Here is a 43,702-nt window from a genome sequence, read left to right as displayed (position 1 = left end):
GCTCCCGGGACTTCGCGGCTGCCCTGGCCGAGACCGGCATCGCCCACAAACGCACCCGGCCCTACCGTCCGCAGACCAATGGCAAGGTCGAGCGCTACAACCGCACCATGCTCGAGGAATGGGCCTACGCGGCGGCCTACCGCTCCGAGACCGCCCGCCGCGAGGCCTTTCCCCTCTGGCTGCACTCCTACAATCACCACCGCGGCCACACCGCGCTCGGCGGACACCCGCCCGCCAGCCGCGTGACCAACCTCAGTGGTCAGAACAGCTAGTCCTCGTCGGACCCGTCGTCGATCGTGTCGGGCTCGACGCCGAGGTACTCGGCGACCTGTTCCACGAGGACGTCGTGCAGCAGGTCCGCGAGGTCCTCGCCGTCGAGCGCCCGGGCCTCGAGCGGGCGGCGGTAGAGCACGATGCGCGCGCGGGTCGGTGCTCCCCGGCGGTCCACCCCCGCGGGGACCAGCCGAGCGAGCGGGATGTCCCCGTCACCCACCACGCCGTCGTCGTCGGGCGCGGGCTTCGACACGTCCGGCACGTCGTCGACCGCGACGTCGAGCTCCTCGAGCTCGGCGCCCCACCGGTCCTCGATCGGCTCCAGCGCCTCGAGCACGACGGCGTCGAAGCGCTCCGCGCGCGTGCGCGCCGCCGGGGAGCCGGCCGGGTAGAGCGGTGTCCGCAGGCCCCGCCCGCGGCGATCGCGGCGCCGTGGGCCGCGACCCGCCGGGGCGCTCCCCGTCCGCGACCCGCCCGAGCGCCCGCCGGTGCGGGTACCACCCCTCGCCATGAGCGGCGAGCCTACGCCCCGGGCCCGTCGGCCGAGGTCACCTCGGCGGTCTCCCGCGGCGAGGTGCACACCTGACACGTCGCGGGGTGGTTCGGGGTGCCTCGTGGCGCCCTCGCGACGCGGCGCCGCCGTCGCCCGGTCCCGACCTCACCGCCACGTCACCCGACGCGCCGAGCGAGCCTGCGCGACGACGGCCGGAGAAGGCGTCTATCGTCTCGTCCCGTGCGAGGAGTACGGAAGTGCTCACGGACCGGGTGCGGCCGTGCGGCCGTGGCCACGTTGACGTACGTCTACTCCGATTCGACGGCCGTCGTGGGTCCGTTGGCGAGGAGTGCGGAGCCGCACTCGTACGACCTCTGCGAGTTCCACGCGCTGCGTCTCACCGCCCCGCGTGGGTGGGAGGTCGTGCGCTACGAGGGCGAGTTCCCCTCGGAGCCGAGCGCGGACGACCTCACCGCGCTCGCCGAGGCGGTGCGCGAGGCCGGTCGCGCCGAGCCGCGGTCCGAGGCGGTCGGCCTCGGCGCGGTGTCCGGCACCGGGCGCCGCGGGCACCTGCGGGTGCTGCCGGACCCGTCGTCGTCGTCCCCGTAGGTCCTCGGAAGTCCCCGTAGGTCCTCGGAAGTCCCGGGACGTCCTGGGAAGACCAGCCACCTGATCGGGTGGCCGCCGAGCCGCACGCTGTCGGACCCGGCCGATACGCTGCCGGGTGTGAGCAGTTCAGCAGCCACCGAGTCCGCGCAGGCCGCCCGCTCCCGCGTCATCGGCCAGGTGATCAAGGCCTACGACGTGCGGGGTCTGGTCGGCGAGCAGCTCGACGCCGCCTTCGTCCACGACGTGGGGTCCGCGTTCGCCGAGTTGCTGACCACCGAGGCCGGTGGGGCGCCCGCGAACGGCATCGTCGTCGGGCACGACATGCGGGACTCGTCGCCCGAGCTCGCCGCCGCCTTCGCCGAGGGCGTCACGGCCCGCGGGGTCGACGTCGTGGAGATCGGCCTGGCCAGCACCGACGTGCTCTACTACGCCTCCGGCGTGCTCGACGCGCCCGGCGCGATGTTCACCGCGAGCCACAACCCCGCGACGTACAACGGCATCAAGCTCTGCCGGGCGGGCGCGAGTCCCGTCGGGCAGGACACCGGGCTCGACGAGATCGCCGCGATGCTCGACCGCGGGCCCGGCGAGGTCCCGGGGGAGACCGGACGCACCGGCAACGTCACGCAGCAGGACATGCGCGACGGGTACGCCGAGTACCTCCGCAGCCTGGTCGACCTCTCGGGCATCCGGCCGCTGTCGCTCGTCGTCGACGCCGGCAACGGCATGGCCGGCTACACCGTGCCCGCGGTGCTCGACCCGCTGCCGATCGACGTGCACCCGCTGTACTTCGAGCTCGACGGCACCTTCCCGAACCACGAGGCCAACCCGCTCGACCCGGACAACCTGGTCGACCTGCAGCGGGAGGTGTCGAACCTCGGCCACGCCGACGGCGGGCTCGCCTTCGACGGCGACGCCGACCGCGTGTTCCTGGTGGACGAGCGCGGCGAGGCGGTGAGCCCCAGTGCGATCACGGCGCTCGTCGCCACCCGCGAGCTGGCCAAGGAGCCGGGCTCGACGATCATCCACAACCTGATCACCTCCCGTGCGGTGCCCGAGATCGTCACCGAGGCGGGCGGGAAGCCGGTCCGCACCCGGGTCGGTCACTCGTTCATCAAGGCGACGATGGCGCAGACCGGCGCGATCTTCGGCGGCGAGCACTCCGCGCACTACTACTTCCGCGACTTCTTCCGCGCCGACTCCGGGATGCTCGCGGCGCTGCACGTCCTCGCCGCCCTGGGCGAGCAGGACAAGCCGCTGTCCGAGCTGATGGCGCAGTACTCGCGCTACGCCGCGTCCGGCGAGGTGAACTCGACGGTGGACGATCCGCAGGCCAGGATGGCGGAGGTGGAGCAGCTCTACGGGGACCGTGACGACGTCACCACCGACACGCTCGACGGTCTGACGGTGATGTTCGAGAACGGCGACTGGTTCAACCTGCGGCCGTCCAACACCGAGCCGCTGCTGCGCCTGAACGTGGAGGCCTCCGACGCCGACGCGGTGGCCGCCCTGCGCGACGAGGTGCTCGCGGTGGTCCGCCGATGAGCACCGCCGGCCCGCTCGGCCTCGACCCGGCCCTGCTGGAGATCCTCGCCTGCCCGGCGCCCGACCACGGCGAGCTGCGGCCCGGCACCCCGACCGACGCCGCCGCGTCCGCCCTGACCTGCACGGTGTGCGGGCGGGAGTACCCGGTCACCGACGGCATCCCGGTGCTGCTGCTCTCCGAGGCCGTGAACGGCCCGGACGCGGGTCCCGACGGCGGGTCGAGCGACACCGCGGGCAGGTGACACCCGTGCTCGACGAGGCGCTGCTCGAGGACACCGGCCGGCTGCTCGACGCCGACCGGGCCGGGGTGCTGCGCGCGGCCGCGACGGCCGGGGCACAGGTCCGGGCGACGTGGGCGGCGGCGCAGGAGGCCGGCGTCGGCACGCTCGAGGGGCTGCGCCCCCGGGCGCTGGTCCTGCTCGCCCGGCCGGGCCCGGAGCGGGCGAGCGCCGCGATCACCGCGGCGCTGCTGGAGCCGACCTGCCCGTGCCCCGTGATCGTCACCGGGTCCGCGCCGCCGTGGCTCGGGCCGCTCGACGTCGTCGTCGTCTCCCACCGCGGGTCCGAGCGCGACCCGGCCGACGCCGCCATCGCGGAGGCCGTCGACCGCGCGGTGCGCCGCAACGCCCACGTGGTGCTGACGGGGCCGCCCGACGGCCCGGCCCCGGCCGCCGCGGCCGGCCGCGCGATCCAGGTCTCGCCGCGCGTCCCGGTGCTCGACGGGCTCGCCGCCCCGACCGACCTGGCGGCCACCTTCGCCACCGCCCGCGCCCTGGACCTCCTCGACGTCGACGGCGAGGCCCTCGCCGACCGGCTCGACGACGAGGCCGAGCGGAGCGGCCCCCGGCACGAGGCGTTCACCGCCCCCGCGAAGGCCCTGGCGCTGCGGCTGGCCGAGCACACCCCGCTCCTGTGGGGCACCGACCCGACCGCGGTCGCCGTCGCCGGGTACGGGGCCGTCGCCCTGGCCGCCCACGCCGGCGTCGTGGCGCACGCGGGCGGGCTGACCGGCGCCGTCGGGGTGCCGGCCCTCGCGGCCCGCCTCGACGGCGGCACGGGACTGGACTCGATCTTCGCCGACCCGTTCGACGACCCGGGCCCGGACGGTCCGCCGCCACGCCTCGTCGTCGTCTCGGTGGCCGAGGACGTCCCGACGCGGCGGCTGGCCCAGGACGCCGAACGGCGCTGGCCGGCCGCGGACCGACTGGAGCTCGACGACCTCGAGCTCGCGGGCCCCGGGGTCGCCCGGGACGCGGTCCGCGCCGGGGTCCTCGCCCTCCGGCTCGATCTCGCGGCGCTCTACCTCGGCCTGGCCACGGGGTCGCTCGGGGCCGATCCCGACGGCCGCCGCGACTCGGGCGCGGTACCGGGCATCGGAGCCTGACACCGACCGGGGCGCCGGAGACCGCGGCGCCGGGCGCGGGACCGTCGAGGACTCCTCGACCCGATCATTCACGAGCACAGGGAACGACTCAGGGGGACGGACGCGGTGGAACTGCTCGAGGGCTCGGTGCGGCCCTACGCCTGGGGGTCGCGCACCCACATCCCCGCGCTGCTCGGCGAGCCGGTGCCCTCGCCGCACCCGCAGGCCGAACTCTGGTTCGGCGCGCACGTCGACGACCCGTCCCGGCTGCCCGGCGGGCGCACGCTCCTGCACGCCATCACCGACGACCCCGAGGCGGCGTTCGGCGCCGAGCGCGCCGAGCACTGGGGCGGTCGGCTGCCGTTCCTGCTCAAGGTGCTCGCCGCGGAGGAGCCGCTCTCGCTGCAGACCCACCCGTCCGCCGAGCAGGCCGTGGCCGGGTTCGCGCGTGAGGAGGCCGCCGGCGTCCCGCGCACCGCGTCGAACCGTAACTACCGCGACGCCCTGCCCAAGCCGGAGATCCTCTGCGCGCTCGAGGAGTTCCACGCCCTCGCGGGCTTCCGCGACGCCCGGGTCACGCTGGGCCTGATGCGGGAGCTCGACGTGCCGGGCCTGCGCCACCACACCGAACTCCTCGCCGCGCAACCCGACCCCGACGGGCTGCGCGCGGTGTTCACCACCTGGATCACGCTGCCGCAGCGCGCGGTCGACCAGCTGGTGCCCGAGCTCCTCGACGCCTGCGTCCGGCTGCTCAAGAGCGGCACCGAGGAGTTCGACCGCGAGGTCCGCACCCTGCTCGACCTCGGCGAGCGGTACCCCGGCGACGCCGGCGTGCTCGCGGCGCTGCTGCTCAACCGCGTCGTCCTCGCCGAGGGCGAGTGCCTGTTCCAGCCCGCCGGGTCGCCCCACGCCTACCTGTCGGGCTGCGGGGTCGAGCTCATGGCCAACTCGGACAACGTGCTGCGTGCGGGCCTGACGCCGAAGCACGTCGACGTGCCGGAACTGCTCCGGATCCTCGACTTCCGCTGCGGGCCGCCCACGCTGGTGCGCCCCGAGACCGACGGCCCGCGCTCGGTCTTCCACGCCCCCAGCGAGCACTTCCGGCTCGTCCGGCTCGATCTTCCCGACGGCGGGTCCGCCGGGGTGGGGATCGACGGTCCGCGGATCGCGGTGGTGATCCGCGGCGAGGTCGTGCTGGAGGGCGCAGGCGGCACGCTCACCGTGCCCCGGGGTCGCGCCGTCTGGCTCCCCTCGGCCGACCTGTCGGTCGACGTCGCCGCCGTCGGGGGCCCGGCCCTGGTGTTCGTCGCCGGGGACGGTCGCTCCGGGTAGTCCCGGGCGGGTGTGAACAGGTTGCTACCAGTCGCCTGATCGACACGACGCGTGTCGGTGTCCCCCGATAGGGTCCGCGCCACCGCACACACGTCTTGACGAAGAGGGGGCCGAGTCATGGCGACCACAACACCTTCGCCGCGGACGAACAGCCTGTTCCGCACCAAATCGGTCGAGCAGTCGATCCGCGACACCGACGAACCGGACAGCAAGCTGCGCCGCGAACTCGGAGCGCTCGACCTCACCGTCTTCGGGGTCGCCGTCCTCATCGGGGCCGGCATCTTCACCATCACCGCGCGGGTGGCCGGGGACATCACCGGTCCCGCGGTGGCGGTCTCGTTCGTCATCGCCGCGATCGCCTGCGGCTTCGCCGGCCTCTGCTACGCCGAGTTCGCCTCGACGGTGCCGGTCGCGGGCAGCGCCTACACGTTCTCCTACGCGACGTTCGGCGAGTTCATCGCCTGGATCATCGGCTGGGACCTCGTGCTGGAGTACGCCCTCGGCGCCGCCGTCGTGTCGACGAGCTGGGCCAAGTACCTGGGCCAGCTGTTCACCGGGGACGGGACGGCCGCGACGGTGGACCTCGGCGGCCTCTCGGTCGACTGGGGCGCGATGCTCATCATCGCCGTCCTCACCGTCGTCCTCGTCCTGGGCATCAAGCTCTCGAGCACCGTGTCGACCGTGATGACCGCGGTCAAGGTCGGCGTGGTGCTGCTCGTGATCGTCGTCGGCGCGTTCTACATCCGCTCCGCGAACTATTCGCCGTTCATCCCGCCGCCCGGCGGCGAGCAGGAGAGCGGTGGCGGCATCAAGTCCTCGCTGCTCTCCCTGGTCGCGGGCAGCGACGGGTCGACCTACGGGGTCTACGGCCTGCTCGCGGGCGCGTCGCTGGTCTTCTTCGCGTTCATCGGGTTCGACGCGGTGTCCACCACGGCCGAGGAGACGAGGAACCCGCAGAAGGACCTCCCGCGTGGCATCCTCGGCTCGCTCGGCGTCGTCACCGTGCTCTACGTCGCGACGTCGCTCGTGCTGGTCGGCATGGTCAGCTACACCCAGCTGCAGACGAGCCCGACCGGGGACTCCGCGACGCTCTCCACGGCGTTCACCCTGGTCGGCGCGAACTGGGCGTCCACGATCATCGAGGTCGGGGCGCTCGCGGGCCTGACCACCGTGGTCATGGTGCTGATGCTCGGGCAGAGCCGCGTGTTCTACGCGATGAGCCGTGACGGGCTGCTCCCGAAGACCCTCGCGCGGACCGGGTCGCGGGGCACCCCCGTCACCATCACGATCATCATCGGGGTGCTCTGCGCCGTCCTCGCCGGCTTCTTCCCGGCCGACGAGCTGGAGTCGATGGTCAACATCGGCACGCTGTTCGCGTTCGTGCTGGTCGCCGTGGGCACGTGGGTGCTGCGCCGGCAGCAGCCCGACCTGCCCCGCAGCTTCGTCGTGAAGGGCCTGCCCGTCGTGGCGACGCTCGCGGTGGTCTCGTGCGCGTGGCTGATGATCAACCTGACCGTGGAGACCTGGATCCGGTTCATCGGGTGGATGGTCCTCGGTGTGATCATCTACTTCGCGTACTCGCGGCGGAACTCCGTGCTGGGCCAGCGCGAGCGGGGCGAGCTCCCCGGGACGACGGTGGCCCCGAGCGACGCGGCCCGCTCCTGATCGGAACGAACGACGCGTCCGTGCCGCCGTACGCCACGGACGCGTCGTTCGTCCCGCACCGGGAGCGGTGCGAGGTCAGCCCTTCTCGGCCGCGAACTTCTCCCGCAGCGTCTTCTTGGAGAACTTGCCGGTCGAGGTCTTGGGCACCTCGTCGATGAAGACGACGTCATCGGGGATCTGCCACTTCGCGACCTTGGTGGCGAGGTACTCCTTGACCTGCTCGGCGGTGAGCTCGGAACCGTCACGGACCACCACGCAGGCCATCGGGCGCTCCGACCACTTCTCGTCGGGCACCGCGATGACCGCGGCCTCGGCGACCTCGGGCATCCCCATGATCTGGTTCTCCATGTCCACCGAGGAGATCCACTCGCCGCCGGACTTGACCAGGTCCTTCGTGCGGTCGACGAGCCGCACGTAGCCGGACGGGTCGATGATCGCGACGTCGCCGGTGCGCAGCCAGCCGTCGGCCGTGAACTGCTTGCCGCCGTCCTCGTTGCGGTAGTAGGACGCCGCGATCCACGGCCCCGCGGCCTGCAGCTCGCCCGACGAGGTGCCGTCCCAGGGGACGATCTCGCCGGTGTCGGGGTCCGCGAGCCGCAGATCCACCAGCGGCGTCGCCTGGCCCTGGGTGGCGCGGACGTCGGCGAGCTCGTCGTCGGAGAGCCCGTCGTGGATCGATCGGAGCATGCCCGTCGTCGCGATCGGGCTCGTCTCGGTCATGCCCCAGGCCTGGGTGATCGGCAGCCCGAGCTTCTCGCGCCATCCCTCGGACAGCGACCGCGGCACCGCGGAGCCGCCGCACAGCACCATCCGCAGGTGGGGGACGTCGGCGCGCTCGAGCTCGGGCAGCACGCCCATCCAGATGGTCGGGACGCCGGCGGTGACGGTGATGTCGTGGTCGCGCAGCATCCCGGCGATGGCCTTCGGCACCATGTTCGGCCCGGGCATCACCATGGCGGCCCCGCAGAAGACGGCCGCGTACGGCGTGCCCCACGCGTTGGCGTGGAACATCGGGACGATCGGCAGCAGGACGTCGCGCTCCACGACCCCGGCGACGTCGGCGATGAGCACCGCGATCGAGTGCAGCACCGTCGAGCGGTGCGAGTAGACGACGCCCTTGGGGTTGCCGGTGGTGCCCGACGTGTAGCACATGGCGGCCGCGCGGTTCTCGTCCGCGACCTCGAACGGCCCGGTGACGGGCTCGACGGAGGCGAGGAGCTCCGCGTGGTCGACGATGCGCTCGTCGGCGGGGATCTCGGTGTCCGCGCCGTCGTCGATGACGACGAACTTCTTGACGTTCGGCATCTGGTCGGCCAGCGGCCACAGCGTCCCGAGCAGCGCCCGCTCGACGAAGATCACCTCGTCGTCGGCGTGGTTCACGATGTAGACGAGCTGCTCGGGGAAGAGCCGGATGTTCAGGGTGTGCAGCACCCGTCCGGTGCAGGGCACCGCGAAGTACAGCTCGAGGTGCGCGACGGTGTTCCAGCAGAAGGTGCCCACACGGGCGTCCTCGGCGACCCCGAGCGCATCGAGGGCGGCGGCGGTCCGGCGGACGCGCTGGGCCCACTCGGCGTAGGTGGTCGTGGTGACGGCACCCCCGACCCCGATCCCGGTGAGCGTCTTGTGACCGAACATCTGCTCGGCCCGGTGGAACACGTGGGGGAGGGCGAGGGGACGGTCCTGCATCTGTCCGAGCACGGTCGCGGCCTTCCTGAGCTGCTTCGGGAGGAGGAGTGCGAGCCTACGACCGGATGTGGCGCCGGTCATACCGTTGCCGGGCGCACCGACTGCTGTGACGCGCCCTACTGTGACCCGCCAGACGTTCGGGGACTACCGGGCGTCCACCTGCGGGGATCTCGCGCGGTCGGGCGGAGTGCGGCCGGTTCGTCTTGACCACCCCCGTGTGCTGTGTGAACCTCGAATCACGGCAATCGAACGCACGTGACGTGCGCCGGAGCCGCCGAGTGGCGCTGCAACGGGCCTCGGGCCCGCCACGCTCGGTGGATTCCGCACCATCGCAAGGGCGCCTCCGGACGGTGGAGGACCGCGCCCGAGGCCCGGCGGTGAGCCGGGTCGCAGACTGCGCGGTCGTACCACTCACCCACGAACAGCGGATGAGGAGTCATGGCAGCAGTAGGCACCACCCACGAGAAGTACGCCGAGAAGAACGGGATCGACTTCGCGGTCGCCGACCTCTCGCAGGCCGACTTCGGTCGCCGCGAGATCCGCCTCGCCGAGCACGAGATGCCCGGGCTGATGGCCCTGCGGCGCGAGTACTCCGAGGCGAAGCCGCTGCACGGTGCGCGCATCTCCGGTTCGCTGCACATGACGATCCAGACCGCGGTGCTCATCGAGACGCTGGTCGAGCTCGGCGCGGAGGTCCGCTGGGCCTCCTGCAACATCTTCTCCACCCAGGACCACGCGGCCGCGGCCGTCGTCGTCGGCCCGCACGGCACCCCCGAGGAGCCCAAGGGCGTCGCGTGCTTCGCCTGGAAGGGCGAGTCGCTGGAGGAGTACTGGTGGTGCGCCGAGCAGATGCTCGCGTGGCGCGACTCCGAGACCCGCGGCCCGAACATGATCCTGGACGACGGTGGCGACGCCACCATGCTCGTCCACAAGGGCGTCGAGTTCGAGAAGGCCGGCGTCGTGCCGAGCACCGAGCTCGACGACCCCGCCGAGTACCAGGTCGTCCTCGAGACCCTGCGTCGCTCGCTCGCCGAGGACTCGCAGCACTGGACCAAGGTGGCCTCGGGCATCCGCGGCGTCACCGAGGAGACCACGACGGGCGTCCACCGCCTGTACGAGTTCTTCAACGAGGGCAAGCTGCTCTTCCCCGCGATCAACGTCAACGACTCGGTCACCAAGTCGAAGTTCGACAACAAGTACGGCTGCCGCCACTCGCTCATCGATGGCATCAACCGCGCCGTCGACGTGCTGATCTCCGGCAAGAAGGCCGTCATCTGCGGCTTCGGCGACGTCGGCAAGGGCTCGGCCGAGTCGCTGCGTGGCCAGGGTGCCCGCGTGACCGTCACCGAGGCCGACCCCATCTGCGCGCTCCAGGCGCTCATGGAGGGCTACGACGTCAACACCGTCGAGAACGTCATCGACGAGGCCGACATCGTCATCACGACGACCGGCAACAAGGACATCATCACGCTCGAGCACATGAAGCGGATGAAGCACCAGGCGATCCTGGGCAACATCGGGCACTTCGACAACGAGATCCAGGTCGAGAAGCTCGAGAAGTCCGGCGCGACGAAGATCAACATCAAGCCGCAGGTCGACGAGTGGAAGTTCGAGGACGGCCACTCGATCATCCTGCTGTCCGAGGGTCGCCTGCTGAACCTGGGCAACGCCACCGGGCACCCCAGCTTCGTCATGTCGAACTCGTTCGCGAACCAGACGATCGCGCAGATCGAGATCTTCACGAAGCAGGACGAGTACCCGATCGGCGTCTACCGCCTGCCGAAGCACCTGGACGAGAAGGTCGCGAGGGTCCACGTCGAGGCACTCGGCGCGGAGCTGACCAAGCTCACCAAGGAGCAGGCCGAGTACATCGGCGTCGACGTCGAGGGCCCGTACAAGCCGGAGCACTACCGGTACTGATCGGACCCGTACCCCGGAGGGCCCCGTCGCATCGTGCGGCGGGGCCCTCCGTCGTGTCCGGGCCGTCCGCGTAGGTGACGTGGGGCAGGTTGCGGGGCCGCCGGCCATGCATGGTGTGAACCTCGCCGGAGAGCGCACCGGCCCGACCGGTCCCGCACCCCGGTCACACTCCGCTCCTGGCTAGCGTGGCCGCCCGTGGGCGTTCTGGTGGCCGTCGAGGGCCTCGACGGGGCGGGCAAGGCGACCCTGGTGGCCGCGTTGCGCCGGACGGCGGAGGCCCGGGGCGCGACGGTCGGCACGATCGCGTTCCCCCGCTACGACGACGACGTCCACGCCGCGCTCGCGGGAGAGGCGTTGCGCGGGGCGCACGGCGACACCGGCGCCTCGGTGCACGCGATGGCCCTGCTGTTCGCCCTCGACCGGCGCGCGGCGCGCGAGGAGCTCGAGACCCGTCGTCGGGAACGGGACCTGCTGCTGGTCGACCGCTACGTGGCGTCGAACGCGGCGTACGGGTCCGCACGGCGGCACGAGTCGGTCGGGGAGTTCGCCGCCTGGGTGCACGACACCGAGATCGACCGGTTCGGGCTGCCCGTGCCCGACGCCCAGGTGCTGGTCCGGGTGCCGCCGGAGGTCGCGGCGCAGCGCGTGCGCGACCGGGCGGCCGAGCGGCCCGACCGGGCGGCGGACGGCTTCGAGGCCGACGCCGCCCTGCAGGGGCGGTGCGCCGCGGTCTACGACGCCCTCGTCGCGGAGCAGTGGCTTGCGCCCTGGTGGGTGTCGGACAATCGGCAGACGGGGGAGGAGGCGCTCACCCGTACGGCTGACAGGGTTCTGAATGCCGTGCTGGGGGACGCATTCGCTCCCGGATCGTCGGTGAGAAGTGACACCATTGAGACATGAGTTCCCGGATCCTCGTGGTGGACGACGACTCGTCGCTCGCCGAGATGCTGACGATCGTCCTGCAGGGCGAGGGATTCGAGACGACCGTGGTCTCCGACGGGGCCGACGCGCTGCCGACGGTCCGGGAGTCCGCGCCGGATCTGGTGCTGCTGGACCTGATGCTGCCGGGCATGAACGGGATCGACGTGTGCCGGGCGATCCGCGCGGAGTCCGGGGTGCCCGTCGTCATGCTGACGGCGAAGACCGACACGGTGGACATCGTGCTGGGCCTGGAGTCCGGCGCGGACGACTACATCGTCAAGCCGTTCAAGCCGAAGGAGCTCGTCGCCCGCATCCGGGCGCGGCTGCGGCAGTTCCCGTCGGAGCCGAGCGAGCAGATGCAGATCGGCGACGTGACGATCGACGTCCCGGCGCACCAGGTGCGCCGCAACGGCGCCCCGATCCCGCTGACGCCGCTGGAGTTCGACCTGCTGGTGGCGCTGGCCCGCAAGCCGCGCCAGGTGTTCACCCGCGAGGTGCTGCTCGAGCAGGTGTGGGGCTACCGGCACGCCGCGGACACGCGGCTGGTCAACGTCCACGTGCAGCGGCTGCGCTCCAAGGTGGAGAAGGACCCGGAGCACCCGGAGGTGGTCCTCACCGTCCGCGGCGTCGGGTACAAGGCCGGCCCGCCCTGATCGGCACGACCCGTGGCTGACCGTCTCGCCGGGCTCCGTCGCCGCGCCGAGCTCGCTCTCGCCGAGCGGGTCGGCGCCGTCCGCGTGCTGTGGCGGCGCTCGATGCAGCTACGGGTCGTGCTGTCGACGGTGGCGATGTCCACCGTCGTGGTGCTGGTCCTGGGCCTCGTCCTGCAGACCCAGATCGCGGATCGGCTGCTGGAGGGCAAGCAGCAGGCCGCCCTGGTGCAGGCCGACATCAGCCGCGGCAACCTGGAGCGGGACCTCGCCCGCGTCGACCCCGACCGTGATGGCACGCAGGCCACCCTCGACGAGGCCCTGAACGGGCTCACGTCGTCGGGATCCGGCTCCGACCGTGACGCCGGTGCCTTCGAGGCGGTGCTGGTCGCGGGGACCGAGGCGATCGGGACGCCCGGGACGGCCGGCGCGAGCGGGTCGATCACCGACCCGTCGTCGGGACCGGCGGGCGCGGTGCCCGCGCAGCTGCGGGCGCCGGTGCTCAAGGGGTTCCTGGCCACCAAGTACGTCACGGTCAGCCAGGGCGGGCGCCCGGACGTGCCGGCCTACGTCGTCGGGCAGCCGGTGCGGACGGCGGGCCGCAACCTGCAGCTCTACCTGATCTTCCCGCTCTCGGCCGAGCAGCGGACGCTCGCGCTGATCCAGTCCACGCTCGCCCTCGCCGGGCTGGCGCTGCTCGGCCTGCTCGCGGGGATCTCGAGCATCGTGACCCGGCAGGTCGTACGCCCGGTGCGCCAGGCCGCCGACGTGGCCGAGCGGTTCGCCGACGGGCACCTCGACGAGCGGATGCCGGTCTACGGCGACGACGAGGTGGCGCGGCTCGCCGAGTCCTACAACGAGATGGCCGCGAGCATCCAGCAGCAGATCCACCAGCTCGAGGAGTTCGGCGCGCTGCAGCGGCGGTTCACCTCCGACGTCAGCCACGAGCTCCGCACCCCGCTCACGACGGTGCGGATGGCGGCGGAGGTGCTGCACGCGCAGGCCGAGGACAGGAAGGACACCGACCGGGTCGCTCATCGGAGTTCGCAGTTGCTCGTGGACGAGCTGGACCGCTTCGAGTCGCTGCTCGGCGACCTGCTCGAGATCAGCCGGCTCGACGCCGGGGTCGCCGAGCTCGCCGTCGAGCGGGTCGATGTCCGCGACGTGGTGCGCCGCGCCGCGGAGACCGTGCGCCACCTGGTCGACGACACCGCGACGCCGCTGCTGCTCGACCTCACCGAGCCCGCGGCCGCCGAGGTCGACCCCCGCCGCGTCGAGCGCATCCTGCGCAACCTGCTGGCCAATGCGATCGACCACGGCGAGAGCCGGCCGGTCGAGGTGCGGGTCGCGGCCGACGAGCACGCGGTGGCGGTCGTCGTGCGCGACCACGGGGTCGGCCTGAAGCCCGGCGAGGCGGGCCTGGTGTTCAACCGGTTCTGGCGCGCCGACCCCTCCCGCCAGCGCCGCAGCGGCGGCACCGGGCTCGGCCTCGCCATCAGCCTGGAGGACGCGCGGCTGCAGGGCGGGTGGCTGCAGGCCTGGGGCGAGACCGACCACGGCGCGGTGTTCCGGCTGACGCTGCCGCGCACCGCCGGGGAGCTGCTGCGGACCAGCCCGCTGCCGCTCATCCCGGTGTCCGCCGCGCCCGCCGAGGCCGAGCCCGGCATCCACGAGGCCGCGGGCACGACGGGGACGGCACTGCCTCCGCCCGAGACCGGCGAGTTCGCGGTGGTCGTCCCCGAGGAGCTCGGGGACCCGTCGGCGGGAACTCCCGGAGACGGGCGGTGAGGCGCTCCCCCCGGGTCGTGCTGGCCGCCGTCCTCGGCCTCGTCGCCCTGCTGCTGGTCGGCTGCGCGACGGTGCCCGGCTCCTCCGACGTGACCGTCCTGCGGCGCGTCGGCGACCCGGCCGAACCGAGCGCGCCCCCCGGCCCGGCGCGGGGCGCGGGGCCGCTGGAGGTCGTGCGCGGCTGGATCCTCGCCTCCGGGGCGACCGCGGAGCGCCACAGCGCGGCACGCGCCTTCCTCACCCCCGCCACGGCCGGCACCTGGGACGACGGGGCCTCGCCGACCGTCGTCTCGGACCGCGTGGACACGACCTTCGTCCTGGGCAGCGGGCAGTCCCCGGAGGCCTCGGTGCGGGTGCGGGCGGACAAGCTCGGCACGCTGCGCCCCGACGGGGCCTTCGTGGCCGACCCGGGCACCGTCGACGTCACCGTGCGCCTCACGCAGGACAACGGCGTGTGGCGCATCGCCGACCTGCCGGCCGGGACGATCGTGCGCCGCACCGACCTGCGCGCGAACACCCGGCCGGTGCGCATCTGGTTCCTCGCCGCGGTCGGCGGGGCACCGGTGGGAGAGACCCGCTACCTGTCGACGAGCCCGGCCCGGTCGGTCGCCTCGCGCGTGCTCGACGAGCTGCTCTCCGGTCCTTCGGAGGACCTGCGCGGCGCGGCCCTGTCGGGGCTGCCGGCCGGCGCCATGCTGCGCTCGGCGGTGGGCACGAGCCCGGACGGCGTGACCACCGTCGACCTCACCCGGATCGGCCCCGTCGACGCGCTCGACGGGAACCGCCGCGCCGAGATCGCCATGCAGATCGTGCTGACGCTGGCCGGGGTCGGCATCGACCGTGTGGCGCCGAGCGTGGACGGGTCGCCCCTCGTCGAGGGACGGACCGAGCTCGGCATCGGTGACGTGCTCGCCACCCTGCCGCCCGCGCTCCGCGAGCGCCGCGACCTGCCCAGCGACGGTCCGGCGACCACCGCGGCGTCCCCGCCCGCCGTCGTCGTGACCGGGGGACGGGTGCTGACGGTGCCCGACCCCTCGACGACGAGTGCGGGCGGCCCCGACCTCGTCACCGGCGTGGACGACGCGCGCAGCGCGAGCCTCTCGCCCGACGGGCGCGACGTCGCGGTGGTGGGCAACGACCGGGACGGGATGCGGCTGTGGGCCGGTCGGTCCGGCGCGGTGGCCACCCCGAGCCCGATCGTCGGACGCAGCGTCGGCCGACCGTCCTGGACCCCGGACGGCAGCGAGGTCTGGACGGTGGTCGACGGCAACCCGGTGCGGGCCGCCCGCGCCCCCGGTGGCGACACCCTGACGCCGGTCGCGCTCGACACCTCCGCGCTCGCCGGCTACGGCGCACCCACGACGCTGCGGCTCTCGCCGGACGGGACGAAGGTCGCCCTGGTCTCGGGCGGGCGGGTGCTCGTCGCGACCGTCATCCGCGACACCGCCGGCGGCGCCCGCCTCGGACCGGTCCGGGTGCTGCGCCCGGGACCCGTCGGCGAGGCGCTCGCCGGGGTCCTCGACGTCACCTGGTCGCAGACCGACCGGCTCGTCGCGGTCGGGACGGCACTCGGCCGGCCGGTGCAGGTCGCCTCGGTGGACGGGCTCGAGCTGGACGGTCCCACCACCACGAACCTCACCCCGCCCGTCACCGCGGTCGCCGCGGCCCCCGAGCGCCCGACCCTCGTGGTGGACCAGGGCGGGCTGTGGTCGCTCCCGGCGAGCGGGGGCGACGTGTGGAGCTCCGTGCCCGGCGGGTCGAACTCCTCGGTGCCCGCCTATCCGGGCTAACCGGCTGTGCGGCACGGCCGTGCGGCGGTGGCGGACGGCGCAGCGCTCCGTCCCCAGGCCCCGTCCCGACGCCGGGCCGTCCCCAGGCTCGCGACGGCCGCTGGCGGTCGGGCGGTGCGGAACCCACCCTCGGGGACGTGATCACCGCTCTCTGGCGCGCCCTGCTCGACCTGCTGCTGCCGACGCCCTGCGGCGGGTGCGAGGTGACGGTGGCCCCCGGGGAGGGCCTGTGCGCGGGCTGCCGCGCGGAGCTCGCCCGCCCGGTGCCCGCCCCCGAGCTGCCGGGGCTGCCGTCCGCGATGGCGCTCGCGCCCTACACCGGGGCACCGCGCCGGGCCGTGATCGCCTACAAGGAACGCGGTCGGCGCGACCTCGCCACACCGCTGGCCGAGGCGCTGGCCGTCGCGCTCGGGCAGGCCCTGCCACGCGGCCCGTGCGTCCTCGTCCCCGCGCCCTCGCGGCCGGGGGCGGCGCGGGCCCGGGGCGGTGACCACATGCTGCGGCTGGCCCGGACGGTCGCGGCCGGCACCGACCACGTGGTCGCCCCGGTGCTCGCGCTGTCGTGGCGGGCCCGCGACTCGGTGGGGCTCGACGCCCGGGCCCGCGCAGCGAACCTGGCGGCGCACCTGCGCGTCCGGCGGCGCGCGGACCTGCCCGCCGGTCCTCGGACGGTGGTGCTGCTCGACGACGTCCTCACCACCGGCGCGACCGCCCTCGCGTGCTCCCGCGCCCTGGCGGCCGCGGGGCTCCCGGTGGGGCTGGTCCTGGTGATCACGGCGGTCGGGGCCCGACGGCCGGTGGTCCCGGGTGGCCGACTGCCCCGCCCGAGGGTCACCCGGACGGGTGCTCCGGGCGTCGTGTCCAGCCCCCGGGAGCGGGACCCGGCGCCCCGTCCCCCGACCCGGGAGACGCCCGCGCGACACCTTCCGGCCACCCGCCCGAGTCGCTAGCGTGTCCCCTCTCACCGGTCCGGCGACCGAGAGGAGGCACGAGGAGTCACACGGCGACGCCACGGGCCTGCTCGGCCGGATGGCGGCGCTTTCGTCACCACCCCGGGAGTTGATGTGGAGATCGTCATCTGTGGCCGCAACGTCGAGGTCCCGGAGCATTTCCGTGACCACACGACCGAGAAGCTGGCCCGACTCGGACGCTATGACCACAAGGTCATCCGGATGTCCGTCGAGCTCTCGCACGAGAACAACCCGCGTCAGACCAAGACCTGCCAGAGCGTCGAGATCACGGGCCGCGGACGCGGCCCCGTCGTCCGCGCCGTCGCCAGCGCCGGCGACTTCTACTCCGCGCTCGACCTCGCCATCGGCCGCCTCGAGGAGCGCATGCGCCGCTCCCACGACCGTCGCGTGCACCGCAACGCGCGTCGCAAGGTGGCCGTCGGGGCCGGCGGCCCGGGCGAGGAGCTGCCGACCACCGGCGCCGAGCTCGACGAGTCCCTCCCCGACCCCCTGCGGGAGGCCACGGACGAGACCGAACCCGCCGGCGGCGTCCCCGCCGCGCGCGAGGCCCTCGACGACCGGTTCGGCCGTGCCGTCGACGGTGACGGCCCCGGCCGGATCGCCCGCGTGAAGGAACACGAGGCCGTCCCGATGACCGTGGACGACGCCCTCTCCCAGATGGAACTGGTGGGGCACGACTTCTTCCTGTTCTCCGACAAGGCCACCGGACGGCCGAGCGTGGTGTACCGACGCCACGGCTACGACTACGGCGTGATCCACCTCGTCTGAGTCCGGGCCGACCGCCGTCGGACGGTCGGCAGGGGTCCCGGGGTCCGGTCGTGCGACGACCGGGCCCCGGACCGCCCCGCGGCGCGCGCTTACCATGGGGTGTGCGCCCACGCACTCTGCGCGAGTGCGCCGGACGCGGGCCGACGACGACGAGGACGAGCGAGGTCACCCATCGTGGTGCTGAACCGACTGCTGCGGGCCGGCGAGGCGAGGACGGTCAAGCGCCTCGGAGCCATCGCGGACTACGTCGACACCTTCGCCGACGAGATCGCGGCGCTCTCCGACGCCGAGCTGCGCGGGAAGACCGAGGAGTTCCGCGAGCGCTACGCGGGCGGCGAGTCGCTCGACGACATGCTGGGCGAGGCGTTCGCGGTCGTCCGCGAGGGCGCCCGCCGCACCCTCGGCCAGTACCACTACCGCGTGCAGCTCATGGGCGGCGCCGCGCTGCACCTGGGCAACGTCGCCGAGATGCGCACCGGTGAGGGCAAGACGCTGGTGTCCACGCTGCCCGCCTACCTGAACGGGATCACCGGCGACGGCGTCCACGTCGTCACGACGAACGACTACCTCGCCCGCCGCGACTCCGAGTGGATGGGCCGCGTCCACCGCTTCCTCGGCCTGTCCGTCGGCGCGATCTACTCGGAGATGCCGCCCGAGGAGCGCCGCGAGGCCTACAAGGCCGACATCACCTACGGCACCAACAACGAGTTCGGGTTCGACTACCTGCGCGACAACATGGCGTGGTCGAAGACCGAGTGCGTGCAGCGCGGCCACGTCTTCGCGATCGTCGACGAGGTCGACTCGATCCTCATCGACGAGGCCCGCACCCCGCTGATCATCTCCGGCCCGGCGGAGCAGAGCGCCCGCTGGTACTCCGAGTTCGCCCGCCTGGCGCCGAAGATGACCAAGGACGTGCACTACGAGGTCGACGAGCGGAAGAAGACCGTCGGGGTCACCGAGGACGGCGTCTCGTTCATCGAGGACCAGCTCGGCATCGAGAACCTCTACGAGGCCGCGAACACCCCGCTGGTCGGCTACCTGAACAACGCGATCAAGGTCAAGGAGCTCTTCCTCAAGGACAAGGACTACATCGTCCGCGACGGCGAGGTCCTGATCGTCGACGAGTTCACCGGCCGCGTGCTCGCCGGCCGCCGCTACAACGAGGGCCTGCACCAGGCGATCGAGGCGAAGGAAGGCGTCGAGATCAAGCAGGAGAACCAGACCCTCGCGACGATCACGCTGCAGAACTACTTCCGCCTCTACGAGAAGCTCTCCGGGATGACCGGTACGGCCCAGACCGAGGCCGCCGAGCTCTCCAAGACCTACAAGCTCGGCGTCGTGCCGATCCCGACGAACCGGCCCCCGCAGCGCGTCGACCAGCCCGACCTGGTCTACAAGACCGAGGCGGCGAAGTTCGAGGCCGTGGCCGACGACATCGCCGAGCACTACGAGCGCGGCCAGCCGGTGCTGATCGGCACCACGAGCGTCGAGCGCTCCGAGTACCTCGCGAGGCTGCTCGCGCAGCGCGGCGTCGAGCACTCGGTGCTGAACGCCAAGTTCCACGAGCAGGAGGCCGGGATCATCGCCCAGGCCGGGCGGCGTCGCGCCGTCACGGTCGCGACGAACATGGCCGGTCGAGGGACCGACATCGTGCTCGGCGGCAACCCCGACTTCATCGCCGACCTCGAGCTGCGCGCCAAGGGGCTCGACCCGGTCGAGACGCGCGAGGAGTACGAGGCGGCCTGGGACGACACCCTGGCCCGCGTCAAGGACGAGGTGCGCCGCGAGGGCGAGGAGGTCAAGAAGGCCGGTGGTCTCTACGTCCTCGGCACCGAGCGCCACGAGTCCCGCCGCATCGACAACCAGCTCCGCGGGCGCGCCGGCCGCCAGGGCGACCCCGGCGAGTCCCGCTTCTACCTCTCGCTCGGCGACGAGCTGATGCGCCGGTTCAACGGCGCCATGGTCGAGACGATCATGACGCGGTTCAACCTGCCGGAGGACATGCCGATCGAGGCCAAGATGGTCTCGCGGGCGATCCGGAGCGCGCAGACCCAGGTCGAGCAGCAGAACTTCGAGATCCGCAAGGACATCCTCGAGTACGACGAGGTCATGAACCAGCAGCGGACGGTGATCTACGACGAGCGCCACCGCGTGCTCGACGGCGAGAACCTGTCCGAGCAGATCCAGAACATGATCGTCGACGTCGTCACCGCCTACGTCGACGGCGCGACCTCCGAGGGCTACAGCGAGGACTGGGACCTCGAGAAGCTCTGGGAGGGCCTCCGTCAGCTCTACCCCGTCTCCGTGAACTGGGAGGACGTGGCCGAGGAGCACGACGACATCGACCGGGACCTCCTCCTGGAGATCCTCACCGAGGACGCGCTCGAGGCGTACCGCCGCCGCGAGGCCGAGATCGACGCGATCGTGCCCGAGGGCGGGATGCGCGAGCTCGAGCGGCAGGTGATCCTCTCCGTGCTCGACCGCAAGTGGCGCGAGCACCTGTACGAGATGGACTACCTCAAGCAGGGCATCGGGCTGCGCGCGATGGCGCAGCGCGACCCGAAGATCGAGTACAAGCGCGAGGGCTTCGAGATGTTCTCCTCGATGATGGAGGGCATCAAGGAGGAGTCGGTCGGCTTCCTGTTCAACCTGACGATCCAGGTCGAGGAGATGCCGCCGATCGACGCGGTGCCGGGGGCGAACCCGAACACCGACACCGCCATGCAACCCGCGATCACCCCCGAGCCGCCGCAGGACGGACGCCGGCTCTCGACGGCGGGTGCCGCGCCGGTCTCAGCCCCCACGCGGCCGGTCGGTCCGGCGCCGGGCCGTCCCGCCGGCCCGCCGCGCATGGTCCCCCCGGACCCGCGCTCGACGCCGACCACCGCCATCCCGGCGGCGGGACGTCCCCAGGCCCCGGTCGACCGGCCGTCCCAGCCGAGCGGCCCGCAGCCGCCCGTCGCCCCGGTGCCCACCGGGCGTGCGGGCCGGGTGCCCACCGGGCGCCAGGGCCGCCAGGCCCCGCCGTCGGTCGACCCGGCGACGCAGCCGACCGCCGCGGGACCGGCCATGTCGCAGCTGAACGGCGGCCCGGTGCCCGACGCCTTCCGAGGTGCGGGGCTCGGCGGGCACCGCCCGCAGCAGCTCAACTACTCGGGTCCCGACGAGGACGGCCGCGCGGCAGCCGGCGGCGGGCGCCCCACCGGCCGGCACGCGGGCGGCAACCCGCAGCAGGCCCGCCGTGCGGAGACGCCGTCGCGCAACGCGCCGTGCCCCTGCGGGTCGGGCCGCAAGTACAAGCAGTGCCACGGGGCACCGGCGCGGAGCTGATCGACCCCACGGCGCCCGAGGGAGTCCCCACGCACCCGGAGGTGCGTGGGGGCTCCCTCGTCGCACCTCTGTGGCCGTCGAGGCGTTCCAGGACGGACCGGTGCCCCGGATCAGCCGACGACGAGCTCGACCAGCCGCCAGGCGCCGTCGTGCAGCTCGAAGCGGGCGGCCACCGCGCGAGCCCGGTCGTCGGCCGGTCGACGCGCGCCGGGTGTCCGGTCGGGCCGGGCCGGACGGCACACCGCCGCCGCGACCTCGACGGCGGGGACCGGCTCCGGACCGGCCGTGACCAGGGCGCACAGCCGCAGCCCCTGCACCCGGCTCGCCCGGGGGCGCCGGGTGGACGGCACCAGCGCCGTCAGCCGGTCGAGCACCTCGGCCGGGCACACCCCCTCGAGGTGGCCGACCGGCCGGCGGCCGTCGAGCACCTCCGCGACGGCCGACAGCACCCGCAGCGCGACGGGCCCGACCTGCGACCGGGAGGCCGCCAGGGCGGCGTCCCAGGCCGGGGTGGTGAGGTCCGGGGCCGGGGTCTCCGGCGGGGCCTCGGGCACGGGCACCGGGGCGGGCAGCCGTCGGAGTCGCGGCGCCGGGCGACGGTCCATCCGGCGTGCGAGGCGTGGCGCGACGCAGACCCGCCCGGCCCGCGGCCGGACGCCGGGTGTCGTGACCTCGACGGTCCCTAGGGCGGGCCCGGGGCCTGCCGACGTCGGTGCCGGGTCGTGTGCCGCGACGCTCATGCCGTGTCCTCCCGCTGCGCCCCCGCGGCGGCTCCGGCCCCGCGGCGGTTCCGACCCTAGAAGGAAGGATCAGCAGGCGTGGGCGGTTTGGATGATCTCGTCAGGGGGTACGGCGCCGGGTCAGCTCGAAGCACGCGAGCGTCGCCGCGCACGCCGCGTTGAGCGACTCCACGCCGCCCGCCATCGGGATCGCCACGGTGCCGTGCAGTTCGCCGCGCACCTCGTCGGTGAGGCCGTCGGTCTCCCCGCCGACCACGACGGCGGTGCGGGGGGCGAGTTCGGCGTCGAACAGGGACACCGCCCCGCCGCCGTCCAGGCCGAGCAGGACGAACCCCGCCTCGGCGAGGGCCGCCAACCCGACCGCGGCGGTCCCGGCCCGCAGCACCGGGGCGTGGAAGGCGACCCCGGCCGACGCCTTGACCACCAGCGGGTCGATCGACGGCAGGCCCCGGCGGGGGAGCAGCACGCCCTCCAGCCCGGCGGCGGTGGCGGAGCGCAGGATCATGCCCACGTTCGCCGGGTTGGTGAGCCCGTCGAGGACGAGCACCCGCGCGGGCGCCTCCGGGCCGAGCGCGGCGAGGAACCGTTCGACGGTCCGCATCCCGGGGGCGACGACGTCGGCGATGACGCCCTGGTCCTGCCGGCCGTTGCCGGCGAGCACCTTGACCCGCTGCGCCGAGGCCCGCGTCACCCGCACCCCGCGTGCGCGGGCGGCCTCGAGGATCGGGCGCACGGCCCGCTGGTCGGCGCCCTCGGCGAGCACGACCTTGTCGACCTCCAGGGCCGGGTCGGTCAGGGCCTCGAGCACCGGCTTGCGGCCGTAGACCGTCACGAAGCGGTCCTTGGGGGAGACCTCGTCGGCGGGCGGTGCGGGTGACATCGGCGACCACTGTGTCAGACGGGTCTCACCCGCCGTCGTGCGAGGATCGAGGTCATGCCGGACCGCCTCACGGCCCTGGACGCCTCGTTCCTCTACATGGACCAACCGACGACGCCGATGCACGTCGGCAGCGTCGCCGTCTTCCGCAAGCCACGGTCCGGCTTCGACTACGAGCGGCTCGTCGAGCTCATCTCCGGGCGGATCGGCCTGGTGCCGCGGTACCGCCAGAAGATCAAGCAGATCCCGTACGGCGTCGCCCGCCCGGTCTGGGTCGACGACGCCGACTTCGACGTGACCTACCACGTACGGCGCTCCGCGCTGCCCGGCCCGGGCACCGACCGGGCCCTGAACGAGCTGGTCGCGCGGCTCATGTCGCGCCCGCTCGACCACACCCGGCCGCTGTGGGAGATGTACCTGGTCGACGGCCTGTCCGGCGGTCGAGTGGCGATCGTGTCGAAGACCCACCAGGCGATGGTCGACGGGATCGCCTCGATCGACATCAGCCAGGTCGTGCTCGACGACTCGCCCGACGGCCGCGACGAGCCGGAGGACGACTGGGTGGCCCGGCCCGAGCCGCCGCCCTGGAAGCTCGTGCTCGACGCGGTCGGCGAGGCCGTCGCCCGGCCCGGCAACGCCGTCGAGGCCGCGCACGCGGCGGTGCGCGACGCCGCCGACACCGTCACGAAGGTCGCGGGCGTCGCGGGCGGGCTGCTCTCCGCGGTCCGCACCGCCGTGCGCCCGGCCCCGACCAGCCCGCTCAACGTGCCGATCTCCACCCAGCGGCGGTTCGCCCACGCCCGGACCGAGCTCGAGGACTACCGCGCCGTCCGGCGCGCCCACGGCGGCACGATCAACGACGTCGTCCTCACCGTCATCTCCGGCGCGATGCGCAACTGGCTGCTCTCCCGCGGCGCCTCGGTGACCCCGTCGACGACGATGCGGGCGATGGTGCCGCTCTCGGTGCGCGGCGAGGCGGCGGCGACCGGGGCGATCAGTGGTGGCGGCCTGCTCGGCAACCGGATCGCGTCGTACCTGGTGGACCTGCCCGTCGGCGAGCCCAACCCGGTGCTGCGGATGCACCACGTGGCGCACGCGATGCGCGAGCACAAGCAGTCCGGGCAGTCGGTCGGGGCGAACGCGCTGGTGCGCGTCGGCGGCTTCGCGCCGCCCACGCTGCACGCGTTGGGCGCCCGCGCGGCGAGCGGCCTGTCGCGGCGGCTGTTCAACGTCGTCGTCTCGAACGTGCCCGGGCCGCAGCACCCGCTCTACGCCGGCGGCGCGCGGATGCTCGAGATGTACCCCGTGGTGCCGCTGGCGAAGGGCCAGTCCCTGGCGGTGGGGCTGACCTCCTACGACGGCGGTGTGTTCTACGGCTTCAACGCCGACCGGGACTCGATGGCCGACGTCGACGAGTTCGGTGACCTCGTGACGGAGGCGCTGGCCGAGCTCGTCGCCACGGTGCCGCGATGACCCCGCCCGCCCGGCCCGCCCGCACCCCGTCGCGCCGCGGCATCGTCCTCGGCACCGGCGGGTCGCTGGGCTACGCGTGGACGGTGGCGGCGCTGTCGACCTGGCAGCAGCACACCGGTCACGACGCCCGCGACGCCGACGTGATCATCGGGACGTCCGCCGGGTCGATCGTCGCGTCCGCGCTGGCCAGCGGGGTGGGCGCCGACGATCTGGTCAAGCACCTGCTCGAGCCGCGGGAGACCCCGACGTCGGGTGGGAAGCCCCGTCGACGCGGGGCGCGGGGCGGGTTGCCGCCGATGCCGCGGGTGGGGCCGGGCTCGGTGCGGCTGCTCCGCGAGGTCGCGCGGCACCCCCGCCGCTTCCCGCCGATGGCGGTCGCCTCGGCGCTGCTGCCGGTCGGGCGGGCCGACACGAGCGGCGTGATCCGCCTCGTCTCGTCCTTCGCGCCCGAGACGTGGCCCGCGCCGCCCACCGCGCCGGAACTGCGCATCGTCGCCACCGACTACGACAGCGGCGCCCGCGTACCGTTCGGCCGCCAGGGCGCGCCGCCGGCGTCGTGCGCGGAGGCCGCCAGCGCGTCCTGCGCCGTGCCCGGCTGGTTCGAGCCGGTGCGCATCGGCGGTCGCCGCTACGTCGACGGCGGGGTGTGCTCGGCGACCTCGGCCGACCTGCTGCTCGGCCCCGACATGCCCGACCTCGACGAGGCGCTGGTGCTCGTGCCGCTCGCCCGGCGCGGCCGCGTCCGCCTCTCGGGGGTGGGGGGTGCGGCGGACGGGTTGTTCCGTGGGATGGTCGGGGGCCGCAGTGCCCGGGAGATCGCCCGGCTCCGCGAGGCCGGCCTGCGGGTCACCTCGCACGCGCCGGGACCCGAGGAGCGCGCGGTGATGGGTTGGAACGTCATGGACGCCCGCCGCCAGGCGGACGTGGTGCCGACCGCCCTGCGCACGACCGCGCAGTGGTGGTCCCGGAAGGACCGGGACACGTGAGGGTTTGCCAGGGCGAGCGGAGCGACGGGTGAGGGTCTACGTCCCGACCACGGTGGCCGGGCTGCGCCGGCTCCTGGCCGACGGGCACGTCCAGCCGCTCTCGGGGACCGCGTTCGCGCTGACCCCGGCGCTGCGCGAGTCCTACCTCGCCGGCGACGAGGAGGAGCTGGAGTACGTCGCGATGACCGAGGCCGCCCGTGCCTCGCTGCGGCTGCTGGCCACCGAGCTCGCCGACGACCCGGAGACGCCCGCCCGCCGGGCGGTGGTCGCCGCCGACGTCGACGACGTGACCGCGCGCCCGGACCTCGACGCGGCGGTGGTCCGGGTCGCCGGGCCGATCCCGTCCACGAAGCTCGCCTCGATCCACCTCGACCTCGCCGACGCGGCCGACGCCGTCCGCCGCGCCGCCGCGGTCATCGACGCCGCCGACCTCGGCGACGAGGACGCCGAGCTCGCCCTCGGCGACGCCGAGGACCACGACCTGGCCTGGTACGGCGTCCAGGAGCTGCCGTTCGTGCTGGAGCTGGACGTTCCCGACGGCGGGTGAAGGCGGGGAGCCCGGCGTGTCGACGGTCAGCCGGCCACGCCGTCCGGCCGCTGCGGCATCCCCTTGCGCCAGGCGGTGTAGCTCTGCAGCCGCCCACCGCGGGGCCGGAAGAGCCACGGCCACGGGTGCACGACGGCGGGGTCGATCGCCGTCGACCGGGAGCGGAACCCCGGCACGGGCGCGAAGGTGACCGCGACCCGCCGTCCGGACAGCTCGTCGGGGACGCGCCCGCGGTAGAGCTCGACCGGACGCCGGGTGGCGAGGTCGGCCAGCGTCTCCGTCAGGAAGACCAGCCGCTTGCCCGAGAGCCGCAGGCGGGCGAGCAGCGGCTCGTCGAAGACGAAGACGGCGGGGGCGTCGGGGTGCGCCACGAGCGCCGGGTCGTCGTCGCCGAGCGACTCCGCGGTCAGCCAGACCGCCTCGACGTCGGGGACCTCCGAGGGCGCCGACGACGGGCCGCCGGTCGCCTCCGGGTCGGGGTCGGACCGCAACGCCGACGGCGGTTCGATCCGCTCGGTGCGCTGGTCGGGCGGCCAGTCCTGCACCGGGCAGTCGGCGTTGAGGGCGCACTCCGCGCAGAGCTTCGGCGCGCGCTTCTCCACCTGGTTGCGCGAGAAGCCGTAGGCCTTGCCCGTCCCGGTGCCGACCGTCCACTGCCAGCCCATCCGGTTCGCCGCGCGGGAGCCGTCGAGGAGGTGGGTGAAGAACGCGTCCTCCCCGTCGCGCCACTGCGCCCCGGCCCGCACCGTCCACTGGCTGGAGAGCCACATGCGCGTCTGGTTGACCAGCCACCCGTCGTCGTGCAGCTCGGTGAGGTTCGCGTCCATGCAGTTCATGTCGCGCGGCCACGGGTCGTCCCAGGTCTCGGGCGGTCGCGGCGGCCGGGCGCGCAGGTCGTCGCCGAGGGCCGGACCGACGCGGGCGTACACGTGGCGGGCGTACTCCTGCCAGGCCAGCTCGTCGCGGTACTTGGTGCGGTCGCGCTGCGGGGCGTCGGCGACGTGCTCCCACAGCGCTGGCAGCGAGAGCAGCCCGTGCCGGATCCACGGCGACATCCGCGATGCCCCGCGACGCTCGGGCGGCCAGACGTCGTTGCGGCGGCGCGCGTAGTTCGTGACGTCGAGCGACCCGAGGGCGATGTCGGCCGCGGTCTGCCCGCCGCGGAACGCGCCGGACGCGGCCGGGGTGTCGCAGGTCAGGTCGCCGAGGTGCTCGGTGACGAAGTCGACGGCGGCGTCGGGTCCGGTGTCCGGGACGGGCAGCTGCACACGGCTGCGTACCCGCTCAGCGCCCGATGTCCCATCCGGCCTTCTCCAGCAGCGCCAGCGAGACGTCCCAGAGGCGCCGGGCGGCCCCGGGGTCCAGCGCGTACGCCTTCACGCCGTGGATGCCGCCCCGGATCTCCTCGACGACCTCCGCCTCGTGGCAGTCCTCGAAGTAGCGCCCGCCCACACCCGCGAGCTGCGGCGACGTCGCGAGCAGCACCGACGTGGCCGCGCCCTGCTCCGGGGTCTTCATGATGTCGGCGGCCGCCACCGACAGCTCCTCGATCACCGCCGGGTCCCAGTGCTTCTGCAGCCCGGTCCAGATGCCGCCGGGCATGAGCGCGTTCGCGGTGATCCCGTCGTCGGCCCAACGACGGGTCAGCTCGACCGCGAACAGCACGTTCGCGGCCTTGGACTGGCCGTAGGCGAGGCCGGGGTCGTAGGGGCGCCGCTCGAAGAACAGGTCGTCGAACACGACGGGCGACCTGCCGTGCCCGCTGGAGGACACCACGACGACCCGCGCGTCACCGGCCGCCGCGAGGGCGGCGTGCAGGCCGAGGGTGAGCGCCATGTGCCCGAGGTGGTTCGTCGCGAACTGCAGCTCCCAGCCGTACGCGGTGTGCGTCTCGGGGGTGTCCATCACGCCGGCGTTGTTCACGAGGACGTGCAGCGGCCCGGTCCAGGCGTCGACGAAGGCGCGGACCGAGTCGAGGTCGGTGAGGTCCAGCGGCGCGGCGTGCACCTGCGCATTCCCGGTGGTCGACCGGATGTCGTCGACGGTCCGCTCCGCCGCCTCGACCGAGCGCGCGGCCACGTCACCGTCGCCCCCGCCGCGGCGAGGGCGCGGGCCGTTTCCACCCCGATCCCCGACGCGGCGCCCGTCACCACCGCGGTGCGGCCGGTCAGGTCGACGCCCTCGACCACCTCCAGGGCGGTGCTCCGAGCGTCGAACGTCGTGGTGATGCCCATCGTGCCTCCACGCGAGAGTAACCATCCGGTTGGTTTCCAACCTAGCACTCTCGGCCCGCCCGCAGCGGGTACACGATCTCCGTGAGCGACACCATCGTCGGGAAGCGACTGATCTACACCTACGCCAACGGCTGGGAGTACGAGCTGTACGTCAAGAACGACACGACGGTCGACTACCGCATCCACTCCGGGCTGGTCGGCGGCCGGTGGGTGCGCGACCAGCACGCCTACGTCTCCCGGCTGCGGGAGAACGTCCACACGGTGCACTGGACGGAGCCCACCGGCACGAGCGTGTCGATCGTGGCCGACCTCGAGCACCGGGTCACCCACGGCACGATCTTCTTCCCGCGCTGGGTCGTCGACGACCCGCGGGCCACGGTCTGCTTCCAGAACGACCACCTCGACGAGATGGTCCGTCGCCGTGAGGCCGGCCCGACCTACCCGATCGAGGTGATCGACGAGGACAGCGAGATCACGCTGCTCGAGGACCCGGGTCCCGACGACGAGTCGGTCATCTCCGAGCCTCCCGGAGACGCAGCGCAGCGGAGCTCGACCCCGGACACCGCGGGCGGCGAGCGGTCCCGCGCATGACGCTGCCGACGCCCGGGCTCGAGTTCCTCGCCCACGTCGAGGTCGAGCTCGACGCCCCGGTCGACCTCGGCGTGACCGACGCCGGCCACCGGCGGATCGTGCCGATCGTCGGCGGCCGGGTGACCGGGGAGCGCTTCTCCGGCATCGTCGTGCCGGGTGGCGCCGACTGGCAGGCGATCCAGGCCGACGGCGCCATCACGATCGACACCCGCTACCTGCTGCGCTCCGACGACGGCGCCGACGTGTACGTCCGGACCGCGGGGGTCCGCGCCGGTCCGCCGGAGGTCCTGGCCGCGCTCGCGCGCGGCGAGGAACCCGACCCGTCGTCGTACTACTTCCGGGTGCACGCGACGTTCGAGACGTCCGCGCCGCGCTACGCCTGCATGACGCGGGTCCTGACGGTGGCCGTGGCGGCGCGTCGGGCGTCGCAGGTCGTCTACGACGCGTACGTGGTGACCTAGCGGTCGAGCGGACCCTCACCGGGCCCGCAGGCCGCCCGCGACCGCGCTGATGGTCCGCTGATCATCAGCCGACCTCCCAGGCGGGCGTGCGCAGCGCGGTGAGCACCCGGCGCAGCGCCTCCAGGCGCCCGGCCGACAGGGCGCCGGACTCGACGAGCGGGTCCAGCGCGCACTCCGGGTCGGCGGGCGGGCCGAGGTGCGAGCACCCGCGCGGGCAGTCCTCGACGGCGGCGGCGAGGTCACCGAAGGCGGCGACGACGTCGTCGGGGGAGATGTGCGCGAGCCCGAAGGAGCGCACGCCCGGGGTGTCGACGACCCACCCGCCGTCGGGCAGGCCGAGGGCGACCGCGGAGGTCGAGGTGTGGCGGCCCTTCCCGACCCCGCTGACCACGCCCACCGCCCGTGCCGCGTCCGGGACCAGGGCGTTGACCAGCGTCGACTTCCCGACCCCGGAGTGCCCGATCAGCGCCGACACCTCGTCGTGCAGCAGCTCGCGCAGCGCGGCGGGGTCCTCGTCGGAGCGGGTCACGACGACGGGCAGGTCCAGCTCGGCGTACTCGGCGGCGAAGGGACCGGGGTCGGCGAGGTCGGCCTTCGTCAGGCAGAGCACGGGGTCGAGGCCGCCGGCGTAGGCCGCGACGAGGCACCGGTCGACGAAGCCGGTGCGGGGGACCGGGTCGGCGAGCGCGGTGACGATGACGAGCTGGTCGGCGTTCGCGACGACCACCCGCTCGTAGGGGTCGGTGTCGTCCGCGGTGCGGCGCAGGACGCTCGTCCGCTCGGCGACACGCACGATGCGGGCGAGCGTGTCCTCGGTGCCGGAGGTGTCGCCGACGAGGTCGACGTGGTCGCCCACGACCACCGGCGTGCGCCCCAGTTCGCGGGCCCGCATCGCGATCACCCGCGCGGTCGGCTCGTCGTCCGGCGCGCAGGTCCAGCGCCCGCGATCGACCCCGACGACCATCGCGGTCCGCGCGTCCGCGTGGTCCGGGCGGCGCTTGGAGCGCGGCCGGGTGCCCTTGCCGGGACGAATCCGGACGTCGCTCTCGTCGTACCGCCCGGCGGCGCTGCGCGGGCTCACCGAGCGGCCACCGCCCCGCGCACCAGGGCCGACCAGTCGTCCGCGAAGTCCGGCAGGGTCTTGCCCGTCGCGGCCACGTCGTCGATCCCGAGCCCCGGCACGACGAGACCGAGCAGCGCGCCCGCCGTCGCCATGCGGTGGTCGGCGTAGGCGCCCCACGGGCGGGTCGGGCGGAGCCTTCCCGACGGCGGATGCACCTCGAGACCGTCCTCGGTCTCGGTGACCCGCGCGCCGATCGCGGCGGCCTCGGCGGCCAGCGCGGCGAGCCGGTCGGTCTCGTGGCCCCGGATGTGGGCGACCCCGCGCAGCCGCGAGGCCCGCCCGCCGAGCGAGGCGACGACGGCGAGCGCGGTGACCGTCGGGGTCAGCTCGCCGATCTCGCCGAGGTCGACGTCGACGCCGGCGAGCCGGTCGGGACCCTGCACGGTCAGGCCGTCCGGCCCCTCGGACACCGTCGCCCCGAACGCCTCCAGCGCGCGGCGCACGGCCCCGAGCGGCTGCAGGTCGGGCAGGTCGTGGCGCGACTGTGTGTGCCGCTCCGGGTTCGCCGCGGGTCGCCGCTCCGGCCAGCCCGCGACCGTCACCCGACCACCGGTGATCATCGCGGCGGCCAGGTACACGGCGGCCCCCGAGAGGTCGGGTTCCACGACGAACATCGGGTCCGGCGCCACGGGGCCGGCCGACACCGACCAGCGGGAGTCCTCAGTGGTCACGGTGACGCCCGCGAGGCGCAGCATCGTCACCGTCATGTCGACGTGGGGGAGCGACGGGACCGGCGTCGAGGAGGTGACCGCGAGCCCGTCGTCGTACCGGGCGCCGGAGAGCAGCAGGCCCGAGACGAACTGGGAGGACGCCGAGGCGTCGACCGTGACCGCCCCGCCGCGGACGCCCCCGCGTCCGAGCACGGTGAACGGCAGCCGGTCCGCGTCGGCGGGCTCCAGGGCGACGCCGAGCCCGCGCAGCCCCTCGAGGACGCCGCCCATCGGGCGGGTACGGGCGTGCGGGTCGCCGTCGAACTCGACCGGTCCGTCGGCCAGCGCGGCCGCGGGCGGGAGGAACCGCATCACGGTCCCGGCCAGCCCGCAGTCGACCCGTCCGCCCCGCAGGTGCCCGGGCCCGGTGACGGTGACGTCGAGCGTGCCGTCGCGCCCGGGGGCCACCTCGGTGCCGACGCCCATCGCCGCCAGCCCGTCGACCATGAGCGTGGTGTCACGCGAGCGGGCGGCCCCGGCGACGGTGCGGGTGACGCCGTCGGTGGCGAGGGCGGCGAGGAGCAGGGCCCGGTTGGTGATCGACTTCGATCCGGGGACGGCGACCGTGCCCTGCACGGGACCGTCGGCCGTCGGGGCGCTCCAGGGGCTCTGCACGCCCTCAGTCTGTCAGGATCGGGGGCATGTGCGGTCGTTACGCCCTGGCCAAGGACCCGGCCGACCTGGCCGAGGAGTTCGACGCGCGCGACGAGACCGGCGGCGAGGCGATCGGCCCGGAGTACAACGTCGCGCCGACCCTGACGGTCCCGGCCGTCGTCGATCGCCACCCCCGCGACGACGACGGGACCCCCGACCCGTCGCGGGTGGAGCGCTCGCTGCGCGCCATGCGGTGGGGACTGGTGCCGTCCTGGGCGAAGGACGTCGCGGTCGGGAACCGGATGATCAACGCGCGGGCCGAGTCGCTCACCGAGAAGCCCGCGTTCCGCCGCGCGGCCGCGTCCCGGCGCTGCCTCATCCCGGCGGCCGGCTGGTACGAGTGGCTGCGCGACGGCACGCGCAAGACCCCGTACTTCATGTCCTCCGACGACGGCGGGTCGCTCGCCCTGGCCGGGCTGTGGGAGACCTGGCGGCCGGCGAAGGGCAGCGGGGATCGTGAGGCGCCGCTGATCTCCACGACGGTCGTGACGACGGCCGCGGCCGGGCAGCTCACCGAGATCCACCACCGCATGCCGCTGGTGCTGCCGCGCGACCGGTGGCAGGCCTGGCTCGACCCGGACCGCGACGACGTCACCGACCTCCTCGCCCCCTCCGAGGAGGTCCTCGCCGCGATCGGGATGCGCCAGGTGTCCTCGAAGGTCAACAACGTGCGCAACCACGGCGCGGAGCTGGTCGAGGAGGCCCACGAGGAGCCCGAGCAGCAGGGCCTCGACCTGGAAGCCGTCAATCCCTCGTGATCGTTACGCGCGAGGAGTTCGAGGTCCCGACCCCGCACGGCCCCGCGGTCGTGCACCTCGAGCACGCGAGCTACTGCGGTGGCCTGCTCGTGCTCGGGCACGGGGCGGGCGGCGGGATCGAGGCGCCGGACCTGCTCGCGGCGGCCTCGAGCGCCCCGGTGCCGATCGCCGTCGCCCGGGTCCTGCAGCCCTACCGGGTGGCCGGGCGCAAGGCCCCGCCGCCGGCCACCCAGCTCGACGACGCCTGGGCCGCCGTCCTCGCCGCGCTCACCGCCCGCTTCCCCGACCAGGACCAGGTCCACGGCGGCCGGTCGTCGGGTGCCCGGGTGGCGTGCCGCGGCGCGGTGCGCGCGGCGAAGCGTCCCGTCGGTGTCCTCGCCCTCGCGTTCCCCCTGCTCGCCCCGGCGCGCAAGGACGGCACCCGCCCCGACCGCTCGCCCGAGATCGACGCGGTCGACGAGGCCGGCATCCCGGTGCTCGCGGTGTCCGGTGACCGCGACCGGTTCGGCGTCCCGCCCGTGGCCGGGCACCGTGAGGTCGTGACCGTGCGGGGCGATCACTCGCTGCGGGCGCAGGGCCCGGTCCGCGCGGCCGTCGAGCCGTGGATCGCCCGCTTCTTCCCGCCGCTGCGGGACGGACTCGTGCTGACCTGAGCGGCGTCGTCAGCCCGCCCGGGCGCGGAGCTCCTTGAACAGGTCGCGCACCATCTCGGCGGGCGGCGCGACGACGGTGGCCTGGGGGAGCAGGTCGGTGAACGTCACCGTGGTCGTGGCCTGACCGGGGACGACGGTCTCGCTCACCTGGCGGACCTTCCCCTCGGTGTCGAGCCAGACGTCGACGGGCAGCGTCGTGAGCCCGACCCCGGTCCGCAGCCGGTCCACCACCGGACCGAGCTCCGGCGCGAGCGCGCGCAGGGCGGCGAGGTCGACGTCGCCGCGCAGGTGGACCGTCGGTACCTCGTCGATCGTCTCCGGCCCGACCATCACGACGTCGTCACGGATCGCGAGCAGGGTCGTCGTGAGGTCGGCGGGGTTCCCGGTGATGCCGGAGCCGAGCTGGATCACGGTGTCGGCGAACAGGCCCGTGTCCACGCCGTCCAGCTCGACCGACACCCACTGCCGACCGCGGGAGATGTCGTTGATGGCCCGCGGGGGCAGGGCGCCGAAAGCGGTCCGCCCGACGGCGAGCGCATCGACCCGGCCGAGGTCGCTGATCCGCAGCGCCGTCGACGAGGTCCGGCCGCGGAAGTCGACGACGCCCGAGCCCGTCGTCGTGATCGACCGGTCCCGGGCCGGGCCGCTGGAGCGGACCTGGACCGTGGCGCCGTCGGCGGCGGCGGTCGCGCGGGCCGCCGTCCGGATCGACTCGGCCTCGCCGGCGTCGCCCCGCGCCCCGGGGCGGGCCGCCTGGCCGGCCGCGGTGTCGTCCCGCCCGAGCCCGAGCGAGGCACACCCGGACAGCACGCCCAGGAGCACGAGGACGACGACGAACACGCGCATAAGTGCCATTACACCGTCGGTCCGATGTCGGACGGTCGACCGCCCCGGCCGCGCCCCCCGAACGTGATCACGCGCCGAGCGCGCCCCGCACCGCCCGCGCCAGGGCTTCCCGACGACGGGTGTGGTCCTGCGGCGGGTCCCCGGGCGCGGCGGCGATCACGGTCGCGGCCGGCGACCACGTCATGGAGAGGGCGATGACCAGCGAGTAGACGTCCGCGGCGTCGATCGCGGGGTCGACCAGTCCCTCGGCCTGCGCCGCGCGGACGGCGGCGTGCTTGCGCTCCACCTCGTCGGTGACGTCGGTCAGCAGGTCGCCGGTGGGCACGCGTTCGAGCCGCGCCCACACGGCGAGCAGGATGACGGCGGGCTGCTCCAGGTAGGCGTCGTAGAGCCGCACCGCGTAGCCGGGGAGGTCCCGCGCGTCGAACGGCACGAGGTCGACGATGAGGGCGAGGTGCTCGCGGAAGACGGCGTCGAACAGCCCGTCCTTCGAGTCGAACCATGCGTAGATCTGGGCCTTGTTCGCCCCGGCGGCCGCGGCGATCCGGTCGACCCGGGCGCCGGCGATCCCCCGCGCCGAGAACTCCGCGGTGGCCGCGTCGAGCAGGCGCCGCCGCGTCGCGCTCCCGTCCTTCGGCATTCCGGGATCGTAACCAACCGGTCGGTCAGGTGGGGCGGGGTCAGCCGCCGGCGACGGCGGCGGTCGTCGCACCCGCCGTCGTGACGAGGTCCCCCGGTGCGAGCTCCATCTGCAGGCCGCGCTTCCCGGCACTGCAGAAGACGGTGTCGAACCGCAGGGCGGACTCGTCGACGACCACCGGCAGCCGGGTGCGCGAGCCGAGCGGGGAGATGCCGCCCGCCACGGACCCGGTGAGCCGCTCGGCCACCGCGACGTCGGCCATCACCGCCTTCTTGCCGCCGCGTGCGGCCGCCAGCGCCTTGAGGTCGAGCGACCCGGACACAGGCACCATCGCGAGCACGGGGGACCCGTCCACCTCGGCCACGAGCGTCTTGAACACGCGGGCGTGGTCCAGGCCGAGGGCGTCGGCGGCCTCGGTGCCGTACGCGGCGACGCCGGGCGCCTCGTAGGCGTGGGTCGACACGGTGATGCCGGCCTTCGCGAGCAGGGCGAGTGCCGGGGTTCCGGCGGCGGATCGCTTGGCCACGGCGGCAGCCTAGGGCCGTGGGGGAAGCGGATGACCGGCCGCCGGACGACGGCCGGGCCTGGCGGGCCGGGGAACACGCGACGGATTGGTCGTGTTGGGACGGACATGCCAGCCATGACGATGGACCGGACGCCGATCCGGCTCCTCATCCCCGACGAGGGGGGTGTCCGCACGCCCACCGGGGTAACCTCCCCGCGATCCGACGCCATCGTCGAGCGGTGGCGCGAAGGGAGTGCGGTGTCCGAGGCGGTCGAGCAGACGGAGGTCGATCCGTCGACCGACGTGCAGCAGGGCGGGTCCACTCCCGCCGACCTGGAGACCGAGACCGTCGCGGAACGGGCCGAACGCTTCGAGCGCGACGTCATGCCGATGGTCGACCAGCTCTACGCGGCCGCGATGCGGATGACCCGCAACCCGCCGGACGCGGAGGACCTGGTCCAGGAGACGGTCCTCAAGGCCTACTCGTCCTTCACGTCGTTCCGGCCCGGGACGAACCTGAAGGCGTGGCTCTACCGCATCCTCACGAACTCCTACATCAACACGTACCGCAAGAAGCAGCGGCAGCCGCAGCAGAACTCGACCGACGAGATCACCGACTACCAGCTGTCGCAGTCGGCCGAGCACTCGTCGGCGGGGCTGCCGAGCGCCGAGGCCGAGGCGCTGGACCGGCTGCCGGACACCGACATCCGTGAGGCACTGCAGGCCCTGCCCGACGACTTCCGGATGGCGGTCTACCTCGCCGACGTCGAGGGCTTCGCCTACAAGGAGATCGCCGAGATCATGGGGACGCCGATCGGCACCGTGATGTCGCGGTTGCACCGCGGCCGCCGGCAGCTCCGGGAGGCACTGACCGACACCGCGCGCGACCGCGGGTTCATCAGGGACGGGGTGAGCGAGGCATGAGCTGCGGCAATCACCACGAGACCGACTGCGAGGAGGTCCTCGCGGAGGTCTGGCTCCTGCTCGACCACGAGTGCGACGCGGAGCGGGACGCGCAGCTGCGACGCCACCTCGAGGAGTGCGGGCCGTGCCTGGCGCGCTACGGCCTCGAGGAGAAGGTCAAGACGCTGCTGGCCCGCACCTGCGGCGGGGAGCGCGCGCCGGACACCCTGCACCAGAAGCTGCGGGAGCGGATCCGCGCGACGGTGCTCGAGCAGGCGCAGGTCAGCGTGGAGCGGACCGCGTCCGGCACGGTGGTCGAGGTGAACTCGACCCGCGTCGAGACGCGATACCGAGGCTGAGCACCCCCGAGACGAGCGAAGAGCCCCCGGAGTGATCCGGGGGCCCTTCGTCGTTCCCTGGGGACGACACCGCGTCAGCTGTTGGGACGCTTGCCGTGGTTCGAGCCCTTCTTCTTGCGGTCCCGCTTCTGACGTGCACGCTTCGACATGAGGCGATTCTCCCACGCGCCCCCGCCGGCCCTCGCCGATGGTTGGATGAGCCGGTGAGCACGTTGAGCTTCCTGCTCGCCACGCACACGTCGCTCTCCGGCGACGAGGTCGCGCACCTGCAACGGCTCGCCTCGGAGTGGCAGCTTCTCTCCGACCTGTCGTTCGCCGACTTCATGCTGTGGGTGCCGGTGACCGAGGCCGAGGCGCCCTCGTTCGTCTGCGTCGCCCACAGCCGCCCGACGACCGCGCCGACCGCCCACCCCGACGACATGGTCGGCGGCACCGCGACCGCCGCCCAGCACCCGCAGCTGGTCCGCGCGCTCGCCGACACCACGATGCGCCGGGAGGAGCAGCCGCGCTGGCACCGCGGGCGGTCGATCCGCCGGGAGGTCGTGCCGGTGGGCTACGGCGGGCGGGTCATCGCCGTGCTCGGGCGGGACACGAACCTCGCCGCCCCCCGGGTCCCGTCCACCCTGGAGATCTCCTACCTCGCGGTGGCCGGTGACCTCTGCCAGATGATCGCCGACGGGACCTTCCCGACGGCGGAGGGGGTCGACGAGGGCCGCTCCTCACCCCGGGTTGGCGACGGCCTGGTGCGGGTGAGCGCGGCCGGCACGGTGCTCTACGCGAGCCCCAACGCCGCCTCGGCCTTCCACCGGCTCGGGTGGGCCGACGAGCTGGTCGGCGCCGACCTGCCGGCCGTCGCCCGACGGGTCTCCGCCGACCCGTTCGAGGGCGCCGAGGCGGTCTCCGTGCTCCGCGACGCGCTCGCCGGCACCCCGTCGGCGCGCACCGAGCTCGAGAGCCGCGGGGCGACGGCGGTGCTGCGCGCGCTGCCGCTGCGCCCACGGGGCGTGCCCAGCGGGGCGTTGGTGCTGGTCCGGGACGTCACCGAGGTGCGGCGCCGCGACCGGGCCCTGATGAGCAAGGACGCCACGATCCGCGAGATCCACCACCGCGTGAAGAACAACCTGCAGACCGTCGCCGCCCTGCTGCGTCTGCAGGCCCGCCGGACCCGGCACGAGGAGGCCCGGTCGGCACTGAACGAGTCGATGCGCCGGGTCGCGTCGATCGCACTGGTGCACGAGTCGCTCGCGGCGTCGGTCGACGAGCGGGTGGACATCGACGAGGTGCTCGCCGGCGTGCTGCCGATGATGAACGACCTCGTCCGGCCCGGCGCCGGGGTGTCGATGGCGCGGGAGGGCCGGGCCGGGGTGCTGCCGGCGGTCATGGCCACCCCGCTCGTGCTGGTGGTCACCGAGCTGGTGTCGAACGCGCTGGAGCACGGCTTCGGTGAGGGGACGACCGGTTCCGTCCGCATCGTCGCCACCCGCACCGCGAGTCGGCTGCAGATCGAGGTCGTCGACGACGGGCGCGGCCTGCCGGACACGTTCTCGCTCGAGCGCGCGCCGGGCCTCGGCCTGCAGATCGTGCGCACGCTCGTCGACTCCGAGCTCGGCGGCACCCTGTCGCTGCGCCCGGACCCGGCCGGCGGCACCCGCGCCGAGCTGCGGATCCCGCTCACGGGCCGCTGAGGTCGTGCCCTCGCGCCCGGTGGGCCGCTGGCGAGGGTGACGTCGGGCAGGTCGGGGCGTCTCGGAACCTGCCCCACGTCACTCTCGCGGACGCGACGGGTTGCTGCGCCGTCCGCGAGGGGAGGATCCGAGCGCTCTTGTGGCACGAGGGTTCCCCTCACGCCTGGGGGTGGCCCCGGAACGAGCGAAGGGCCCCTCCGGTCGAGAGGATCGACCGGAGGGGCCCTTCGCTCAGAACGAGGGGGCGGACGCGTGGGGAGCGAGCGTCCGTCCCCGGGGAGGCCGGATCAGGCCTGGACGTCCATGCGCACGCCGTAACGCTTCATGGCGCGGCGCTCGTCCTCGCTGGCACCGCCCCAGACGCCGGCGTCCTGGCCGGACTCGAGGGCCCAGGTCAGGCACTCGGACATCGCCGGGCAGCGGCGGCACACGGCCTTCGCCTGAGAGATCTGCGTGAGCGCGGGGCCGCTCGTCCCGATCGGGAAGAACAGTTCCGGGTCCTCGTCGCGGCAAGCAGCGTCGTTCCGCCAGTCCATCGTGCTGGTCTCCTCAGCTGGGTGCGACTCGGGGTTCGCACCGCGTTGGGTGGTCGTGGGCGATTCCGATCGGGGCGGAATCCCACGGACCGACTCTCGCCGGTCCTCGGTACCGTTCTCGTATGTGCGGGGAGGTCCGACCCCTCCGGTCTCCGACCTGCAGCGTCCTTGCCGCCGGCCGGCACCTGGTGGTGTCCGCCTCCCGTGCCCTCCGGATTCCGGTGATCTCTCACCGGCTCCCGGGGACCGGCCGCGCAGTTCTGCTCTCGCATTCCTGCCCGGCACTCGCGGGGGATGACCAAGAATCTGCAGGAGGAACGCGTCTGGATCGAGTCCCAAGCGGCTCGACGGGCTTGCGCGGGCGGTGAGTGGATATCGGCGGACCGTGACGGCCCCGTCACTGCGACGAGCGGAAAACGCGACACGACGAGTCGTCGACCCGGGCGTCGGACGACGACGAGCGGTCGCTATGCTCAGCCGCGCCCTGTTCGCGGGCCGGATCGGGGCCTCCGAGGTCCCCCGAAGGCCGGATCAAGCCGCCGTTCGTCGGCTGACGGTCCACGCCCGCCGGACTGAAGGTGACGCGGCTCACGACTGCTGGACGGCGTGGCGCTAGACGACGACCCGCAGCGCCTCGGGGACGGCCACGAACTCGACGTCGCTGCGCCGCCCGAGGTGGTCGCCGTCGACCTGGAGGTTGACGGGTTCCTCCGAGGTGATCCGCAGGGCGGAGACGTCGTCGCGGCGGACCACCGAGGACAGGCCGCGGAAGCCGCCGGGCCGCAGGATCTGGCGGACGGTGCGCGCGATCGTCGGCAGGCCGAGGTTGCGCATGGCGAAGAAGCCGAGTCCGGACTCGAAGGAGCAGCCCGGGTTGGTGCGCACCGCGTTGCCGCCGAGGTAGGTCCACGGGTCGGTGTTCGAGACGATCGCCATCTTCGTGCCCTCGATCGGTTCCTCACCGGGGATCTCGAGGGTGAGCGTCGGGGGGTTGGCCCGGGCCCGCGCCCACCGCCGGATCGCGGTGTTGACGTACCGGGTGGGCGTGACCTCCTGACCGTCGCCCCGCGCCCGCTCCATCGCGGCGATGACGTCGGCGTCCCACCCGAGGCCCGCGTTGAAGCTGAACCAGCGCTCGTCGGCCTTCCCGAGCCCGACGGTGCGGCTGCGACCGGTCGCGAGCGCCCCGAGGAGCTGGTGCGTCGCCTCCAGAGGGTCGCGCGGGGCGCCGAGGGCGCGCGCGAAGACGTTCGCCGAGCCGCCGGGCACCACGCCGAGGGCGGGCACCCGCTCGTGGGGACCGTTCACGAGCAGCCCGTTGAGGGCCTCGTTCACGGTGCCGTCGCCGCCGAGGACCACCACGAGGTCGACGCCCTCGTCGGCGGCCCGGGACGCGAGCTCGGCGGCGTGGCCTCGGTAGCGGGTCGCGACCACCTCGAGCTTGAGCTCGCTCGCGAGGGCGTGGGCGATGACGTCGCGGCCCGCTGCCGTGGTGGTGGTGGCCGAGGGATTGGCCACGAGCAGGGCGCGCACGGCACTCACCGTAGCCCCGCACCCTCCGTGGTTGGGCCGGGCGTGGGGCACGGATCGCTCACGTCGACGGCGCCTAGGGTGGAGGACGTGCTGTCGACCTCCCCGCCTCGCTCCGTCGTGGTGGCGGCACTGGTCTGTGCGGGGGAGGGCGTCGCGCTGTTCGTGACGGGCGCCGTGCTGCTCGCGGTGGAGGGGACGCCCCAGGTGTGGGCGTTCGTGCTCCTGCTGGGCCTCGGGATCGGTGCCGCCGGGATCGCCCTCGCCCGGGGCGCTCGCGGTGCGCGCGGCCCGGTGGTGGTCGCGCAGCTGATCGGGCTCGGCGTCGCCTTCTACGCGGGCGTGACCTCCGGCCGCCCGGACCTCGGGGTGCCGCTCGCGGTCGTCTGCGCCGGGGTCCTGGCCGGGGTGCTCACCCGGGCCGGCCGGGACTGGGCCGAGCAGTAGCGGACCGGACCACCCGTCGTCGGGACGGGGAGGATCAGTGCCGGTCGGCCGGCGGGGGCGGGGCCTCGACGAGGCCGCCCGGCACGTTGAGCAGGTCGATGCGGTGCGCGCCGCGCTCGTGGCCGAGCACCGTGACCGAGGCCGGGTCGAAGGCGAAGCCGACGCCGGCCGCCGGCGGCAGCCCCAGGTAGCGGGCGACGAGCACGCGGGAGGCGTGGCCGTGCCCGACGAGGATGACGTCCCGGGTGGCGAGCTCGCGGTCGGCGTCGGCGACGACGCCGTCGATGCGCTTCGCGATGGCCTCGTGGGTCTCACCGTGGGGGACCGGGTGCGACCAGACGGTCCAGCCGGGGTCCTCGGTGCGGATGTCGGGGGTGGTGCGGCCCTCGTAGTCGCCGTAGTCCCACTCGCCCAGGTCCTCGCGGACCTCGTCGACCGTGAGGCCGGCCAGCCGGGCCGTCTCGCGGGCGCGGGTGCGGGGGCTGCACCAGACCAGCGGTCCGGGCTCGGCGTCCCCGCGCAGCGTGCGCAGCAGGTCACCGGCGACGCGGGCCTGCTCCTCGCCGCGGGCGGTGAGCGGGATGTCGGTGCGGCCGGTGTGCTGACCGGACCGCGACCACTCGGTCTCGCCGTGCCGCAGCACGTAGAGACGGCCGACCGGGCTCTCGCTCACCACTACCTCCTGACACGACGACGCGCCCGCCCCGACGTAGCGGGGACGGGCGCGCCGACACGCGGGCCTCAGCCCTTCTTGGTCTCCCAGAAGATGTCCGAGATCTCGCTGATGTAGCCGAGCAGCTCGTCACCGGTCTTCGGGTCCGTGGAGCCCTTGGTCCCGGTGGCGCCGGCCGCCTTCGTGGCCTTGTTGAACAGCTCGTGGAGCTGCGGGTACTTCTCGAAGTGCGGCGGCTTGAAGTAGTCCGTCCACAGCACCCAGAGGTGGTGCTTCACCAGGTCGGAGCGCTCCTCCTTGATCTGGATGGCACGCTCCTTGAACTCCGGGTCGTCGGAGTCCTGGTACTTCGACTGGATCATCTTGACCGACTCGGCCTCGATCCGGGCCTGAGCCGGGTCGTACACGCCGCAGGGGAGGTCGCAGTGTGCGGTGGCCTCCAGGCGCGGACGGAGGATGCTCGCGAGCAGTCCCATGTCGCCTCCCATCTCCCCGCACGCGGGGATTCACGGTGATCGTTCCGACCGCGGCCCAACCTACTCCGAGAGAGGCGTCCGGGCAGGGGATGAGACACGAGGTGTTCGCGCTGGTGAGGCGTCTGCGAGCGGCGTTTTCGGGCCTCCTCGGCGGGGTACCGCGGCGGGTCCTCGTCCGGGGCGGCTCGATGGTGCCGACGCTGCATGACGGAGACGTCGTCCTCACGTGGCCGCGCCGCCGGGCGCGCACCGGGGACGTCGCCCTCGTGCGCTGGCCCGCCCGGCCCGACCAGCTCTCCGTCAAGCGCCTCGCCCTTCCTGACGACGGGGGCTGGTTCGCCCTCGGCGACGCGGCCCTCGCGTCGACCGACTCGCGCACGCTCGGACCGGCCGAGGCGCTCGCCGTCGTCACCCACCGCCTCTGGCCGCGCCCGGGCCGTCTTCCCCGGCGATGACGGTCGGATCACGATCGGGGGAGATCGGGCCGCACCCGTTAGCGTCAGCGTGTCGCGCTACGACAGTCCCTCCGACGGGGCGTCGGTGACGGGAGTGGTCGGTGGGGGACGAGCGGGGGCCGTGGATCGGCTCGTCGTGGATGGTGGCCGTCGCGGCCGGTGACGCCCGATCGCCCCGGCGACGTGCGGTGCTGACCTGGGTGCTCGGCGGCGCCCTCCTGCTCGGGGCCCTCGGCGGGGCCGGGGCGCACCCCGTGTCCGCCGCCCTCCCGCTGCCCCCGGTCGACACCAGCGAGGTCGGCGCCACCGGGCGGGTGCCCGACGCCGGGGTCGCCCCGCTGCCCGAGGCGCCGCCGGCCGCGCCACTGCCCGCGGAGCCGTCGCCGTCGACCGGCGGGTCCGGGTCCGACGTGCCCGAGACGATGCTCGCGGCCTACCGGAACTCGCAGGCCGACATGGCGGTGGCGGCGCCGGGCTGCCACCTGTCCTGGGCGCTCGTCGCCGGGATCGGGAAGGTCGAGTCGGACCACGCCTACGGCGGCGCCGTCGCTCCCGACGGCACCACCGAGCGGCCCATCCTCGGTCCGCAACTCGACGGCGCGGGCGGCAACGCCGCGATCACCGACACCGACGGCGGCGCGCTCGACCACGACCCCGTCTGGGACCGGGCCGTCGGCCCCACCCAGTTCATCCCGTCGAGCTGGCGCACCTACGGCGCCGACGGCAACGGCGACGGTGTCGCCGACCCCGACAACGCCTTCGACGCCGCCCTCGCCACCGGCCGCTACCTCTGCGCGGGCGGCACCGACCTCGCGACCGCCTCCGGCCGCCACGACGCGGTGTTCCGCTACAACCACTCCGAGTCCTACGTCGCCACCGTGCTGCGCTGGGCGGACGCCTACGCCTCGGGCGCCCTGCCGGTGCCCGACACGGCGGGCGGCATCCCCGACCCGGTCCTCGCCTCCGGCTCCGGTTCCCCGACGCTCGCCGCGCTCCCCGGCCCCTTCCCGACGACGGGTGCGCGCCCCGCTCCGTCCGGTTCCGGGCTGCTCGCGGGCGGCCCCCTGCCCGCCGTGCCGTCGACCCCCGGGGTCCCGGCGCCGTCGTCCGCTCCGCTCACGGCGTCCGGGCTCGTCCCGGGTGCGCCGCGCGATCTGGTGCCGCCGTCGTCGGGTGTGGTGTCGTCGGGTGTGGTGCCGTCGGGTGTGGTGCCGTCGGGTGTCCTGCCGTCGCTGCCGGGGCTCGTCCCGGGCGCACCGAGCGGCGTGGTGCCGCCGTCGAGCGGCGTGGTGCCGCCGCCGGTCGGGGTGCCGTCGTCCACGCCGACCGGTAGCTCGTCCGCCGGGCCGACCTCGCCGACGCCGACGGGCAGCTCGTCCATCGCGCCGACATCGCCGTTCGCGGTCGTCCCACCCGCGGCGCCGAAGCCGCCCGCGCCGCCCTCGCCGGCGAGCCCCCCGCCGTCCAGCACGCCGCCGAAGGCGACCCCGCCGTCGTCGACCCCGCCGTCCAGCACCCCGCCGTCCAGCACCCCGCCGTCCAGCACCCCGCCGTCCAGCACCCCGCCGTCCAGCACCCCGCCGTCCAGCACCCCGCCGTCCAGCACTCCGCCGTCCAGCACCACCACGACGTCGAAGGCCGCCACCATCCCGGTCGCCACGCTCTGCACTGCGGAGCCCGCCGCGGTGGCCACGGCCTTCGGCGTGCCGGCCGCTGACCTCACCGCCGCGACGACCGCC

Annotated in this window: 44 protein-coding genes; 28 read left to right on the top strand and 16 right to left on the bottom strand. The window is 74.1% G+C overall.

Annotated features, from left to right (window positions below; translation table 11 throughout):
* Positions 1-272, top strand: a 272-nt coding sequence (locus A3CO_RS0116315) for an integrase core domain-containing protein (protein ID WP_018333321.1), incomplete at its 5' end; no start/stop codon positions are given.
* On the opposite strand, the gene A3CO_RS0116310 is transcribed toward A3CO_RS0116315, so the two are convergent.
* Entirely contained in the window at positions 269-784 is a 516-nt protein-coding gene (locus A3CO_RS0116310) for a metallopeptidase family protein (RefSeq protein WP_018333320.1), read from the bottom strand. The two genes, A3CO_RS0116315 and A3CO_RS0116310, sit on opposite strands and share 4 nt — an antisense overlap.
* A 222-nt stretch (positions 785-1,006) precedes the next feature.
* Between A3CO_RS0116310 and A3CO_RS0116305 the strand changes: the two genes are divergently transcribed.
* The 6 genes from A3CO_RS0116305 (at position 1,007) to A3CO_RS0116280 (ending at position 7,277) form a co-directional block, all read left to right on the top strand.
* Positions 1,007-1,375, top strand: a complete 369-nt coding sequence (locus A3CO_RS0116305) for a DUF3499 domain-containing protein (protein WP_026204679.1) — start codon at positions 1,007-1,009, stop codon at positions 1,373-1,375.
* Between the two features lie 117 nt (positions 1,376-1,492).
* On the top strand, positions 1,493-2,917 hold the full coding sequence (locus A3CO_RS0116300; protein WP_018333318.1) for a phosphomannomutase/phosphoglucomutase: 1,425 nt from the start codon (positions 1,493-1,495) through the stop codon (positions 2,915-2,917).
* The gene (locus tag A3CO_RS0116295) at positions 2,914-3,159 is read left to right on the top strand and encodes a Trm112 family protein (protein WP_018333317.1); all 246 of its coding nucleotides are present in this window, start codon (positions 2,914-2,916) and stop codon (positions 3,157-3,159) included. The genes A3CO_RS0116300 and A3CO_RS0116295 overlap by 4 nt, the downstream gene beginning before the upstream one ends.
* 5 nt (positions 3,160-3,164) lie before the next feature.
* Complete coding sequence (locus A3CO_RS32615; RefSeq protein WP_084681969.1) at positions 3,165-4,301, top strand: hypothetical protein; 1,137 nt, start codon at positions 3,165-3,167, stop codon at positions 4,299-4,301.
* Between the two features lie 105 nt (positions 4,302-4,406).
* Positions 4,407-5,612 carry a mannose-6-phosphate isomerase, class I gene (gene manA / locus A3CO_RS0116285; protein WP_018333315.1) on the top strand — a complete coding sequence of 402 codons (1,206 nt, stop codon included), beginning with the start codon at positions 4,407-4,409 and terminating at the stop codon, positions 5,610-5,612.
* 117 nt (positions 5,613-5,729) lie between these two features.
* Positions 5,730-7,277 carry an APC family permease gene (locus tag A3CO_RS0116280; protein ID WP_018333314.1) on the top strand — a complete coding sequence of 516 codons (1,548 nt, stop codon included), beginning with the start codon at positions 5,730-5,732 and terminating at the stop codon, positions 7,275-7,277.
* A 75-nt stretch (positions 7,278-7,352) separates the two neighbouring features.
* Here the strand turns inward: A3CO_RS0116280 and A3CO_RS0116275 are convergent, their stop codons facing one another.
* Positions 7,353-8,963, bottom strand: coding sequence for a long-chain fatty acid--CoA ligase (locus A3CO_RS0116275; RefSeq protein WP_018333313.1), 1,611 nt, complete (start codon positions 8,961-8,963; stop codon positions 7,353-7,355).
* 438 nt (positions 8,964-9,401) lie between these two features.
* Between A3CO_RS0116275 and ahcY the strand changes: the two genes are divergently transcribed.
* The 8 genes from ahcY to secA all read left to right on the top strand — a co-directional run bounded on the left by ahcY (position 9,402) and on the right by secA (position 21,101).
* Positions 9,402-10,883: an adenosylhomocysteinase gene (gene ahcY, locus A3CO_RS0116270; RefSeq protein WP_018333312.1), complete on the top strand. Its 1,482-nt coding sequence runs from the start codon at positions 9,402-9,404 to the stop codon at positions 10,881-10,883.
* 195 nt (positions 10,884-11,078) lie between these two features.
* Positions 11,079-11,783, top strand: a complete 705-nt coding sequence (locus A3CO_RS32610; protein WP_245561514.1) for a dTMP kinase — start codon at positions 11,079-11,081, stop codon at positions 11,781-11,783.
* On the top strand, positions 11,780-12,457 hold the full coding sequence (gene mtrA, locus A3CO_RS0116260; protein ID WP_018333310.1) for an MtrAB system response regulator MtrA: 678 nt from the start codon (positions 11,780-11,782) through the stop codon (positions 12,455-12,457). Before A3CO_RS32610 ends, mtrA begins: the two co-directional genes overlap by 4 nt.
* A gap of 12 nt (positions 12,458-12,469) precedes the next feature.
* Positions 12,470-14,242: an MtrAB system histidine kinase MtrB gene (gene mtrB / locus A3CO_RS0116255; RefSeq protein WP_018333309.1), complete on the top strand. Its 1,773-nt coding sequence runs from the start codon at positions 12,470-12,472 to the stop codon at positions 14,240-14,242.
* A complete protein-coding gene (locus tag A3CO_RS0116250) occupies positions 14,239-16,032 on the top strand; it encodes an LpqB family beta-propeller domain-containing protein (RefSeq protein ID WP_026204675.1) in 1,794 nt (597 codons plus the stop codon). Before mtrB ends, A3CO_RS0116250 begins: the two co-directional genes overlap by 4 nt.
* Positions 16,033-16,169: 137 nt before the next feature.
* Entirely contained in the window at positions 16,170-16,982 is an 813-nt protein-coding gene (locus A3CO_RS32605) for a ComF family protein (RefSeq protein ID WP_018333307.1), read from the top strand.
* Between the two features lie 114 nt (positions 16,983-17,096).
* Entirely contained in the window at positions 17,097-17,771 is a 675-nt protein-coding gene (hpf, locus tag A3CO_RS0116240; protein WP_018333306.1) for a ribosome hibernation-promoting factor, HPF/YfiA family, read from the top strand.
* Between the two features lie 174 nt (positions 17,772-17,945).
* Positions 17,946-21,101, top strand: coding sequence for a preprotein translocase subunit SecA (gene secA, locus A3CO_RS0116235; RefSeq protein WP_018333305.1), 3,156 nt, complete (start codon positions 17,946-17,948; stop codon positions 21,099-21,101).
* Between the two features lie 110 nt (positions 21,102-21,211).
* On the opposite strand, the gene A3CO_RS40045 is transcribed toward secA, so the two are convergent.
* Both A3CO_RS40045 and A3CO_RS0116225 read right to left on the bottom strand, forming a co-directional pair.
* Complete coding sequence (locus A3CO_RS40045) at positions 21,212-21,841, bottom strand: Rv3235 family protein (RefSeq protein WP_018333304.1); 630 nt, start codon at positions 21,839-21,841, stop codon at positions 21,212-21,214.
* A 100-nt stretch (positions 21,842-21,941) separates the two neighbouring features.
* Positions 21,942-22,721, bottom strand: a complete 780-nt coding sequence (locus A3CO_RS0116225; RefSeq protein WP_018333303.1) for a TrmH family RNA methyltransferase — start codon at positions 22,719-22,721, stop codon at positions 21,942-21,944.
* 54 nt (positions 22,722-22,775) lie between these two features.
* Between A3CO_RS0116225 and A3CO_RS0116220 the strand changes: the two genes are divergently transcribed.
* Genes A3CO_RS0116220 through A3CO_RS0116210 form a run of 3 tightly spaced genes read left to right on the top strand, consistent with a single transcriptional unit; the run spans position 22,776 to position 25,724 of the window.
* The gene (locus A3CO_RS0116220) at positions 22,776-24,191 is read left to right on the top strand and encodes a WS/DGAT/MGAT family O-acyltransferase (RefSeq protein ID WP_018333302.1); all 1,416 of its coding nucleotides are present in this window, start codon (positions 22,776-22,778) and stop codon (positions 24,189-24,191) included.
* The gene (locus tag A3CO_RS0116215) at positions 24,188-25,177 is read left to right on the top strand and encodes a patatin-like phospholipase family protein (protein ID WP_018333301.1); all 990 of its coding nucleotides are present in this window, start codon (positions 24,188-24,190) and stop codon (positions 25,175-25,177) included. Before A3CO_RS0116220 ends, A3CO_RS0116215 begins: the two co-directional genes overlap by 4 nt.
* Before the next feature lie 28 nt (positions 25,178-25,205).
* The gene (locus tag A3CO_RS0116210; protein WP_018333300.1) at positions 25,206-25,724 is read left to right on the top strand and encodes a DUF6912 family protein; all 519 of its coding nucleotides are present in this window, start codon (positions 25,206-25,208) and stop codon (positions 25,722-25,724) included.
* 26 nt (positions 25,725-25,750) lie between these two features.
* On the opposite strand, the gene A3CO_RS0116205 is transcribed toward A3CO_RS0116210, so the two are convergent.
* Positions 25,751-26,992, bottom strand: a complete 1,242-nt coding sequence (locus tag A3CO_RS0116205; protein ID WP_018333299.1) for an FAD-binding domain-containing protein — start codon at positions 26,990-26,992, stop codon at positions 25,751-25,753.
* Positions 26,993-27,008: 16 nt separating this feature from the next.
* Positions 27,009-27,803, bottom strand: a complete 795-nt coding sequence (locus A3CO_RS34985) for an SDR family NAD(P)-dependent oxidoreductase (protein WP_018333298.1) — start codon at positions 27,801-27,803, stop codon at positions 27,009-27,011.
* A 236-nt stretch (positions 27,804-28,039) separates the two neighbouring features.
* Between A3CO_RS34985 and A3CO_RS0116195 the strand changes: the two genes are divergently transcribed.
* Complete coding sequence (locus A3CO_RS0116195; protein ID WP_018333297.1) at positions 28,040-28,549, top strand: phenolic acid decarboxylase; 510 nt, start codon at positions 28,040-28,042, stop codon at positions 28,547-28,549.
* A complete protein-coding gene (locus tag A3CO_RS0116190) occupies positions 28,546-29,010 on the top strand; it encodes a DUF3237 domain-containing protein (RefSeq protein ID WP_018333296.1) in 465 nt (154 codons plus the stop codon). Before A3CO_RS0116195 ends, A3CO_RS0116190 begins: the two co-directional genes overlap by 4 nt.
* 64 nt (positions 29,011-29,074) lie before the next feature.
* On the opposite strand, the gene rsgA is transcribed toward A3CO_RS0116190, so the two are convergent.
* Positions 29,075-30,091, bottom strand: a complete 1,017-nt coding sequence (gene rsgA / locus A3CO_RS0116185) for a ribosome small subunit-dependent GTPase A (RefSeq protein WP_018333295.1) — start codon at positions 30,089-30,091, stop codon at positions 29,075-29,077.
* Positions 30,088-31,458, bottom strand: a complete 1,371-nt coding sequence (gene aroA / locus A3CO_RS0116180; protein WP_018333294.1) for a 3-phosphoshikimate 1-carboxyvinyltransferase — start codon at positions 31,456-31,458, stop codon at positions 30,088-30,090. The genes rsgA and aroA overlap by 4 nt, the downstream gene beginning before the upstream one ends.
* A gap of 26 nt (positions 31,459-31,484) precedes the next feature.
* Between aroA and A3CO_RS0116175 the strand changes: the two genes are divergently transcribed.
* Entirely contained in the window at positions 31,485-32,255 is a 771-nt protein-coding gene (locus A3CO_RS0116175) for an SOS response-associated peptidase (protein ID WP_018333293.1), read from the top strand.
* Positions 32,252-32,908, top strand: a complete 657-nt coding sequence (locus A3CO_RS0116170; protein ID WP_018333292.1) for an alpha/beta hydrolase family protein — start codon at positions 32,252-32,254, stop codon at positions 32,906-32,908. Before A3CO_RS0116175 ends, A3CO_RS0116170 begins: the two co-directional genes overlap by 4 nt.
* 9 nt (positions 32,909-32,917) lie before the next feature.
* On the opposite strand, the gene A3CO_RS0116165 is transcribed toward A3CO_RS0116170, so the two are convergent.
* The 3 genes from A3CO_RS0116165 to A3CO_RS0116155 are packed head-to-tail and all read right to left on the bottom strand — an operon-like array spanning position 32,918 to position 34,920.
* Positions 32,918-33,763 (bottom strand): SCO4651 family lipoprotein, encoded by an 846-nt coding sequence (locus tag A3CO_RS0116165; RefSeq protein ID WP_157647639.1) that lies wholly within the window; start codon positions 33,761-33,763, stop codon positions 32,918-32,920.
* Positions 33,764-33,821: 58 nt separating this feature from the next.
* Positions 33,822-34,394 (bottom strand): TetR family transcriptional regulator, encoded by a 573-nt coding sequence (locus tag A3CO_RS0116160; protein WP_018333290.1) that lies wholly within the window; start codon positions 34,392-34,394, stop codon positions 33,822-33,824.
* Positions 34,395-34,434: 40 nt separating this feature from the next.
* On the bottom strand, positions 34,435-34,920 hold the full coding sequence (locus A3CO_RS0116155) for an aminoacyl-tRNA deacylase (RefSeq protein ID WP_018333289.1): 486 nt from the start codon (positions 34,918-34,920) through the stop codon (positions 34,435-34,437).
* 114 nt (positions 34,921-35,034) lie between these two features.
* On the opposite strand from A3CO_RS0116155, the gene A3CO_RS0116150 reads away from it, so the two are divergent.
* Together A3CO_RS0116150 and rsrA are read left to right on the top strand one after the other, a co-directional pair.
* On the top strand, positions 35,035-35,823 hold the full coding sequence (locus tag A3CO_RS0116150; protein WP_018333288.1) for a sigma-70 family RNA polymerase sigma factor: 789 nt from the start codon (positions 35,035-35,037) through the stop codon (positions 35,821-35,823).
* Positions 35,820-36,161 carry a mycothiol system anti-sigma-R factor gene (rsrA, locus tag A3CO_RS0116145; RefSeq protein ID WP_018333287.1) on the top strand — a complete coding sequence of 114 codons (342 nt, stop codon included), beginning with the start codon at positions 35,820-35,822 and terminating at the stop codon, positions 36,159-36,161. The genes A3CO_RS0116150 and rsrA overlap by 4 nt, the downstream gene beginning before the upstream one ends.
* A 74-nt stretch (positions 36,162-36,235) precedes the next feature.
* Here rsrA and A3CO_RS40405 read toward each other — a convergent pair whose 3' ends face one another.
* The gene (locus tag A3CO_RS40405) at positions 36,236-36,310 is read right to left on the bottom strand and encodes a 50S ribosomal protein bL37 (RefSeq protein WP_372460497.1); all 75 of its coding nucleotides are present in this window, start codon (positions 36,308-36,310) and stop codon (positions 36,236-36,238) included.
* 54 nt (positions 36,311-36,364) lie between these two features.
* Between A3CO_RS40405 and A3CO_RS0116140 the strand changes: the two genes are divergently transcribed.
* The gene (locus tag A3CO_RS0116140) at positions 36,365-37,846 is read left to right on the top strand and encodes a sensor histidine kinase (RefSeq protein WP_018333286.1); all 1,482 of its coding nucleotides are present in this window, start codon (positions 36,365-36,367) and stop codon (positions 37,844-37,846) included.
* 287 nt (positions 37,847-38,133) lie between these two features.
* Here the strand turns inward: A3CO_RS0116140 and A3CO_RS0116135 are convergent, their stop codons facing one another.
* Together A3CO_RS0116135 and A3CO_RS0116130 are read right to left on the bottom strand one after the other, a co-directional pair.
* The gene (locus A3CO_RS0116135; RefSeq protein WP_018333285.1) at positions 38,134-38,382 is read right to left on the bottom strand and encodes a WhiB family transcriptional regulator; all 249 of its coding nucleotides are present in this window, start codon (positions 38,380-38,382) and stop codon (positions 38,134-38,136) included.
* Between the two features lie 612 nt (positions 38,383-38,994).
* Complete coding sequence (locus tag A3CO_RS0116130) at positions 38,995-39,915, bottom strand: diacylglycerol/lipid kinase family protein (protein ID WP_018333284.1); 921 nt, start codon at positions 39,913-39,915, stop codon at positions 38,995-38,997.
* An 87-nt stretch (positions 39,916-40,002) separates the two neighbouring features.
* Between A3CO_RS0116130 and A3CO_RS35960 the strand changes: the two genes are divergently transcribed.
* Positions 40,003-40,359 (top strand): hypothetical protein, encoded by a 357-nt coding sequence (locus tag A3CO_RS35960; RefSeq protein WP_157647638.1) that lies wholly within the window; start codon positions 40,003-40,005, stop codon positions 40,357-40,359.
* Positions 40,360-40,393: 34 nt separating this feature from the next.
* Here the strand turns inward: A3CO_RS35960 and A3CO_RS0116120 are convergent, their stop codons facing one another.
* Together A3CO_RS0116120 and sodN are read right to left on the bottom strand one after the other, a co-directional pair.
* Positions 40,394-41,035: a histidine phosphatase family protein gene (locus A3CO_RS0116120; RefSeq protein WP_018333282.1), complete on the bottom strand. Its 642-nt coding sequence runs from the start codon at positions 41,033-41,035 to the stop codon at positions 40,394-40,396.
* Positions 41,036-41,100: 65 nt separating this feature from the next.
* The gene (gene sodN / locus A3CO_RS0116115; protein ID WP_026204671.1) at positions 41,101-41,508 is read right to left on the bottom strand and encodes a superoxide dismutase, Ni; all 408 of its coding nucleotides are present in this window, start codon (positions 41,506-41,508) and stop codon (positions 41,101-41,103) included.
* Positions 41,509-41,621: 113 nt separating this feature from the next.
* On the opposite strand from sodN, the gene A3CO_RS0116110 reads away from it, so the two are divergent.
* On the top strand, positions 41,622-41,963 hold the full coding sequence (locus A3CO_RS0116110) for a S26 family signal peptidase (protein WP_026204670.1): 342 nt from the start codon (positions 41,622-41,624) through the stop codon (positions 41,961-41,963).
* 101 nt (positions 41,964-42,064) lie between these two features.
* Positions 42,065-43,702, top strand: a 1,638-nt coding sequence (locus A3CO_RS39540) for a lytic transglycosylase domain-containing protein (RefSeq protein WP_018333279.1), incomplete at its 3' end; no start/stop codon positions are given.

The organism is Actinomycetospora chiangmaiensis DSM 45062, from assembly GCF_000379625.1.
Classification (GTDB): Bacteria; Actinomycetota; Actinomycetes; order Mycobacteriales; family Pseudonocardiaceae; genus Actinomycetospora; species Actinomycetospora chiangmaiensis.
Note: the sequence above shows the minus strand (reverse complement) of the source record. Positions and strands in the feature narration are given on the sequence as shown.

Bases quoted from the DNA above. Each gene is read 5' to 3' on its own strand.
- A3CO_RS0116165 (WP_157647639.1), bottom strand. From the start codon at position 33,763: ATGGCACTTATGCGCGTGTTCGTCGTCGTCCTCGTGCTCCTGGGCGTG.
- A3CO_RS0116310 (WP_018333320.1), bottom strand. From the start codon at position 784: ATGGCGAGGGGTGGTACCCGCACCGGCGGGCGCTCGGGCGGGTCGCGG.
- A3CO_RS0116280 (WP_018333314.1), top strand. From the start codon at position 5,730: ATGGCGACCACAACACCTTCGCCGCGGACGAACAGCCTGTTCCGCACC.
- mtrA (WP_018333310.1), top strand. From the start codon at position 11,780: ATGAGTTCCCGGATCCTCGTGGTGGACGACGACTCGTCGCTCGCCGAG.
- rsrA (WP_018333287.1), top strand. From the start codon at position 35,820: ATGAGCTGCGGCAATCACCACGAGACCGACTGCGAGGAGGTCCTCGCG.
- ahcY (WP_018333312.1), top strand. From the start codon at position 9,402: ATGGCAGCAGTAGGCACCACCCACGAGAAGTACGCCGAGAAGAACGGG.
- A3CO_RS0116295 (WP_018333317.1), top strand. From the start codon at position 2,914: ATGAGCACCGCCGGCCCGCTCGGCCTCGACCCGGCCCTGCTGGAGATC.
- A3CO_RS40045 (WP_018333304.1), bottom strand. From the start codon at position 21,841: ATGAGCGTCGCGGCACACGACCCGGCACCGACGTCGGCAGGCCCCGGG.
- A3CO_RS0116160 (WP_018333290.1), bottom strand. From the start codon at position 34,394: ATGCCGAAGGACGGGAGCGCGACGCGGCGGCGCCTGCTCGACGCGGCC.
- A3CO_RS0116190 (WP_018333296.1), top strand. From the start codon at position 28,546: ATGACGCTGCCGACGCCCGGGCTCGAGTTCCTCGCCCACGTCGAGGTC.
- A3CO_RS0116225 (WP_018333303.1), bottom strand. From the start codon at position 22,721: ATGTCACCCGCACCGCCCGCCGACGAGGTCTCCCCCAAGGACCGCTTC.
- sodN (WP_026204671.1), bottom strand. From the start codon at position 41,508: ATGGGACTGCTCGCGAGCATCCTCCGTCCGCGCCTGGAGGCCACCGCA.
- A3CO_RS0116220 (WP_018333302.1), top strand. From the start codon at position 22,776: ATGCCGGACCGCCTCACGGCCCTGGACGCCTCGTTCCTCTACATGGAC.
- A3CO_RS0116150 (WP_018333288.1), top strand. From the start codon at position 35,035: ATGACGATGGACCGGACGCCGATCCGGCTCCTCATCCCCGACGAGGGG.
- A3CO_RS0116215 (WP_018333301.1), top strand. From the start codon at position 24,188: ATGACCCCGCCCGCCCGGCCCGCCCGCACCCCGTCGCGCCGCGGCATC.
- A3CO_RS0116135 (WP_018333285.1), bottom strand. From the start codon at position 38,382: ATGGACTGGCGGAACGACGCTGCTTGCCGCGACGAGGACCCGGAACTG.
- A3CO_RS0116175 (WP_018333293.1), top strand. From the start codon at position 31,485: ATGTGCGGTCGTTACGCCCTGGCCAAGGACCCGGCCGACCTGGCCGAG.
- A3CO_RS0116275 (WP_018333313.1), bottom strand. From the start codon at position 8,963: ATGCAGGACCGTCCCCTCGCCCTCCCCCACGTGTTCCACCGGGCCGAG.